49 protein-coding genes and 2 pseudogenes (2 of these 51 cut by a window edge) are annotated in these 57,671 nt (G+C 47.2%); 20 read left to right on the top strand and 31 right to left on the bottom strand.

Going from position 1 to position 57,671, the window contains the following annotated elements; all coding sequences use genetic code 11:
* Positions 1 to 330: pseudogene (locus M0L20_RS25680) on the bottom strand (lantibiotic dehydratase) (its annotated part extends 219 nt beyond the left edge of the window); the annotation flags it as partial.
* A 598-nt stretch (positions 331 to 928) separates the two neighbouring features.
* Between M0L20_RS25680 and M0L20_RS25675 the strand changes: the two are divergent.
* A pseudogene (locus M0L20_RS25675) lies at positions 929 to 2,026 on the top strand (IS3 family transposase).
* Positions 2,027 to 2,033: 7 nt separating this feature from the next.
* Here M0L20_RS25675 and M0L20_RS30405 read toward each other — a convergent pair.
* The 4 genes from M0L20_RS30405 to M0L20_RS25665 form a co-directional block, all read right to left on the bottom strand.
* Positions 2,034 to 2,225, bottom strand: a complete 192-nt coding sequence (locus tag M0L20_RS30405; RefSeq protein ID WP_354004288.1) for a hypothetical protein — start codon at positions 2,223 to 2,225, stop codon at positions 2,034 to 2,036.
* Positions 2,226 to 2,434: 209 nt separating this feature from the next.
* Complete coding sequence (locus M0L20_RS30400; protein WP_354004287.1) at positions 2,435 to 2,599, bottom strand: lantibiotic dehydratase; 165 nt, start codon at positions 2,597 to 2,599, stop codon at positions 2,435 to 2,437.
* Between the two features lie 623 nt (positions 2,600 to 3,222).
* Positions 3,223 to 3,972 (bottom strand): LytR/AlgR family response regulator transcription factor, encoded by a 750-nt coding sequence (locus tag M0L20_RS25670; RefSeq protein ID WP_248480013.1) that lies wholly within the window; start codon positions 3,970 to 3,972, stop codon positions 3,223 to 3,225.
* Between the two features lie 4 nt (positions 3,973 to 3,976).
* Positions 3,977 to 5,026 carry a sensor histidine kinase gene (locus M0L20_RS25665; RefSeq protein WP_248480011.1) on the bottom strand — a complete coding sequence of 350 codons (1,050 nt, stop codon included), beginning with the start codon at positions 5,024 to 5,026 and terminating at the stop codon, positions 3,977 to 3,979.
* 684 nt (positions 5,027 to 5,710) lie between these two features.
* Here M0L20_RS25665 and M0L20_RS30395 point away from each other — a divergent pair.
* Entirely contained in the window at positions 5,711 to 5,932 is a 222-nt protein-coding gene (locus M0L20_RS30395; protein ID WP_354004281.1) for an IS3 family transposase, read from the top strand.
* 950 nt (positions 5,933 to 6,882) lie between these two features.
* On the opposite strand, the gene M0L20_RS25660 is transcribed toward M0L20_RS30395, so the two are convergent.
* On the bottom strand, positions 6,883 to 8,715 hold the full coding sequence (locus tag M0L20_RS25660) for an FG-GAP-like repeat-containing protein (RefSeq protein WP_248480009.1): 1,833 nt from the start codon (positions 8,713 to 8,715) through the stop codon (positions 6,883 to 6,885).
* A 228-nt stretch (positions 8,716 to 8,943) separates the two neighbouring features.
* A complete protein-coding gene (locus tag M0L20_RS25655) occupies positions 8,944 to 9,123 on the bottom strand; it encodes a hypothetical protein (protein WP_248480008.1) in 180 nt (59 codons plus the stop codon).
* Between the two features lie 116 nt (positions 9,124 to 9,239).
* Between M0L20_RS25655 and M0L20_RS25650 the strand changes: the two genes are divergently transcribed.
* On the top strand, positions 9,240 to 9,551 hold the full coding sequence (locus M0L20_RS25650; protein WP_248480007.1) for a LytTR family DNA-binding domain-containing protein: 312 nt from the start codon (positions 9,240 to 9,242) through the stop codon (positions 9,549 to 9,551).
* A 125-nt stretch (positions 9,552 to 9,676) separates the two neighbouring features.
* Here the strand turns inward: M0L20_RS25650 and M0L20_RS25645 are convergent, their stop codons facing one another.
* The 3 genes from M0L20_RS25645 to M0L20_RS25635 all read right to left on the bottom strand — a co-directional run bounded on the left by M0L20_RS25645 (position 9,677) and on the right by M0L20_RS25635 (position 15,072).
* Positions 9,677 to 12,859: a cellulose binding domain-containing protein gene (locus tag M0L20_RS25645; RefSeq protein ID WP_248480006.1), complete on the bottom strand. Its 3,183-nt coding sequence runs from the start codon at positions 12,857 to 12,859 to the stop codon at positions 9,677 to 9,679.
* A gap of 850 nt (positions 12,860 to 13,709) precedes the next feature.
* Positions 13,710 to 14,276, bottom strand: a complete 567-nt coding sequence (locus M0L20_RS25640) for a hypothetical protein (protein ID WP_248480005.1) — start codon at positions 14,274 to 14,276, stop codon at positions 13,710 to 13,712.
* Between the two features lie 226 nt (positions 14,277 to 14,502).
* Entirely contained in the window at positions 14,503 to 15,072 is a 570-nt protein-coding gene (locus M0L20_RS25635) for a DUF1353 domain-containing protein (RefSeq protein ID WP_248480004.1), read from the bottom strand.
* Positions 15,073 to 15,860: 788 nt separating this feature from the next.
* On the opposite strand from M0L20_RS25635, the gene M0L20_RS25630 reads away from it, so the two are divergent.
* Positions 15,861 to 16,016, top strand: a complete 156-nt coding sequence (locus M0L20_RS25630; protein WP_248480003.1) for a hypothetical protein — start codon at positions 15,861 to 15,863, stop codon at positions 16,014 to 16,016.
* Between the two features lie 943 nt (positions 16,017 to 16,959).
* Here the strand turns inward: M0L20_RS25630 and M0L20_RS25625 are convergent.
* The 4 genes from M0L20_RS25625 to M0L20_RS30200 form a co-directional block, all read right to left on the bottom strand.
* Entirely contained in the window at positions 16,960 to 17,349 is a 390-nt protein-coding gene (locus M0L20_RS25625) for a hypothetical protein (RefSeq protein WP_248480002.1), read from the bottom strand.
* 358 nt (positions 17,350 to 17,707) lie between these two features.
* Positions 17,708 to 17,986, bottom strand: a complete 279-nt coding sequence (locus M0L20_RS25620; protein ID WP_248480000.1) for a helix-turn-helix domain-containing protein — start codon at positions 17,984 to 17,986, stop codon at positions 17,708 to 17,710.
* 5 nt (positions 17,987 to 17,991) lie between these two features.
* A complete protein-coding gene (locus tag M0L20_RS30205) occupies positions 17,992 to 18,192 on the bottom strand; it encodes a recombinase family protein (RefSeq protein ID WP_262924021.1) in 201 nt (66 codons plus the stop codon).
* Position 18,193: 1 nt separating this feature from the next.
* Positions 18,194 to 18,340 carry a recombinase family protein gene (locus M0L20_RS30200; protein ID WP_262924020.1) on the bottom strand — a complete coding sequence of 49 codons (147 nt, stop codon included), beginning with the start codon at positions 18,338 to 18,340 and terminating at the stop codon, positions 18,194 to 18,196.
* Positions 18,341 to 18,815: 475 nt separating this feature from the next.
* Here M0L20_RS30200 and M0L20_RS25610 point away from each other — a divergent pair, with 475 nt between their 5' ends.
* The 3 genes from M0L20_RS25610 to M0L20_RS25600 are packed head-to-tail and all read left to right on the top strand — an operon-like array spanning position 18,816 to position 22,966.
* Positions 18,816 to 19,604, top strand: a complete 789-nt coding sequence (locus M0L20_RS25610) for a 2Fe-2S iron-sulfur cluster-binding protein (protein WP_248479998.1) — start codon at positions 18,816 to 18,818, stop codon at positions 19,602 to 19,604.
* A gap of 22 nt (positions 19,605 to 19,626) precedes the next feature.
* The gene (locus M0L20_RS25605; RefSeq protein ID WP_248479996.1) at positions 19,627 to 20,655 is read left to right on the top strand and encodes an FAD binding domain-containing protein; all 1,029 of its coding nucleotides are present in this window, start codon (positions 19,627 to 19,629) and stop codon (positions 20,653 to 20,655) included.
* A gap of 28 nt (positions 20,656 to 20,683) precedes the next feature.
* Positions 20,684 to 22,966, top strand: a complete 2,283-nt coding sequence (locus tag M0L20_RS25600; protein ID WP_248479994.1) for a xanthine dehydrogenase family protein molybdopterin-binding subunit — start codon at positions 20,684 to 20,686, stop codon at positions 22,964 to 22,966.
* Positions 22,967 to 23,171: 205 nt separating this feature from the next.
* Here the strand turns inward: M0L20_RS25600 and M0L20_RS25595 are convergent, their stop codons facing one another.
* Together M0L20_RS25595 and M0L20_RS25590 are read right to left on the bottom strand one after the other, a co-directional pair.
* On the bottom strand, positions 23,172 to 24,242 hold the full coding sequence (locus tag M0L20_RS25595; protein WP_248479992.1) for an SDR family oxidoreductase: 1,071 nt from the start codon (positions 24,240 to 24,242) through the stop codon (positions 23,172 to 23,174).
* 197 nt (positions 24,243 to 24,439) lie between these two features.
* The gene (locus M0L20_RS25590) at positions 24,440 to 25,027 is read right to left on the bottom strand and encodes a Crp/Fnr family transcriptional regulator (RefSeq protein ID WP_248479991.1); all 588 of its coding nucleotides are present in this window, start codon (positions 25,025 to 25,027) and stop codon (positions 24,440 to 24,442) included.
* Positions 25,028 to 25,696: 669 nt separating this feature from the next.
* On the opposite strand from M0L20_RS25590, the gene M0L20_RS25585 reads away from it, so the two are divergent.
* Entirely contained in the window at positions 25,697 to 26,680 is a 984-nt protein-coding gene (locus tag M0L20_RS25585) for a site-specific integrase (RefSeq protein ID WP_248479990.1), read from the top strand.
* A 1,018-nt stretch (positions 26,681 to 27,698) separates the two neighbouring features.
* Here M0L20_RS25585 and M0L20_RS25580 read toward each other — a convergent pair.
* The 4 genes from M0L20_RS25580 to M0L20_RS25565 all read right to left on the bottom strand — a co-directional run bounded on the left by M0L20_RS25580 (position 27,699) and on the right by M0L20_RS25565 (position 32,174).
* Positions 27,699 to 28,376 carry an outer membrane beta-barrel protein gene (locus M0L20_RS25580; protein WP_248479989.1) on the bottom strand — a complete coding sequence of 226 codons (678 nt, stop codon included), beginning with the start codon at positions 28,374 to 28,376 and terminating at the stop codon, positions 27,699 to 27,701.
* A gap of 125 nt (positions 28,377 to 28,501) precedes the next feature.
* Positions 28,502 to 29,056, bottom strand: coding sequence for a hypothetical protein (locus tag M0L20_RS25575; protein WP_248479988.1), 555 nt, complete (start codon positions 29,054 to 29,056; stop codon positions 28,502 to 28,504).
* Positions 29,057 to 29,999: 943 nt separating this feature from the next.
* Positions 30,000 to 30,455: a GNAT family N-acetyltransferase gene (locus M0L20_RS25570; protein WP_248479987.1), complete on the bottom strand. Its 456-nt coding sequence runs from the start codon at positions 30,453 to 30,455 to the stop codon at positions 30,000 to 30,002.
* Positions 30,456 to 30,764: 309 nt separating this feature from the next.
* On the bottom strand, positions 30,765 to 32,174 hold the full coding sequence (locus M0L20_RS25565) for a serine hydrolase domain-containing protein (protein WP_248479986.1): 1,410 nt from the start codon (positions 32,172 to 32,174) through the stop codon (positions 30,765 to 30,767).
* A 393-nt stretch (positions 32,175 to 32,567) separates the two neighbouring features.
* On the opposite strand from M0L20_RS25565, the gene M0L20_RS25560 reads away from it, so the two are divergent.
* The gene (locus tag M0L20_RS25560) at positions 32,568 to 33,443 is read left to right on the top strand and encodes a DUF5694 domain-containing protein (protein ID WP_248479985.1); all 876 of its coding nucleotides are present in this window, start codon (positions 32,568 to 32,570) and stop codon (positions 33,441 to 33,443) included.
* A gap of 158 nt (positions 33,444 to 33,601) precedes the next feature.
* Here M0L20_RS25560 and M0L20_RS30390 read toward each other — a convergent pair whose 3' ends face one another.
* Both M0L20_RS30390 and M0L20_RS25550 read right to left on the bottom strand, forming a co-directional pair.
* A complete protein-coding gene (locus M0L20_RS30390; protein WP_248479984.1) occupies positions 33,602 to 34,324 on the bottom strand; it encodes a LytR/AlgR family response regulator transcription factor in 723 nt (240 codons plus the stop codon).
* A 1-nt stretch (position 34,325) separates the two neighbouring features.
* Positions 34,326 to 35,345, bottom strand: coding sequence for a sensor histidine kinase (locus M0L20_RS25550; protein WP_248479982.1), 1,020 nt, complete (start codon positions 35,343 to 35,345; stop codon positions 34,326 to 34,328).
* 159 nt (positions 35,346 to 35,504) lie between these two features.
* On the opposite strand from M0L20_RS25550, the gene M0L20_RS25545 reads away from it, so the two are divergent.
* The 4 genes from M0L20_RS25545 (at position 35,505) to M0L20_RS25530 (ending at position 41,866) form a co-directional block, all read left to right on the top strand.
* On the top strand, positions 35,505 to 37,325 hold the full coding sequence (locus M0L20_RS25545; RefSeq protein ID WP_248479980.1) for a serine hydrolase domain-containing protein: 1,821 nt from the start codon (positions 35,505 to 35,507) through the stop codon (positions 37,323 to 37,325).
* A gap of 195 nt (positions 37,326 to 37,520) precedes the next feature.
* The gene (locus M0L20_RS25540) at positions 37,521 to 39,956 is read left to right on the top strand and encodes an outer membrane beta-barrel family protein (protein ID WP_248479978.1); all 2,436 of its coding nucleotides are present in this window, start codon (positions 37,521 to 37,523) and stop codon (positions 39,954 to 39,956) included.
* Between the two features lie 345 nt (positions 39,957 to 40,301).
* The gene (locus tag M0L20_RS25535) at positions 40,302 to 41,087 is read left to right on the top strand and encodes a carboxylesterase family protein (protein ID WP_248479976.1); all 786 of its coding nucleotides are present in this window, start codon (positions 40,302 to 40,304) and stop codon (positions 41,085 to 41,087) included.
* Between the two features lie 254 nt (positions 41,088 to 41,341).
* Positions 41,342 to 41,866, top strand: coding sequence for a DinB family protein (locus M0L20_RS25530; protein ID WP_248479975.1), 525 nt, complete (start codon positions 41,342 to 41,344; stop codon positions 41,864 to 41,866).
* 215 nt (positions 41,867 to 42,081) lie between these two features.
* Here the strand turns inward: M0L20_RS25530 and M0L20_RS25525 are convergent, their stop codons facing one another.
* Positions 42,082 to 43,167 carry a glycoside hydrolase family 43 protein gene (locus M0L20_RS25525; protein WP_248479974.1) on the bottom strand — a complete coding sequence of 362 codons (1,086 nt, stop codon included), beginning with the start codon at positions 43,165 to 43,167 and terminating at the stop codon, positions 42,082 to 42,084.
* Positions 43,168 to 43,481: 314 nt separating this feature from the next.
* Here M0L20_RS25525 and M0L20_RS25520 point away from each other — a divergent pair, with 314 nt between their 5' ends.
* Positions 43,482 to 43,997 (top strand): RNA polymerase sigma factor, encoded by a 516-nt coding sequence (locus M0L20_RS25520; RefSeq protein WP_248479973.1) that lies wholly within the window; start codon positions 43,482 to 43,484, stop codon positions 43,995 to 43,997.
* Positions 43,998 to 43,999: 2 nt separating this feature from the next.
* On the top strand, positions 44,000 to 44,644 hold the full coding sequence (locus M0L20_RS25515; protein WP_248479972.1) for a hypothetical protein: 645 nt from the start codon (positions 44,000 to 44,002) through the stop codon (positions 44,642 to 44,644).
* A gap of 332 nt (positions 44,645 to 44,976) precedes the next feature.
* Here the strand turns inward: M0L20_RS25515 and M0L20_RS25510 are convergent, their stop codons facing one another.
* Positions 44,977 to 45,699, bottom strand: a complete 723-nt coding sequence (locus M0L20_RS25510) for a hypothetical protein (RefSeq protein WP_248479971.1) — start codon at positions 45,697 to 45,699, stop codon at positions 44,977 to 44,979.
* A 159-nt stretch (positions 45,700 to 45,858) separates the two neighbouring features.
* On the opposite strand from M0L20_RS25510, the gene M0L20_RS25505 reads away from it, so the two are divergent.
* Together M0L20_RS25505 and M0L20_RS25500 are read left to right on the top strand one after the other, a co-directional pair.
* Entirely contained in the window at positions 45,859 to 46,674 is an 816-nt protein-coding gene (locus M0L20_RS25505; RefSeq protein ID WP_248479970.1) for a penicillin-binding transpeptidase domain-containing protein, read from the top strand.
* 868 nt (positions 46,675 to 47,542) lie between these two features.
* Entirely contained in the window at positions 47,543 to 48,439 is an 897-nt protein-coding gene (locus M0L20_RS25500; protein ID WP_248479969.1) for a GNAT family N-acetyltransferase, read from the top strand.
* A 424-nt stretch (positions 48,440 to 48,863) separates the two neighbouring features.
* Here M0L20_RS25500 and M0L20_RS25495 read toward each other — a convergent pair whose 3' ends face one another.
* From M0L20_RS25495 to M0L20_RS25480, 4 genes are all read right to left on the bottom strand, one after another.
* Positions 48,864 to 50,237 (bottom strand): serine hydrolase domain-containing protein, encoded by a 1,374-nt coding sequence (locus M0L20_RS25495; protein WP_248479968.1) that lies wholly within the window; start codon positions 50,235 to 50,237, stop codon positions 48,864 to 48,866.
* An 836-nt stretch (positions 50,238 to 51,073) separates the two neighbouring features.
* Complete coding sequence (locus tag M0L20_RS25490) at positions 51,074 to 51,457, bottom strand: VOC family protein (protein ID WP_248479967.1); 384 nt, start codon at positions 51,455 to 51,457, stop codon at positions 51,074 to 51,076.
* A 40-nt stretch (positions 51,458 to 51,497) separates the two neighbouring features.
* Positions 51,498 to 52,289 carry an AraC family transcriptional regulator gene (locus M0L20_RS25485; RefSeq protein ID WP_248479966.1) on the bottom strand — a complete coding sequence of 264 codons (792 nt, stop codon included), beginning with the start codon at positions 52,287 to 52,289 and terminating at the stop codon, positions 51,498 to 51,500.
* A 631-nt stretch (positions 52,290 to 52,920) separates the two neighbouring features.
* On the bottom strand, positions 52,921 to 53,256 hold the full coding sequence (locus M0L20_RS25480; protein WP_248479965.1) for a winged helix-turn-helix transcriptional regulator: 336 nt from the start codon (positions 53,254 to 53,256) through the stop codon (positions 52,921 to 52,923).
* A 111-nt stretch (positions 53,257 to 53,367) separates the two neighbouring features.
* On the opposite strand from M0L20_RS25480, the gene M0L20_RS25475 reads away from it, so the two are divergent.
* Positions 53,368 to 54,120: an SDR family oxidoreductase gene (locus M0L20_RS25475; RefSeq protein WP_248479964.1), complete on the top strand. Its 753-nt coding sequence runs from the start codon at positions 53,368 to 53,370 to the stop codon at positions 54,118 to 54,120.
* Between the two features lie 370 nt (positions 54,121 to 54,490).
* Here the strand turns inward: M0L20_RS25475 and M0L20_RS25470 are convergent, their stop codons facing one another.
* A complete protein-coding gene (locus tag M0L20_RS25470) occupies positions 54,491 to 55,039 on the bottom strand; it encodes a nuclear transport factor 2 family protein (protein ID WP_248479963.1) in 549 nt (182 codons plus the stop codon).
* 145 nt (positions 55,040 to 55,184) lie between these two features.
* Between M0L20_RS25470 and M0L20_RS25465 the strand changes: the two genes are divergently transcribed.
* On the top strand, positions 55,185 to 56,192 hold the full coding sequence (locus tag M0L20_RS25465) for an AraC family transcriptional regulator (protein ID WP_248479962.1): 1,008 nt from the start codon (positions 55,185 to 55,187) through the stop codon (positions 56,190 to 56,192).
* A gap of 194 nt (positions 56,193 to 56,386) precedes the next feature.
* On the opposite strand, the gene M0L20_RS30185 is transcribed toward M0L20_RS25465, so the two are convergent.
* Together M0L20_RS30185 and M0L20_RS30180 are read right to left on the bottom strand one after the other, a co-directional pair.
* Positions 56,387 to 56,671, bottom strand: coding sequence for a recombinase family protein (locus M0L20_RS30185; protein ID WP_354004280.1), 285 nt, complete (start codon positions 56,669 to 56,671; stop codon positions 56,387 to 56,389).
* Positions 56,635 to 56,913 carry a recombinase family protein gene (locus M0L20_RS30180; RefSeq protein ID WP_262924019.1) on the bottom strand — a complete coding sequence of 93 codons (279 nt, stop codon included), beginning with the start codon at positions 56,911 to 56,913 and terminating at the stop codon, positions 56,635 to 56,637. Before M0L20_RS30180 ends, M0L20_RS30185 begins: the two co-directional genes overlap by 37 nt.
* A 441-nt stretch (positions 56,914 to 57,354) precedes the next feature.
* Between M0L20_RS30180 and M0L20_RS25455 the strand changes: the two genes are divergently transcribed.
* On the top strand, positions 57,355 to 57,671 hold the 5' portion of the coding sequence (locus tag M0L20_RS25455) for an MbcA/ParS/Xre antitoxin family protein (protein WP_248479961.1). It continues 214 nt past the right edge of the window; 317 of the gene's 531 nt are visible here — the first part of the coding sequence; the start codon lies at positions 57,355 to 57,357; its stop codon lies beyond the right edge, outside the window.

Here is a 57,671-nt window from a genome sequence, read left to right as displayed (position 1 = left end):
ATTAGATTCATCTACTGATGCAAGGCTTACAAGCGGAATCTCAAACTCACGCAGGATTGGCCGCTGTAGAACATTTCCCACCCGGCTACTATACCAGTGAATGATCTCAACATAAATAGCGTCTGGCCATTGCTCCTCCTCACACTGCAGGCAGCTTCGCACGTGGTCCGTCAAGCTGGGCGAATGGGAACCAAATTGCCCTAATAGATTAGCCGCCAATGGTCCCTCTGCAGCCAACAGATTGAACTGAAAATCGCCCCCATCTATAGCTTCGGGTAACGCACCCAGCAAGTTGCCAAACAAATAAAAACTATAAGGTAGTGTCAATGTGTCAGCCGTATTTAATGAAACTAAAACGGTATCTTACAGTTCAACGGATAATAGACGACCGCATAGAGCTCGACTCAGCATTTCTTCCAATAGATTCTCGTATTGACCCCAGGTAACGGTATTGGGTTCAGGCGTTGTGGCAAATGTCAGACCATCCAGCAGGAACGAATAATCAGATCTTTCACCAACAGCCTTAGCATAACCTACTTCAATATCAGCACTAAAGCCACTAATAGCGGTACAGTTCGGTCTTCATAGCGATCTCTAAAACGCTGTGAGAAGCTCACCAACCTCGCATCACGCCGGGAACATTGTAATGGCAGAAGCGTTTTAATTGCCCAAGTATAGTTTGCAAGACGCGCCAATTAAGTTGGTTAACTGAAGTCTTTACAAAGGAATCAGTCTGAATTAGAGATTTAAGAGGTGAAACAGAAAAGTGCTGAGTAAGCATTTGATGAACAACTAGATACGTTATGCAAGCGTTAGTACCCTCTTTGGCTAGTTGAGTCTTCACATTCATTAGTGTCCTGAACCCTTAAAAGTGAGGCAGTGAAAAGTAGAGTAAAAAAACTAACTTTCACAGGTTGACAAAGGGGAAATGAAACAGGCACGATTCACCGAATCGCAAATCGTAGCGATTCTTAAGCAACAGGATAGCGGACAGACCGTCACGCAGATCACCCGTCAACATGGCATCAGCGAGGCCACGTTTTATAATTGGCGAGCCAAGTATGGCGGTATGCAGGTCTCCGAAGTAAAGCGCCTTAAAGAGCTGGAAGACGAAAATCGGCGGCTCAAGAAGATGTATGCCGAGCTGAGTTTACAAAACGAAATCATCAAGGAGGCACTGGCAAAAAAGTGACGGTCCGCCGCTGCGGTGAGGCCCGCCCAACGTCGAGAAGTAGTCAGGTGGATGGTTGACTACAAACAGATTAGTCAACGTAAAGCCTGTCACTGGGTGGGTCTGAGTCGCAACGCAGTGGCTGAGCCAGCCGCCATCAGAGACAAGGACAAAGCGCTGTGTTGTCGGATTGAGCAGTTGGCTCGACGCCATAAACAGTGGGGTGTGCTCAAGATTTATCGCCGGTTGCGCAAGCAGGGGGAGCTAGTGAATCATAAGCGGGTCAGGCGATTATACAAAAAGTTAGGATTGAGTTTACGACGAAAGACGAAAAAGCGTCTACCCGAGGCTGTGCGTAAGCCGCTGCCCAAAGCCACGGCTTGCAATCAATGCTGGTCGCTGGATTTTACGTCGGACCACTTAACCAGGGGTCGCAAGTTTCGCACCCTGAATGTGGTGGACGATTATAACCGACAAGCCTTGGGCATCGAAGTGGATTATTCACTACCCGCTCAACGAGTCACCCGGTTATTAGATCGGTTAGTGGAGCAGTATGGTAAACCTGAGCGGTTACGCAGTGATAATGGACCCGAGTTTATCAGTCAGGCATTGCAGGATTGGTGCTTGGATAAGGAAGTGAGCTTGCATTGGATCGAACCGGGCAAACCCACGCAGAATGCATATATCGAACGGTTCAACGGGACGTTTCGCCGGGAGGTGTTAGATGCTCATATTTTTACGAGTATCCGGCAGGTACGTCAAATAGTGGCGGGGTGGTTAGTGGAGTACAACACGGAACGGCCTCACCAAGCATTGAAGTTTATGACGCCGGTTGAGTACCGCCAGGCGGCTTGAATTCTAGTCAAAACTGGCTCACCGAACGGGGCAAGGACATTAGGGTCTCTATTAACAAATCAGTTCCAATTAACTGCTGTAAGCGACTTTTTAGTTGCGTTAGCACGGAAAACCCCGTCAGCATAGGTTCAAGATCACTAACTAACAATTGCTGTTCAATAAGCTGATCTACAAATGTTGCCGCAGTAGCCTGATCAATAGCAGTTTTATTAACAGCTCAGCCAATTGAGCAGGCGTCGCCCCCGTTTGTGCCCGCTATAGTATGGCCATTAGCGGAGTCGAGGCTGTCACAGACGCTGTATAATAATGGCGCTCTGACCCTGTATCATCATACTCTATGTAACGTAGTTCGTCACCAACGATGTAGGAGGCATTTGTTGAAAAGAACCGCAGTTGTGGCCTTACCGTCTACTTGTTCACTAGTTCTCGGACTATTTGGGCTACGCAATCCATGTCGAGTCGATGATGTGGAACAAAGTGTGTATGTCTATTGAAGGTCACCTGCGTATTGTTGGTTACTGTTCCCACTGAGCAACCTGCCATTAATCCGAATGGCGTGGCCCGACTGCTTATGCGCAGAGCATGTTTTCAAAGCGTTCGTTGCAGGGTGGTGGGCAGTGGGCAGCCATTATTGCACAGGTGGTTAATAATTTATTTGTGCAATCTAGGCGAGCTAACAAAAAGTGCCTCATTTAGTTTGCTATCGTCCCACAATGTCTGCAGTTGACCAGTGGACTGTTCTTGAACAGGCGACACCATTATCAAAGGTAAAGCCGGAACACGCAGTAGATAAAAATCAAGCGTACTAAATAACATGATCTCTGTATTAAAAAAGCAGGTATCAGACTATTAAAAACTGGTGCCTGGGCTGGTTGGATAGAATTCGCAGTAAAACGTTGTAGCTGACTACTCAAATCAGCTACAACGTTTTACTGCGAACAAACGCATCACTACGATGTTGTCGGCCACGTCGTGTTAATTTTCTTTTTGTCAGTTCCTTTATGCGTTTTAGTTAAACAGGAAATACGCTCTTTATTTAATGTTAAAGCGGTTGAGATAGTAAAATCGTTTTTCATTGGTTTATAAAGGTTAGAGCATTAGTAATAATTAATGATTGAATGTAAACGTACCTGCGTCAACACTCAATATATTTAGACTAACCTGAGAAAATTCTCGACCAAATGAAGATATAGCTTTCACTCCGGAACTGCACGTCCAATAAACGTATTCCGCAAAGATTCCATTACGGCGGATCGGTAACTATTTCCTATGATAAGTTCCTGCTTATTAAGCGTTTCGATTGTATTGCCATGTATGGCTTTGATCGCTTTCCTACGAACCAGGAACGACCTGTTAATGCGAATAAATTGGCCCTTTGGCAGCAATTCCTCCATCTTAGTCATAGTGAGGTAGGTAACAACCACTCGATCAGCTAGATGCACTTTGACATAGTCTTTTAAGCCTTCCATGTACACAACGTCATCAGTGTTGATCTGTAAAAGTTTTGTACCCTCTTTAATCCAGAAATATTGTCCTTCAACAGGCTTATGATTTGCTTCAACAGGCGTATTGGTGCCATTTATTCGATCAATAGCTCTATTAACTGCCCGCAGGAATTGTTCGAATGGAATAGGCTTAATTAAATAATCTGTCACGTCGTAGGCATATCCATCTATTGCTAATTCCGTATGCGCTGTTGTCATGATAATTTGCGGGCGGTTGGTAGCTAGTGTTTGAAGCAACTCGAACCCCGTCATTTCGGGCATTGTAATGTCTAAGAATATGATGTCAGGGCGATTTTGCTGGATGGCTTCGATAGCGGCAATGGCATGGTTAGCTTTGCCAATTAAGCGGAGAGTTGAGAGCCGTAAAATGAATTTTTCGATCAGGTTTTGAGCCAGTGGTTCATCGTCAACGACGAGACATGTATATATATTTTTTTTCATATGATTATAAAGTAGAGGTGCTAGAGGCAACACTAGAATTTTCGATTGTAGCCTTTGGTTCAAGTTGCAATATCAAATCAATGGTAAACGTATCGACTTCATCATGGATGATCAATGTATATCGGTTTGGGAACAGAAGGTTTAGCCGACGTCTTGTATTGATGATACCAACCCCGATGGGCCGTTTCGGCGCGTTGTGACGGATAGTATCGGAAGGCTTTGAGTTCTCCACTCGGAAACGTAGCTTACCTTCGTCGGTTGTCTGAAGTTTAATATCGGCCCAAGCTTGTCGGTAGGTTGAGTTGATACCGTGTTTAAATGCATTTTCAACAAACGTTACCAATAGCATAGGAGGTATCAGAAACGGCTCAAGTGGGCCATCATGATGGAAGGACAAAGTTGTGCGCTCGTGCTGTCGAACCGCTTCCAATCCAATATATTCCTGCAGAAATTCCACTTCCCGTGCGAGCGAAATAGTTGGATTCGCGGTTTCATACAAAGCGTAGCGTAACATATGCGACAGACGCAGCACTACACTCCCCGCTTCGTCGTTCGTTCCGGCCACCATCGAATAAACGCTGTTCAGCGAATTCAAAATGAAATGCGGCTGAATTTGGGCTTGTAAAAATTGTAATTCTAACTTAAGATTATCACGCTCAAGTTCAGCGGCTTTGGTGCGCACCATCAGCATATCCTTAACTATTTTGCCCGCTACCGGAATGGCTAAGGTTGATAGCGTAAATGACCAGTTTATTAATAAAGTATTTCTACCGAAAAGTGCGTGTAAAAAACCATCATTGCCAAAGGCTTTGGGTACAGTAGTTAGAATGTGATATGTATTAGCGATCCAATTATATAGAACATAATTTGCCAGGGTATTCAGCGTATAAATGAGCCCCAAACAAAAGACCACCCAAAGTCTTTTACCACTATAAAGTTTGGGTAAGCCAACGGACGCAAATAAGTAGTAACTAACAATTATAGTGGGCAAATCAAACAGCATCACTGCAAGGTAAGCTTGCCAAGGAGCGCCTTTCAGTATCCATGTGTGCATGTACAACTGAAATAGTGTTATAGTAATCCAAAGCAACCCATGAATTAGCAACCGCTCTTTATGAACTGGTTGCACTAACATACGAAGAATTAGCGAATTTGGCCAGCTTTTAGACGTTGATACAGTTGTCATATGCAAACTTGAATGAAGCACATAAGTATTGTCAGTCAACAATCTACTTGTTAGGTATTTGAAGCAAGATACTCATCCTTTAGGCCTTTGATATAGTTTAAAAACAGGCAATTATTCGTGTTATGATATAGCCGATGAGATGGTGGCGCAGATCACCGAAGCTGCTACATTTGACTAGACATCAAGTTAAGCTTCATCTAACTTAGTGAATCATGAAAATAACCAGAAATAAGTACGATGAAGAGTTTAAAAAGATGTCCGTGGAGCTATCACAAGTTAAAGAATCTTTAAAAGAGATAGCCCAAGAACTGGGTATTATTTCCCAGATATTGAATTGATGGCGTCGAGAACAAGCGGCTGCTCATAGTACTGGAGCCGTCATCTAGACCCACTTCAGCCAAGAACAACAAGAAATAGCGCGGCTCAAAAAGAAACTCAAACAAGCTGAATTAGAGCCCGATACGTTAAAAAAGGCAGTAAGCATCTTCTCCATAGGAGACGGGAAATATTCGGATTTATAAAACTTTCCAAGTTGAGTTTTCCGTTGAGACGATGTGTAAAGTACTTCATGTAAGCCGCAGTGGCTATTATTGGCTAGCTCAACGACCTACTGAACGGGCCAGAGATAATGAGGCTATCACCCAGTTAACTAGTAGCTTATTCACCGCTAGCAAAGGCCGGTATAGAAGTCCAAAAACCACTCAAGACATTCATGCTCAAGGCGTAAAGATATCTAGGCCTCGTGTGGCCCGACTTATGAAGCAGGCTAATTGAAGTGTCATTCAGAAGAAAATGCGGTCACGACCACGGATTCAAGGCGTACCTACCTAGTGACTGAGTATCATTAAACCCCCAGTTTAATCCCGTAAAACCGAGTCAGGTCTGGGTGTCTGACCTGACATATATCCGAACCAATGAAAGCTAGCTTTATCTGGCGATTACTACGGATTTGTACGATCGGAAAGTGATTAATTCTCCGCTGAGTAAGTCGATAAAGGCCGCTGATACAATCATTCCTACCTGGCAGATGTCCCTAAAAAACGCCACGTCAACCTTTTCATTCGGATTGAGGAGTGCAGTATGCTTATCATGGCTTTACTAATATACTGCAAAAACACCCCTTGGTTATATAATGCATGATTGGGAAAGGCAACTGTTTGAGGTCCTCCCAAAAAGCGTACCGGTCAACGATTGAGGATCGGACGTCAGGTAAAAATGTACCCCCATCGGCGTACAACTGAACAAAGTATTAAGTTTATCCTTTCTCGGTAATTCGCTTGTAGTGAACTGGTTCAGCTGACCGGTTTCCTTTGCAATTGGTTACCACAACGGTTTTGCCAGAGAATTTGTCAACCACTCGAATGAGCTGTTTGTGGCATTGAGCGATACAGGAGAGATTAGTTAAGTAGTTGGTTAATAATAGGTAAAAGGTAGATCTAATATAATAGTAAAGCCGTTCTGTGAAGTACAAATATAACCAGATGCTTACTCGCGTATAGTTATATTTAATTATAGGTAAAATTGATTAACTTGACAAAAAATTTATTTAGCAGATCACTAGTTAGTTACTGAGGTTTATAAAAGCTTTATAGCTACAAAAACGAGTCGGGCGGTTTGCTTCTACACACACCATATACATATTGGTTAGTTTTGGAAGTGATTGAGCATAAGGGGGCAGAGAAATAAATACCAAGCGGGCCTGAATCTCCAGGCCCGCTTGGTATTTATTCAATCACCAGCCGCTGGCTCTGCCGGCTTATGTTGTCACTAAGTACCAGCTCATACGCCCCCGCCCCCACGGGCCCCAAGTCCAGGGCCCACTCACTACGCCCCTCGCCCACTGTCAGTGCCTGCTGATGAACTAGCTGGCCTGTTGTGCTATACAGGTTTAGCTGTACTGATTGGGCCAAAGGACTACTTAGCATTAGTTTGAGACTGCCCCGAACGGGATTACCTAGCACGAGCATCCCGAGACCAAGTGTCTTTTGACTCACCGAGCGGATCGTCGAATAGCTTACGCTGCCATCCAAATCAACAAGCTTAAGCCGGTAATATAACGCGGATGCGGTGGGTGGCAAGCTCAGATCATGAAAGCCGTAAGAAGCGCCGTTCACCGCGTTGGGCTGGGCGGTTACCCAGCCTATAGACGTAAATTCCAGCGCATCCGTTGACCGTTGCATCTCAAAGCCCGAAAATTTGGTTTCCCAGCTGGTCTTCCAGCTAAGTTGAACCCAGTCCACCTGGAGTCGGGCCGCGAAGTCGGTTAAGTGAACAGGCAAAGGTGATCGGTTGAGTCGTACGCTTACAGAGTTTTCGTAGACATTGGCCGTCAGAAAGTCGATGTCCCCATCACCATCATAATCGCCGGTCGTCACGCTTACCGGCATTAGCCCTACGTCGATCTGGGTAGAACCCGAGAAGTTACCCTTGCCATCATTGAAGAGTTCACTAACGGTGTTGTTTTCGTAAATGGTCGCTAACAGATCTAGATCCCCATCACCATCCAGATCGGCAACAGCCACGTCGGTCGGTTTGATGCCCACCCGGACTTCGGTGGAGCCCGAGAAGTTACCCTTGCCGTCGTTAAGCCGTATACTGACGTTATTGGTGCTGGAGCCATTAGCGACTAACAAGTCCATATCGCCATCCCCATCAACATCCGCCGTAGTTACATCAACCGGGTTGTTGTCTGCCCGAATCTGGGCAGAGCCCGAGAAGCGCCCATGACCATCATTGAACCGTATAGCCACCGATGAGTTACCGTTTCGTTTGGAGGCCAAAATATCAAGATCCCCATCCCCATCGATATCTGTGCAGGTTACACTGTTGGGGTTGTTACTATCTAGATTACCGATGTATGCATCGGTTTCAAGGGAGCCCCAGAAGTTGCCCTTGCCGTCGTTAAAGAATAACCCGGCGTAGTTGCTACCATAATTAGCCGTTACTATGTCCAGATCCCCGTCCCCGTCTATGTCAGCACACTTAACATCCAAAGGACTACCATCAGCTACCCTCAACCGGGTAGCGCCCGAAAAGCGGCCATGACCGTTATTAAGCCGCACATTCACTGAGTAGTCGTCGGCATTAGCCGTTACCAGGTCCAGATCCCCATCCCCGTCTACGTCCCCGCTCGTTACTTGTACGGGGTTATAGCCCGCTAACGCGAAATCGTTACCAAAGAAAGCGCCCGTCCCTCTGTTAACCGCTGTTGTGAACTCAAAGACGTGACTCAGCCCACCAGCGCTTATTCCACTACCCGTCACCAGCACCCGTTCGCCGGGCCTAAAGCCTATGGCGGGGGTAAAAACACTCGTGGATCCCGTTACCTGGCTGCTACCCGCCTTTTTACCACCGGTTTGCGCCGAGAAGACATTTAGCACCGCACTGGCGGGCAAAGCCTCACTGGACGTAAGGGAGATGGGCGAGTTACGGGGAACCGCATTGGCGTTAGGCGAGGGCTGGGTACTGACCACCTGTTGAGCGTAGGCCGGGACCAAACCCAGTGAGATCAGCAGCCCGCCGACGGGAAACTGGAAAAAACGTAGAGGACGAATCATAAGTGAAAGGCAGTTACCAGGGATCGATTAAAATGAGGATAAATCAGCGTTTAATGATAAAAGCTAACCGTATCTTTATTTAATATTTTTACTTTTTGTAAATATATAGTAACTTTTTAAGGAATATACTATTTTTTGAAACCCGCGGTCTATTTCATGTAGAATAAACCACGGATCTATGTTTAGCGCGGGTATCATTTAAATAAAAACGCCGTTAAAACTGATCGCTCACAGCTTTCTCAGTAAGCGACCGATAACCGTAGCCATCCGTCCGTTATCAAATTCAACGAGCATTGATCCGTTCTTTCCGCGAATCGTTTTGCCGTCTTCGCGCAGAATAGCCCTGCATGACTGGCCCTTTAGCGTTGTATCAGTCATGCGATCACCGAGATAGCTGTATCGTTTCATTATTAGAATTGAGCGGATTGGTTGAATAAGCAACTATGCATGTACATTCTAAATTATGCTTCTGCACTAAACGTTGATTAAAGGGTATTGTCCTAAAAAGGAACCAACTAGGAAAAATGCTCAATCCATTCCAGAATGTCGTTGCTTATTTCCAGGGTTATAGCAACTATACCTTTTTCAATTGTAGCGACGGTCGTCGCCGGTTAAAAGCAGAAACGTTATCGAGCGTGCTTAAAAAATTTCCTCAGTTTATTCGTGTTCATAAAAGTACAGCCATCAATCCCGAATCAGTTGAGACGTGGAATTTTACGAGTCGTGATATTAATACCGTGAGCATTCGGGTAGGTAATACCATTCGAGAGCTAGCCATAGCGCGCCGACGCGTAGAAATCATTAAGATGGGTCTTGACAAAGAAGACGAGGAATAAAGTCATCGAGAAGAACGGAGAGCGCTGGAAGTAATGTATCGAGTAAGAATCGCTGTTCTAATACAAATAACAAGGCCCGAATCAGTGACGATCCAGGCCTTATTGGTTGAGGGTGTGTTTAAAAATTAAGGTCTCAAGAGCTTGATTTGTTGGCGTTGGGTAGCCGTACTCACATCCAAGAGAAAAATACCCTGTGCGTTAGCCAAAGGCAAACTCACCCGTTCAACACTACCTGCCTCCTTGATGCTCTGACCATGCAGTGTCTTACCTTGCAGATCTACTAGCTTCAGCTGTACGGTTTGGCCACTTACCCCGCTGATCTCTACCTCCGCTGATTGGCCGACGACCGGGTTGCCCAGTACCTTTACCTCTAGCAACGACCCCGCTTCCGGCACTGCTTCGCGGGTACTGCCTGTGCCACTCGGTTCGGTACCGTAGAAGATGGTACCGTTCTGGTAAGCCGTGATGCGGGGGTTAAGCGTGAAGCTGCTATTGTTGATGTAAGAGTAATCGTCGCTCTGAACGAACTGGCTATAATCCTGCTTGGTTACCTGGATCTCCAAAGGACCCGAATCACCGTTGGGGGCCAAGCTACCGGCTCCCCCGCTGAAGCTGTACTCGATGTAGCCCGTAGCCCCCTGACGAGCAGGATCGAGCGGTACGTAGCGCAGGTTGAGGTTGTTCTGGCCGATCTGAATGTAATTCTTCTGGAAGTTCAGCGGGATGGTATTCTCCGTGGTCAACCAGTAGCGCAGCGTGATGGTGCTATACGCAATCGGCGTGGTACCCGCGTTTTGCAACAGCAGGTAGGGCTTGATGGTGTTGTTGTTCAGCTGGCCGTTGTCGGGATCACGTGAAAGCACTTTGAGCGTGGGCGCCACTACCGTGACCGTGGCCGTAGCGGTGGGGCTGGTGCAGCCGTTGCTGGTGCAGGTAGCCGTAAAGCTCTGGGTGCCCAAATTGGCCGTTGAGACCGCCAGCGTGCTGGCATTGCCCCCACTCCAGTTGATGGAGCCGCCCTGGCAGCCCGACACCGTCAGAATCACATTGCCCGTGTTTTGGGAGATGGTCAGGTTACTCACCCCCGCCGGGTAAGACCCGCCGGACTGGGTGGTGATGGTAGGGGGCTGGGGTACTTCTTTGACGCTAACCAGTTGGCTGGCCGTGGCCGAGCAGCCGCTGCTGTTGGTGTAGGAATAGACAACCGTATGCTGACCGACCAACAGACTAGCGGGGTTAAATACCGTAGCGGTACTGCCATCAACCGTAAAAACCCCACCCGAGGGTGAACCCAGTAGCGTCACCGCTGTTGTCCCCTGGCAGTAGCTGTCCGCTAACCCTACGATCGAAGGATTCGGCAGGGGGGTTACGGTGTAGGTAACCGGGGTGCGATCACTCTCGCAACCGCTACTGTTGAGCTGACTCACATAATAGGTCGTTGATCCGACGGTGCTGGTTGGCGGAGTTGGCGCTGTACTCGAACCTGTGCCGCCCGTAGACCTGGTGTACCAACGTAGGTTCGAGCCTTGGGTGACACTTCCTACCAGCGAAACCGGGGTGCTGTTCTGACAAACGCTGACATTGTTAGCACTGGGAGCCAGCGGTTTTTCATTGACCGTTAAAGTTGCTGTGGCGGTAGCCGAGCAGCCATTGCTGGCCGTACCCGTCACCGAGTAGGCTCCGCTCACGCCGGCCGAAATGCTGGCGGTCGTTGCCCCCGTACTCCAAAGATAAGCATCAGCGCCCTGGGCCGTAAAGTTCGCCGTTTGGCCCTGGCAGATCGTCTGGGAAGCCGGATTGATGCTCACACTGGGTGGCACGGGGCTAGTCAGCGTCACCGTTACACTATTGGTGCCCGTACAACCACCACTGCTCAGGCTGAAGCCGTAATAACTGCCGCCACTCAGCCCTGCCAGCACAAAGCGGCTGTCGGCTACGGTGACCGTTTTGGTCTGCACGCCACTCAGTCCGCTGATGCGATAGTTAAATGAGTACTCCCCCCCGGCCACACTGGTGGTAAAGCCGATTTGGCCGTTGGGCGTATCACAGCGGGAAGAGGAGGCCGTGCGGGCATTATCTAGACTTAGCGTCGGGGTGGGCAACACGGTGAGCTGGCCCGTGGCCGTTGCGGTGCAACCGTTACTGGTCCGGGTACCGGTGACGGTATAAGTACCCGCAACGTTAACGCCAATTGTGGCTGTATTGGCCCCGTTACTCCAGCGGTAGGCGTCGGCACCCGATGCCGAAAAGTACGCATCCCGGCCGGAACAGATGGTCTGACTGGTTGGCGTTACAACAACGGGAGGGGCCACCGTGTTACTAGTGACCGTCGTAGTCGCAATGGCGGAGCAGCCCCCGGTCACCGACACGGTGACACTATAGGGACCACTCTGGCTGACGGCCGCCGTCAGGCTGCTGGGCGAACTGGCCTGAGCACCGGGGCTGTAGGTGTAACTGGCACCCGACGGACCACCGGTAGTTGTCAGGATGACGCTGGTCTTGGCGCAGGTTAAGGGTCCGTTGTTGCTCAAGCTTGGGAAGAAGGGCGCATTGACTGTGATTTGTTGCGATGCGCACGCACCGGGGGTTACGCAGCCCCCTTCGCCCCGTGCATAGTAAGTTGTGGTCGATCCAGGGCTTACTTGTATGGCTGAACCGGTACCGACCGGCGTGCCTCCGCAGCTCCCCGAATACCATATCCAATTGGTGGCGTCGTTTAAGCTTCCGCTCTGGATGGTTAAGATGGTGTTGCTTCCGGCACAGATAGACGTTCGTGTGGCGGAAATAGTCGGAACGGTTGGCGCAAAGCACGTACTCTCTACCACAGTCGACACGACCGTGACTCGAATTGACCAGCTGGTTCCAACACTGTAATCAACTGAGGCAAGACCAACGTATGGATTACTCTCAGAATTGGGTCCCAAGTCCCCCGTGCGGGTGACGTTTACGCCACTGCTGTTTGAAAAGGAAGCCGACGAGTAGCCGGGGTAGCTGTCGGCAAAGGAAACAAATCCGGATGGTTGCTGCTGACTGTTCCCCCCCGAAGCCTGAAGGACCGCTTTGGTTATCTTGAAGCCAACGGGTATAATCACCTTGAATGCATCCTGCTGGTCATTTGGCGTTTGAATCGTACCCGAGAAGGTGTAGTCGCCAGCCTGATTTAGTGTATAAGTGGTTGCGCCCGCAATGCCCGGAAAATCGTTGCCTTCAGAATAATTAGTCTGCGCGTATGCGGAAAAGGTTAATGCCATTCCACTAATGAGCAGACACAGATTGGCAAAAAGATAAGACGTAGAAATTTTTCTCATAAACGTACTTGGTTGTCTTGACTATTACTAAATTGATTTGATTGATAGAATTTATAGATTTCACACGCAAACTATTAAGCCAAAGGGCTAAAAAAAGCGTCTCGTACACATACAAATATACTAGTATTTACATATATACAGTAACGAAAATGAGGCTGTTTTGGCTGAACGTGACCTCATTAGCTACGCCTTATCAATCATTAATTCCTGTACATATGAATCAACAAATGTCCTGGGAATCGGTAGCAAAGATAAACCGAAGCTAGGGGGGCAACTATCGCAAATCGCCCAAAAACTATAACATTTATCCCAAATTGACCTGCTAGTCGGCCTGCGCGCTACAGGAAGGGCCCTGGAATAGCTCAATGGTCTTCATCAAAATAAGTTTGTCCAAATCGGCTCAAAATTGCGGAGATAAGTTTTCACCAGCGGGCCAAAAAGCATCATGAGGGTGCCAAAAATTCAAAACAGCATATAGTAAAGGGTTAAGGTGTTAGATATATGAAGAGAAAAATCACCCCGTGGATCGTGATCGTAAAGGAACATCGCCCGCCAGGCGAAAAAACAAGACTGACAACCACTGAGCCGGGGGCTCTTGAGTGTGTCAAACGCTGGTGCAAAATTAGACTAACTCCCTCAGGGAGAGGTACCACATTTCACCCAAATTGAGGCAAAACGGTCATTTTGATAGCCTACGTACGTCTTAATTGGCCTAAATCAGTTAGTGTAGCCAGTAAAGTTTTACTTCAAGTAGACTACTGCGAAGATATGGCTTGGCAAGACTGTATTTAACAAAAAAGCCCGATCTCATCTGAGACGGGCTAACACGGTAGAGAATATACAATCTTTATTAACCAGCCTCATGTAATTCTTGGTGACTAGCCAGCGAGTTTAATAGTAGCCAAGCAAGGATTACACCAAGCAGATCAAATGTGTTACTAATTAGTACTGGCCAAACATGCAGAAAGCTACCGGCTAGTGCCGTAAGCTTAATAGCAACCAAGCCTTGAACTAATCGTTTATCAACAATCCCCTCTAATGGCAACAAATCAATGTATAACAAAGACGTACCTATCCATATCAAGATGTAAGCCAAACCGTTGGCGAAGCTGGTGAGCATAAACAAGCCCAGTGCATCAGCAAAATCCCCGCGATTAGCAAACGAGCTCCCCGACGAACACCTTTCAGTAGGTAAGATTGACCGACTTGTAAAAAGCTTCGATAGTGAAAAGCTAAAGCCAGAAAAGCAACTAGGGGTAGTAGCATTGTATCCGATGAGATAAATGGTTTGCTCAATAAGATACCTTGCCCCGCTGCTCCTGCCCACCAAGTCATAACCTTTTTTTATCCCACGTACGACCAAAGAAATACGCTGAAATTTATGTTCAGCATTCCCTATATTAGTTGCAGTAACCACAAAGAAAACCCCTTGAGTGCTGCCTACTTTCTGATAAAAAGTACATCGGAGAGAGAACTCAATACGTGGTTTATGTGAACCCTCCCTAAAGAATCGGTAATAAGCCCTCAACCAGCCCCGATTGGACCTAGCAATTGAGCCGCCGATATCAATACATCGAAGAAATTTTTCGTGTCATCATCCATTGGCTTTAATTCTATACGTTGACGTCGCTAATGCATTTGTATCACTGAGCGACCTCTGCTGCCAGATGATGATCAACAATACCTTCGAGTTGTTCAAATGTCATTGTCTCGGGTCGGGACTCAATATCGGCAGCAATTTCCCGGTATGTGTTCTGTACACTTTCCTGGGTAAGTGTTGGCTGAAAACGTCCCCGTACAGCTAACGGCCTAGCGGCAACCGCTTCTGTCCAAAAGCGTACATCAGGAAAGGCTGCCCCTATGCGGACACCCGCATATAATACCCTAGCCTCAAACAGAGTACATCCGCCGGCAAGGCAGGCGTGGTAGAACATTTCATCAGCTTCCTTGCGAGATACAGCCGCATCATCGCAGGCCACATCATGAACGATGGATGCTCGTCGATATTCACCTGTGTAGGGCGAGCCAACCATTGACCAGAGGGCAGCGGGGATACTGGCCCCGTTGACAATACTACCTGCTGGGGCTACCCACTTTCTTCCTTTTGGATCAATGTAGAAAAACTCTTTCTGTACTTTCATCTGCCGATCAGCACCTGGTTCAGTAAGCCATTCGGTAATGGGGTTGCCCGAAAATGAGCCCATATCTGCCATGAGGATAAATAGATTGAATAGGAGGGCTATCTCTGGTCAGCAGTTGACTTCCAGCCGAGAACTAGACCAAAAGTTGTACATCGACTTGAGGCTTCTATTTATCAATTTAGCTCGTTAGTAGCAATATGGCTTTACTTTCCGGTAGCACAAATAGCAAGCTGAATGATCAATAGTTTGAAAGGTGATGAGGCCAGTGTTCTAGATTATTTAAACTAAAAAGTAAAACCTTTATTTGGCTCGTCAGCAAAAGATAGGCTTCAAAAACTATTCACCATGGCGTAAATCAAAGTCTGCACCGATACGATCCAGTCGTTTTCTCAAGAAAATCGGATAGGTGCCGTGAGGGGATGAAAAAAACGAAGTCTACCCACTAAGGTAAAGGTCGACAGTCCCCGATGTTGCTTGCGTCGGTTCAAAATAAGTGTTGACAACTGCCGCAAAGAGATATTTTAGAGCAGATAGTAGCAAAAAGGCACCAAAATGCAGAGTTTATTATGAATGAGGCTATTGTCTTTTTGCGTTTATATTCATTGATAGGCAGAAAGACGTTTTGTTATCTGAAGCATAAGATTTAAGGTGCTTCAGACGGGCAAGAGAGAAGTAAAGCGGAACCATTCCATTCTGTTAAAAAAGCATATACAAGTTTCCTCGAGGGAAACATTCTTTTCGATAAATTCGTATCATTAATGAGGCATTGAAAGGCGCAGAGATGCCACACCAAAGGTGTAATGTGTTTTGTTAAACTTATTGATTAGTTTCTACAAAACCATAACGCAAAGGGCTGACCTATGAAAACGATCAAACATGTAGTCCCTTCGTCGGCCAAGGAAAGTCCGGTCGTTAAGAAAATTCTTGATGACAAACGGGCGCTGAGAGAGCAGCGGGCGAGTGCCAAAAAAGTAAGTTCAAGTGAAACAAAGCCAGACCAACTACAAACCATATAGCTGCGAACGGCAAGACATTTCAACAGGCACTAACTTCTTTTTGATACCGATTATGGAGTGCGCTACGTGGCGCACTTTTTTAATTATGGCTACCTCTTTGTTGCCGATCAGTTAGGCTGCCAGTTCTACTCCTTTGATCTGTTTCCAATTGGGATGTATAAACCCCCTAAGGGTATACCGGAAGATCATTGGCTAACTGCTACCGTTCAGTATCTGTTTGCTCAGCGGTTTGAGCAGTTAAGCAATATCATTATTGCTGTCTACGAAGATTCAGATGGTTCACAATGAACTCGTCGAAGAAAGTTTGAGCACTGGTTTGAAAGTAGCGGTGTCGACTATATAGAGAAGCATGATTTCGATTTTGCTGAAGAGGAAGGAGCACGCCTGGCATCCCTTTTTATTCATACTGACTTTGAAAGAAAGCAGCAGGCCATTGACAACTTCGTCAATGCGGTAGTGAACGGCCACGTCTATCTCTAGTTTATTATCAAATAGAATTAGATCGGTGCAGTTATTCACTAACTACTTCCTTTCATATACGTCTGATAGTGGCTTGTACAATACTACTATTTCCTCAGTGCGTGGCGTGCTCTGCCGAAGGCTTTAGTGGTCTACCAATAAAAACAAATTTGATAAGTCTCTTATCAGTAGCTTGTTAACCAACTATTTTGTGAAAAATGGCCAAAAAAATCGTTGCAGATATGTGACGTACTCTTAGTGTTAACTTCCAACTAGTCAAGGAGATAATACACGGAAAAGCCCGACAGATTAATATTTATTAATTTGTCGGGCTTTCAGCCAGTTTAAAACCTATCAGAGTTTCCTACTTAAAGAGAACGTTGGAGTCAATAAACTCGAATCTTAGTGTAACTCAGACAAAGTGTTATGCACCGTGCACTCTGGTTATTTAACCAAAAACCGTTTGACTAGTCGCTAGATGCTATCAGTTCGATGAACTCGAATTAGTCTTTGACGTTTTTCCTTTACGGCCACCTTGGCTAGATGAGCTACCCTGACTAGAGGTTGAGGTACTCCCTTGGGTATTCATTGAATTGCTTCCTTGATTGCGGTTTCCATTGCTGGTTGAACCATCACTCATTGAGCCGGAACGATTGGACTTGCTGCGGCCTCCCTGGCTGCTGCTATTCATTGACCCCGAACCCATCGTTGAGCCGTTGCTACCATTGCTGCTCGATGATCCATTCTGGGAAGAGGATCCGGTGGTGCCATTGCCGGTACTGCTGCTACTACCACTTGACCCACTTGTTTGCGCCTGAGCATTGAAGGTTGCGATGCCTATCAGCATGGCTCCTAAGATGATTGCCTTTTTCATAACCTTGAGTTAATTGATTAGGGATTTATAGAGAGCTAATCAGAGCCATAACTCGGTGTAGAAGCTTGTGGATTTTATTCTATATACTTTAATGACAAGTTAATCCAGGTTCAATCTTGGAGAGGGTTTAAACCACTCCTCGTGAGGGAACGGTACCTTATCTACTTCTTACTTCTTCTCTTCTCGGACAGCGCCTAGCTTATAACACATATATGGCTATATGAGGTCGTTATAAGATTGTTATACGATTACTGTTACCTGCTACAAGGATTGGAAATTAAGTCTGAATTAGTTTTGGGGATTTTACATATCATTTGTGCTGATAAATGAAGTTTAAAAACACAAAGCTGACGACTTTCTAAATTGTAGTAACTGGCTCTTGACTTGCAGATTCGATCTCAACCCCTATTACACGCAGATACTTGTACAAGGTCGTTTTTGAGAGATGGAACTCGCGGGCGATTTGTTCCACCGAGTACTTGCCTTCCTTGTAAAGACTTTCGGCAATGCGAGCCTTCCACTCACCCGCTTTGGATAGCCCTTTACGACGGCCTAAGAGTTGTCCCCGTCGACGGGCAGAGGCTAAACCCGCCAAGGTTCGCTCTCGAATCACCTCCCGCCGGGTGGCCGGTGCCATCAAATTCAGCCAGACTGGCGAAAATGCGAGAGCCGACCTTGAGCAGTCGTGGTGTCGATAGGGTCGTTCAGACTTACTAAGCCGATGTGTTGCTGCTCGAGCAGCGTGACAATCTCGATCAAATGGTTCAAGAAACGACCCAGTAGATCCAGCTTCCAAATCATCAACGTGTCACCCTCTCGGAAGATGTCTAGTAACTTGTTCAACTCAGGCCGTTAAGTCTTTGATCCACTGGCTTTGTGGTCCGCCACCGCGGTCCTGAATTATTTTGGAGCAGCCGGCTGCTTTGAGGGCATCCAGTTGAAGCGCCAGGTTTTGATCTTGCGTAGAGGCTCGGGCGTAACCTAACTTCATGATAGAATAGTGTCTATCTCACGTCAGAGACGTGAAGGTGAGAAATCTATTTTTGATTCAGAAAGCAGGTTGTGAGCGTTGAAGTTACAGAATTATTAGCTTGCTAATGCTCAACTTAAAAAGCTAGTGTTTTCTAGTAATAATTAACGAGGTTGATCATTAGTCGTTCCTGACTAAAACCGTTCACGAAAAGATTATCTTTTTGAGCGATTACAAGGAAAAGTACAAATTTTATAAACGAAAGCACATGCCTATTTTATATTCAAAATAACAATAAAATACTATTTTGGAAATTTACCTGTTCATGGATACATTGATGGATTTGGTTGTGAATTTTGACCTACTACTCAATACAAAATTTGCTGGATGCATTCAGCTATAAAAAGCTGTATCGTTGCCTGAAAAGTCTATTGTCTAAATCAAAACAAGTCCTGTTTTAAACGCTTATCTTTAGAATCTCCTTCAAACAGACCTCATGGAAGACCAACCTAAGTTTCCGGATCTGAGCGACGCCGAACGAAAGGTCCTTGAAGACCTGATGCCCGATGAAATGAGTGAGATCATTACGTCCGGTTTGAAGCGCCGTCACTTCTTAAAACTCATTACCTGTACCGGCACCAGCTTACTCGCTACCCATTTCCTGGGGATCGAACAGCTCATGGCCCGAACGACAGCCGCCGTACCGGTTCCCCCGGCAATAGTCGAGAACGGTGTCAACGTGGCCTTCAAGCTTAATGGTCGCGCGCAGAACCTGCTGGTGGATTCACGCATGACGCTCTTGGATGCCTTGCGAGAGCGCCTGGCGCTGACGGGTTCCAAAAAGGGGTGCGATCATGGTCAGTGTGGTGCCTGCACGGTGCTGGTTGATGGTCGGTGCGTTCTGTCCTGTTTAACCCTGGCCGCCACCTGTGAGGACAAGGCCGTGACAAGCATCGAAGGGTTAGCGGATGGCGATACCCTTCACCCCATGCAAACTGCGTTTATTAAACATGATGGATTTCAGTGTGGTTACTGTACGCCAGGCCAGATCTGTTCGGCGGTTGCGCTGCTGAGTGAAGCCAAGAACGGCGAAGCCAGTTACGTTACCCAAAACGTGCGTCAGACGGATAAGTCGGTGAAGCTTTCTGATGAAGAAATTCGAGAGCGCATGTCGGGCAACATCTGCCGGTGTGGGGCCTATCCTAATATTGTGGACGCCATTCGCGAAGTGCATGGCGACAAGGCCGTGGCTCAGGTTTGGCAATTTGCCGACGGTACGATTTGATTCTCTTTAGCAATCGTCAATTATGAGACCATTCAAGTATTCAAAGGCTGGTGATGCGGGCACGGCCATTACCCTTGTATCGGCGAATCCCGGTGCAAAATTCTTAGGCGGTGGCACCAACCTGGTCGACCTGATGAAAGAGGATGTCATGCATCCGTCGGAGCTGGTTGATATTACCCGATTAAAACACGCTGACATTGAAAAGACGGCAAATGGTGTAACCATCGGCGGTACGGCTACCAACGCCAGCACGGCTAATCATGCATTAATCCGTCAAAATTACCCGCTCCTCTCGATGGCTATTCTGGCGGGTGCCAGCGCGCAGATTCGAAACATGGCAACTAATGCGGGCAACCTTAATCAACGTACCCGTTGCACGTACTTCTATGATGTAAACATGCCCTGTAATAAACGCCAACCTGGTTCGGGTTGTGGTGCGCTAAACGGAATCAATCGCAACCATGCCCTGTTCGGATGGTCGGAAAAGTGTGTCGCGGTTTATCCATCGGACATGGCCGTAGCTCTGGCCGCGCTGGATGCCCTGGTGCATGTGGAAGGTAAAAATAACGTCAAACGTACCATCGAATTTGCCCATTACCACCGTCTGCCCGGTGATACTCCCGAAAAAGACAACACCCTTAGACCCGGCGAATTAATCACCTCGATTGAATTGCCAGAAAATGAGTTTGCCGACCGCTCGTATTATCTAAAGATCCGGGAACGGTCATCGTATGCCTTTGCGCTGGTATCCGTCGCGGCAGCACTATCGCTGGAAGGCAATCAGATCAAGCAGGTTCGACTGGCCTTAGGGGGCGTTGCGCACAAACCCTGGCGGGCTTCGGTTGCCGAAACGTGGCTGACGGGTAAAGAAGCGACGGAGGTCAATTTCCGGGCAGCCGCCGAAGCCGAACTTAAAAACGCCCGCCCTCTGGAGCATAATAAATTTAAGGTGGCAATGGCTGGAAAAGCCATTACAAGGGCTTTACAGGGGGCTATGCAGGGTGGCGTGTACGGGCTGGAAGGCGGGACCCAAAACGGAATGCCAAAGTAACATCCTTCAACCAACAACGAAGCAGACCATGAGTGAAACCGGTAAACCAATCAGCCGCATCGATGGCCGTATGAAGGTAACGGGCAAGGCAACCTACGCTGCGGAATTTAACCAACCCAACATGGCGTATGCGTTCCCCGTCCGGGCAACGATTGCCAAGGGACGAATCACCGCCCTAGATGACGCGGCCATTAAAAAAGAGCCTGGCGTGCTTCACGTTATCAGCTACAAAAATGCCCTGAAGCTAAAACCCCTGGATCGGTCGGCACAAGCGAAAGCCGGGGCCGCGTTTTTGGGAGAGAACCTGCCGCCTTTACAAGATACGAACGTGCATTACCCCGGCCAGTTCATTGCTGTGGTCGTTGCTGAAAGTTACGAACAGGCCCGCGCAGCAGCCTACAAACTGATGGTGCGGTATGCGGCCCAGAAAGCGGCCACTGAGTTGAAGGCTGCGCTGCCCAATAGTAAGAAGCCGAAGATGTTTATGGGCGAAGAAGCACAGGTGAGTGAGGGTAAGGCCGCGGCTCCACTCGCCCAATCGGCTCATCGCGTGGATAACGCGTATTCTACCCCGGTCGAGCATCATCACCCGATGGAACCACACGCCACGGTAGCCGTTTGGGAAGGTACCGACAAGCTCATCCTCTACGATGCAACCCAGGGCGTGGGACTCACGGGTACGATCGCGGCTTATTTCCTGGGCCTCAAACCGGAGAACGTCCACGTAATCGCTCCTTTCGTGGGGGGCGGTTTCGGTAGCAAAGGTCTTTGGCTTCACACATTGCTGGTTGCTATGGCGGCCAAGATAGCGGGCCGCCCCGTCAAACTGGCGCTGACCCGGCAGATGATGCAGACCAATGTAGGGCATCGCGCAGCAACCATTCAGCGTGTGGCGCTGGGCACGGATACTGCCGGGAAATTGAGCGTACTCCGTCATCATACCGATACGTACAATAACCTGACCGAATTTTTTGAACCCAGTGGTAAACAGTCGCTTGTGCTCTACAAAGCCCCGTTGCGCGAGGTTACCTACAACGTAGCCCAACTAAACCGGGGTACCCCTACGTTCATGCGGGCACCCGGCGAGACGCCCGGCACCTTTGCCCTTGAATCGGCGATGGATGAGATGGCTTATCAGCTCAAGATGGACCCGGTCGCGTTCCGAATCGCGAACCATACCCGTCAGGACCCCATGAAAGGTCATGACTTCTCCAGTGAGTTCTTGATCGACTGCTACCGGATTGGGGCCGAGAAATTTGGCTGGTCGGCCCGCTCTATAGAACCCCGCCAGAAACGGGTTGGCCAATACCTAGTCGGTTATGGCATGGCGACCGCCACCTATCCCGGTGGCCGGAGCGCGGCTACGGTCAAGGTATCCATGACAGCCAGTGGAGCGGTCACGGTGATGACGGCGTCAATCGACATTGGGACCGGAACTTATACCGTCCTGGCGCAAACAGCAGCGGATGCCCTGGGTGTACCCGTGGATCAGATTCAGGTTAAGATCGGCGATTCCAGTCTTCCTCCGGCACCGCTGGCAGGCGGTTCCCAAACGACGGCCAGCATTCACCCAGCAGCGCAGCAAGCCTGCGTGCTGCTGCGAAACGATCTCGCAGCACTGGCCATTGCCGACCCCGCTTCCCCACTCCATGGCCGCAAGCCAGATGAGATTGGTTATGCCAAGGGTAAACTAGTTATTACCGGCGACGAAAAGAAGAGCGATACCTATGCCGCCATCCTGAGCCGGGCTAAGCGGACGGAGCTGGAAGCCTGCGCCACTACCCAGCCGGTTTCCGGTGCGGGCCTTACCGTTCCCAGCGCCCTTTGTACCCCCCGGCAGATTCCCGCTGAACAAAACAGCGATGATAAACACTACGCGTTTCATTCGTTCGGGGCGCAGTTTGCCGAGGTGTGGGTGGACGAGGATTTTGGCACCATCCGGGTGAAGCGCTTTACCAGCGTTCAGGATGTGGGCCGCATTATGAATGAAAAAACGGCCCGTTCCCAAATTATTGGCGGTGTCATTTTCGGCATCGGTGCCGCTTTAATGGAAGCTACGGAGTACGATAAACGCTGGGGCAATCCCGTTGTGCGTACTTTGGCTGATTATCACGTACCCGTTAACCTGGATATCCCGCCCATCGATGTTCATTTTATTGGCAAGCCAGACCCGCATATTTCACCCATCGGTGCCCGGGGTATTGGTGAGATTGGTATCACCGGTGTAGCCGCAGCGATCGCTAACGCCGTCTTTAATGCCACGGGCAAACGGTTGAGAGATCTGCCTATGACACCCGATAAGTTGGTATGAAGCGGAGAGAGCTATAGGATTATATCTCCATCAGGATAAGCGATAAAGACGTTAAAAAACGATCTGGACTGAACATCTTTGCCATAACATTCCAGCGACAAAAAAGCCCTGACTCAACAGGGCTTTTTTGTCGCTGGAATGTTATTGATCACTTTTTTACATAGTTCTTTTCTTGACCGTGAGCCAAAGCGCCCTAACTAGCCAGCTAAGGAATGATTCGATCCTGACGCAATTGCTCAAATAAATCAAAAAACGACTCTCGGCTACTTTGGTAACGGCTAAAACCCAGCCTACGGCTATTCGCCATATCGGTCATTACTTCGATAGGCCGGCCCAGATCCAGATCGGTATGCCAGGGCGATGCCAACCGCTGTAAGTCCGGTTCCTTCAGGTTGTACTTGCTCGCTAACTGCTCCCACAACGGACCCCAATCGGCCATTTCCTGCTCCAGTGGCCGAACGGTGCCATCGAAGCCCTGGTAGTCAATGCCAAACCAGCCCGCTAGCTGAGGCCATAACCAACTCCAACGAAACACATCCCCATTAGTAATGTTGAAGGCTTGATTGTGAGCCTGGGGGGTGGTAGCTGCCCAGATTAGTTGATCTGCCAGTATTCGGGCATCGGTCACGTCGGAGATACCATACCACTGGGCAGCCGAACCCGGCCAGTTAAAGGAATGCCCCGTCTCCTTGCAGATACTGGCATAGACGGCCAGGGTCGTGCCCATATTCATCAAATTTCCCACCGTTTTACCGATTACCGTATGGGGCCGGTGGATGCTCCAGCTAAAGCCATCGCGCTCCGCTGCGGCAAACACCTCGTCTTCCTGGGCGTAGTAAAAATTGTCGAGCGCCAACCGAGGTTGCTCTTCCCGAAGGGGTGTCGGGGGCAGAACACCTTCTTTGACATAAGCGTCAAACGGGCCCAGATAGTGCTTCAGTCCGGTGACCAAAGCCACATGCTGCACTGACTTCTTGGGTGATAAAACATTGAGCAGGTTGCGCACCAGAGCACTGTTGACCCGAATATTTTCGGCCTCGGTGTCGTTGCGCATCCAGGTGGTAAAAAAGACGTGGGTGGGGTTAACTCCTTCGAGCGCTTGGACCAAACCTTCTTCATCCAGCAGATTGGCCGGGATGGGATGCAACTGTTCAAGCGTCGAAACCGGGTTACGCGCTAACCCGTAGGTCGTCCAGTTGTTGGCCAGTAACTTTTGCGCCAAGTTACTGCCGGTGATCCCGCTCACGCCAACGACTAATGCTGTATTTTTCATCATATCACTTTACTTAATCACCTCAGTAGGTACCCTTCGTAACCAACTAGCGAGCATAGGAGAACATCAATCGGGTTCCAAAATGAAGCCAGGTAAGTGTAACGTGAACTGAGATGGCCTGTTAATCTGTAGGCAAAGGTAGCCTGGTTACAGCCGTTGGCTCTTGATCTAGGGCAAGAAATATCCTTGATCTGGATCAATTAATCGGCCTGGCGCAGGGCGAGACTTTTGCGAATTCGGCTGATGGTTTCCGGCGCCAGGCCCAGGTAGGAGGCAATCAGGTGTTGAGGAATGCGCTGAAGAATATGGGGATAGCTGTGGGCTAGTTGGAGGTATTTCTCCTCGGCGGTGTGGGTATGGGAGCTAATTAAGCGTCGATCCTTGGTGGCCAGACTGTTCTGATAAAGCAGCCGGAAGTAGCGGTCCATGATGGGAACCTTCAGGGTCAAGGCCTCATAATCAGCCCGAGAAATCATTACCAATTGAGTTTCTTCAATGGCATCGATATTTAGCTGAGCTTCTTCCTGGAACAGAAAGCTGTTAAAATCGGAAATCCACCAGCCTTCCCAGGCAAACAGGCTGATATGGTCGCGCCCTTTTTCATCGACCGTAAAGGATCGGAGCAGTCCTTTCGCCACGAAAGAGAGATGGGTACAGATGGCCCCCTGTTGAAGCAGGTACTGACGTTTTCGCAACTTCCTGAGCGAAAAAAAAGATTGAATGGACTCCTTATCGAGTTCGGTTAAGTCGACTTTTTCTTGAATGTGGGCAAACAGGACGTCAAACATGGCTTACTAGCTGTAGAGAAATTTAGTGATAAGAACCATGCTTCCTTAGAATATGTCTTACGAGTTATCAAAACTTTTCTGTACTGCTTATTATACAAGGCTCAACTTGGTTTCATTAACTGTACAGATACAGTTGCCGTATTGGTAATAGACAAATTTATTAATTTCATTTTTTAGTATCTATCATTAGTTTATTATTAGATAAATACAAATTTTTCGATAGTCCTAATCCGTTCACGAAAACGCTTCCTAATTGGGCCGGTCTGAATAAAAACTTTTCATCGAACTTATCAAGGTATGTGTTCTCAACGTTGCTCTACCTTACAAACTAGGCCTCAATCTTGCTCGTTGTATAGGTACACAAAACCAGTTCCTCAACGTCAACAAACCTAAATATTATCAGTCTGCTCCTTCTTTACCCCTTTCACCAAAACTGCCCATCTAACCTAGGTATAAGCGGCCCCGCATAAATCATTTTGACAATAGGAAGCAAGATAGAATCATTAAGTCCGATAAATCTCAGTTAAAGTTCATACACACCTGCGTAGTTAGTTATTCTTGATAATATTTAATTATCACGAGTAATCGTATCTTTGCCCAAACGGTCCGGTTTCGATCAATTTGGTTCGAAACAGGCCCGACGCCAACTCTCGTTTCCCATGCCAACTTATGAGCCAACTTGATACCCCGTCCCAAACGCTGACCATCCTATCCGCTCCCGACCAAAGTTTATCTCTGCGCGTCGATGAACAAATTCGCCAGCAGGCCAGGGAGTTTCTGCGGGCAGGCCTGCAAGGATCGGCCAACTCTCACCGGGCCTTTATGACTGACATCAAGCAATATGCAGCATGGTGTGGAGAGAATGGCTACGAGTCAACGCCTTTGTTACCAGTGGCCCTGGTCGAATACGTCACCTTCCTGGGACGAACCCGCAGTTACTTTACCATTCAACGCCACCTGGCCAGCATCGCTAAACTACACCGACAACAGCGGCTCGACTCACCAACCACCGACGAGCAATTCAAAGTGTTTCTCAAAGGATTCAAGCTCAAAAAGACCGTGCGTCAGAAACAGGCACCGGACTTTTCGCTCAAGCAGTTTCGCCAGGCCCTGGACGCCTTACCCCATACCCCGACCGGTTTACGCAACCGGGCCATTCTACTACTAGGTTTCACGGGTGCGTTTCGACGCAGTGAACTAGCCCAATTGGATGTGGATCATGTTCTGATCGATGAGGCCGGCATGGTCATTCGGCTGCAGCGCTCGAAAACCAATCAATTCGGGGAGGTCGAGGAGAAAGCCGTTGGCTATGCCCGCGAAGCGGAGTATTGTCCCATCGCAGCGCTTGAGGCCTGGCTGACCATTTTAGGCCGGGAGCAGGGGCCTTTATTTGTGCGGATTCGGAAGGGGGAACGCGTGACGAGTGCGCGCCTTTCCGACGAGTGGGTGAACGTACTGGTGCAGCAGCAATTGGGCGCACCGTTTACGGCTCACTCGCTGCGGGCTAGTTTTGTCACCATTGCCAAAGCCAACGGCGCGGATGATGTGGAGGTGATGAATCAAACCAAACACCGCACGACGACGATGATTCAGCGCTATGATCGTCGGCGTAATATTCGTAAACATAATGCGTCGGGCAAACTGGGCCTTTAGGAGGAGTATTGAGCTGGTATGGTCATCGGACAAGCCAACTTGTCAACTACTTTACTTGTTAATTGATTGACAAGTAAAGTAGTTACCTAACTTACAAATAAAATAGTTGTCAAGTTGACTTGTGAATAAGTAAATTAGTTAACAATAGTTAATCTAATTAGATAATAGTCAGTATATGGTTTCGTTAGGTAACGATTACTTTATAAACTTTTCACCAATAGGCTATGGCGATTTTTGGTGCTGTAGTGAGGTTAGTCAATTAGGGTTATGGAATTGATTCTTCAATTTATGGACTTTCGCCACGATTCGAGAAGTGGATTAATAATTCCATTTTATGAACGTGCGTTGTGAAAACGTGACGAACTAAATTAATAAAAATAGCTCACTATGCTGGTCACTTATCGCATAGTATAAATGAGAGTTAATCAATCAGGCCACTTCTTTAAACCCGCAGCAATCCGAAGGGCTCGTTGAACGTCTTTCCAGTAGTAGCCGCTGTCATAGCCCGTCGACAAGCGCCGGGTGGCCGGTGCCATCACAAATACTTAAAAATTCAGTAGCGTCTTCCACGCGCTGCTTCTGGATCGCAACGGAATCAGGCTGGGAGGGGGGGATCAGATATGGGTTCCATATCCACAAAGGTAAGCAGTAAGCCAAAGAAAAGGCCCCAACGGATTTAGCGATGAGGCTGAAGAAGCATAACAGTTGTAAAACGGCGGGTGAAGCGTTTTATTGTATAGCCTGAAACAAGAGGGATCTTATTTACCAATTTTTTTCTGACCTAATTAACCGAACAGCGACAAATCGTTTATATAAAATTCTCACGAACTCATGGGGGCTTTAATAAAAGGTACTATGATTCAAGAGATGGCATTAACTTAAGTAGTGTTCTTCTTCTAATAAGGTCGTTACATGGTGTTGGGAAACCGGTGTTTAATTGGACCACCTCTTTTAATAATTGTCAACAACTATCCGTAGCATACGCTAAAATCTTAACTGCTGTATTATACTATCCATATCAAAAATTGATTCCTGTTGTTAGAGCAAAACTCTCAAATTTCACCCGCGTTGGGTTACCATCAGAGATGAAGGAACTGTTAGTGGTGAACAAATAATTACCAAAATACCGTTCGTATTGTAGTGTAACAGGAATACTGATTTTTTGCAGTTCGATCGTAACGCCCACACCAGCAATTCCACTAACTGTAGACTTGTTTGAAGACGGAGTATTTGGCCCTATGTTTGGGCAGGGGGCAGTAATGCAGACAAAATCATATTGTTTCCTAAAGTTGCTGCTTGTGAGATAATTGTAGCTCAAACCCGCCTGAACAAAAAATAGGTTTCGATTAGGAGAGACGTAATACCGATACACGAAGGGTAGTTTAAAGGTGTTTAGACTTAGTTTGCTAACGTTAGATTGAGCATTAGCCTCGGCAACCTGTGTCCAAGAAGGTTGCATATGTAAAGATGTTTGATTTGTGAATCGATACTTCATATCAATACCAGCCAGGAGGCCAGCTTGAGACTTGAAATAATAGGAATCTACAAACGAATTTGTATAGTTCAAACCGGCAAAAAAACCTAAACTGAACGGACGTGTTTTCGGCGTCAAAACTTGTTGTGCTTGGAGACTATTAGAAGCTAAACAGATGAAAATTGTACAGAAGGCCAAGAGGAAAATAAATAGTTTTTTCATTGTAAGATCAGAATAAAAGTGAGTTTTTATGACTTCTATATTCTTCCCATGAATCACATCTTTGTAGAGCTATATAATTGGGTAATAGTTGTAATCTGTTGTTGCACAAGTGATTTTATATTAATCTAATAGAAATAAGGAAGGTGAATCGTACCAGTTTCTATCTCGTTACTAACATTTAAAGCACGATCTCGGATTTGAATCTGATATTTGGTGGGGATAGTTGTAAACCTGTTACCATAAGGATAAAGTTGTTCCAGTTCCAAGTCCCCTTCAATAGGCCCTGTTCTACCTTTCCCACTCAACCGAGGGAAAAATAAGGTTGTATTCTCACCTGTAGGAATGGGTTGATACTGACCATTCTTTAATTGAAGCGCAATAATCTTATAATTCCCCCAACCACCTGCTTGCCTGTAACGAGCTATTTCCAAGCTATCTATTGGCAAGACGTCACCTAGGTCTCCATCCCCATCAGTAAACCCAATGGTGATTTGTAGTGAATCGCGTTTTGATTGACCAACTCCTGAACCCGCTTGAAGGGCATACCGACTAAATCCCTTAAACTTGATTTGTGGAATCTTCGAGCAGGTAGGCTCCTGGAAACAACTAGATATGAAAAAACTTAGCAGCATAATGCCGCCATAAAGCAGGGCCTGTTTGTTCCTATTTACTTGTTCCATAGCTTATTGATGGTGTATAATAAAGGTCGCAGAAGTCTAACGGGGACTTATACCAGCTACGTATATTCAGTCTAAGAAAGGATTGCGAGTGGTAGTACCTACAAAACCAAAACTGTTATATAAGTGAATGTGGCTGTTGCAAAAGTCGATACAGACCTGAATCGCCCTTGTCAGTCCCCTGTTTTCGAAGCAAAATAGGGTCGAATATGGCTCAACTAGTAAGACTGACCAAAGACCAATAGACTTTTGCAACAGCCACTAATTTTATGTTATGAGATTAAAACAATAATCGATAAAGGTGACCTGTTCGTGTTTAGGGGGAAAATACAACTCTAATAGCTTCCTTCTAACAGAACTTTAAGTTGCTTTGCTTCACTATGGAAAGTATTATAATTGATACTACGCTTAATAATTGTAACTCCTGAGCAATCGAAGATATAACTCATAGCAGAACTAATAAACCCATTCTCAAAAGCCAAAAAAGACTCGTTTTTGTAGGTGTATACCACCACTTTCATTTAGGTTTCTGAAAGAATTGCAGTTGGTCTTTTTGCCAAGAAACATCTGTCAGAGATTTGTCTGAAAAACAAGATAAACGTACTCCTTCTGGACTAAGATCATCTTTGGAACTACACATTTGAGCTGTGGACAGAAAGCTAGCTAAAATGGCAATCAGTAGTGCAGATCTGCTCATCTAATCAGGAAAATAAAGGGTTGTGCTATGTAGATTCCATCCCTTCTAAAAAGGTTGGAGGAGTGGGTTTTCTTGCTATATAAGTGATGTGGCTGTTGGGACAATGGCCTAGATTTACCATTAATAACCCTATTTTTTAATGTAGAGATAGGTCTGATAAGGCACCCAAACAGAGGTAGATTAATCCTTCAAGGCCTTTTGCAACAGCCACTGAATATTATGTTAATCCATACCTTTTTACTTAGTGACTTAAGCCAGATCTTTTCCCATACACACACTGTCATCATCGCCAACATACACGCCGTAGCAAGGAATTGATTTATAACCGCATCGTTGATAAAGCGCAATCGCTTCGGGCTGTTTAATTACAGTTTGTAAGACAGCCATATGGTGACCTTCTTCCTTAGCCCAATCCTCAAGTTGAGCTAGGAGTTGCTGAGCCACTCCGAAACGCCGGTAAGCAGGCTGCACGTACATTCGTTTTATTTCGACACTACCTGCTGGCTCAACTATTTTGTAGCAAGCACAACCTACCGGTTCATTTTCATTAAAAGCGAGAACAACCCTAGCTTCTTGTAGACCAGTGTTGTGTAGATCGTATTGACTCTGTTTAGGCCCATAGCGCTGTAATAAATCGTAATCTAATTGGCTAATAAGCGTTTTGAACGCAGTGTCGTCGGCGGTGCTTCTGATGAGAGAAGTCATAAGTAAAAACAGTTGTATAATTTAAAATAAGTTAAGTACTACAGAATGGAAGACAAAAACAAGCGCTGTCTGACAGCTGTCAGACAAAAGGTGAGTTTAGTTAATAGCCGTTTTTTAAGCGATCCCCAGAAGCAGTATGTACAAAATGGCTAATCATATAAGACCACCTTACATGAAGTTTGCTTCGTCTCGTGTGGGAGCGATTTGTGAGATGGTGAGGAGGACTTGCCTTGTGAGCCGGGGTTGTGATTAGCACTCAAAAGCTAGAGGAGTACTCCACATCCCGTGGCAATATCAACAGCAACCCAGTTAGCGTTTCTCCCACATGAGTTGCCCCATATTCAAGACCATCCCATGAGAAATACTGTTCGGCATGAATTCATAGCTAATGCTGTAGCCACCCTTGCCAGGACCGCTAAAGTGATAAGTGCCCCTCGCTTCTAAAGCCGATTCGGGTAAAACGCCCGCCAGATAGTTGGAGTATAACTTTCCCTCTTTTAACCAGATCTGTAGACTATCAGTGCCCCCTACCAACCGATAGCTACCCGTAAACTGGGTCAGATCGCGCACCGGCTTGGGGCTAAAAATCGGTTCTACTAGCCCACTGATGTAGGCATTGATTCGTGAAAAATCAAAATCCGTCGTATTCGTCAAAATTACCCAGCCGACCTGTGAACCAGGATTCACGACCAGTTCACAACGGTAACCCAGCATGGCGCCCTCATGAATCAGATAGGGATAGGCGGGTTTCCAGCCAATGTTGAAGGCTTGCATCATCGCTTTATTCTTTGGCGAGAGCACTTGATCCGCTGTCCTAGAATTGGTTTGGAATTGAAAACTAATAAACTTAGCTAAGTCTCTGGCGCTGGCATAAAGCCCACCAGCAGGAACCGAGGAATTGGGCTTGAGGGGGGGTACCAGCCGATAATCGTGGGTAGCCTCGTCGTAGAAATAGCCTTTAGCGACCCCACGACGGTTGGGACTTTCCGGAAAAAAGGCACTATTGGCCATCTGTAAGGGTTGACAAATACGCTTAATCACGTAGTCTGCGTAGTCCGTTTTAGCGGCACGTTCCAAAGCAATGCCCAGTAGTGAATAGCCCAAATTGGAATAGTGTCGATTGCCATAATTGAGCAGCTGATAATCAGGATACTCTTTATTGACTGATGCCAACGATTGTAAAAATGCCTTCTTTGGAGCAGCCTCGATTACTTTTTCAAGGCTTCCGGCCAAAACCCACTGGTCAATTTGTTTGGTAAACCCCAGGTCCGCTGGCGAGTTGCGCGGTAAGCCCGAGGTATGGGTAGCCAGCTGAAACAGTGTCGTCGCTTCCTGGGTAGAGACTTGGCCATCAACCTTGAATTCAGGTACGTACTTTTTTACCGGCTCATCCAGTCTGAGCTTGTGCTGCTGGATAAGCTGCATAAACATCGTTGCGGTAAACAGTTTGGTCAGCGACTGCAGCGAATATTGGGCGTCGAGACTAGCGGGTATTTGTTGGGCTAGGTCAAGATAGCCCATGGCTTCCCCGAAGATAATTTGATTTTGATGCACAATAGCCAGCACCACACTCGGGGAATGATAGCGGTTTTGAAACCCAGTCATTCCCTTTTTTAGGGCTACAACGGTGGAGTCCGGTAAGGCTCCCACAGGTTGACAAAAGGCGGGTAGTAGAAGGGCCAAATTGGTCGCCAGCAAAAGCAGAATCCGTATCACCATTAGCACAATAGCAGTTGGAAGATTGTATTTTCTGCATTGAGCACCGAATAACGTGCCAGCTTTAAGTTACTGATAAACAATAGATAAGCATCTCAAGATTGTCGTTAGTTGTGCGAAACCGCACGAGTCGTTCGAAATCGAACCAGGCTCGTCAACCTTAGCCGCCCCTTTTAGACCTGATTTTCGTCGGGCAAAACGCTTTATTGATGCAGTAGACCTGAGTTTCCAACAGAAGCTTTTTATAAAAGCTTCTGTTGGAAACTCAGGTCATAATCGTGAGTTGTCGTTTCGCAGCAAGCTGCTTTCTGGAATATAGTCTCGCTCATTTGCTCTCAGCAAGCAACGTTGTACTGATAAGAGCGTCCTTGTAGCATATATGCTTTACTTAATTGTATGAGATTGGTCTACTTGCTGCTGTTTGTTCTTTCAAGCTCTTCCACACAGGCGCAAACCGCACCCCTGCGCCAACAGATTGATGCGCTGTTTGCTTCGCCCAAGCCCCAGGTGCTCCTGTTAGGAACGTTTCATTTTGCGGGCGAACGGGTTGATGCTAATACCACTCCGGCCTATCTACGGGTGGATATACGAAGCCCAAGCCGGCAGGCCCAGCTGGGTGAAGTAATCAAGCGGATTGCCCGCTTTAATCCCACTAAGATTGCCATCGAGGCCTCCCCGAACGCTAAACAGTACATCGATTCCGTTTATGCTGCCTACCGAGCGGGAAAATTTCGAGGAGACAAACGCGTGAGCGAGGAGGATGAACTCTACCAGTTGGGCTTCAGATTAGCGGACCGCTTAGGCCATCGTGAACTTTTTCCAATCGATGCGCCCCCCTTTCGGATTCGCTTCAGTCCAGTCGATTCGCTGACGATGTTCACCAAGTACGAACATCAGGCCGACTCTTCTTTTGCCTTTTGGGACCAGCAGTATACCACCTATGCGAAGCTACAAGACTCCTTAAAATACCACGCATCGGTAGTGGACTATTTGCGCTTTCTAAACACGGACGATACCCAATCACGTAGCATCGGGCGGTGGCTCGTGACGACAAAACGGGGAACCAACCGAGAACCGATTGGGGCGGATGGCTTCATCTCCCGCTACTACAACCGAAACCTGCGCATCTATTCCAACATTCAGCGGCTGATCACCAGTCCATCTGACCGTATTCTAGTGCTTTATGGCAACACCCATCTCTACATTCTAAAGCATTTAATCAAAGCGAGTCCCGAGTTTGAGCTGGCCGACACGATGGACTATTTGAACTAAGTAAGCCGTCCAATGGATGGCTTCTGTACAAGCTAAATCTTGATACCGGCCTCAAATGCGCTAGAAATAGGCAAAGCATTGCTTGAAAAGCAGCCATCTGCTTTTAGCAAGTATAGGCTAAGGAGCTGAAGTAGGGGATAACTCCTGATCAACGGTTATCAGGACCCGATTTGCTTCATAAACGCTTCTCTATAATACTCGCCAATGGGGATGGAAGTTGACTGGATGTAGACCCGGTTGCCTTCGATGTAATCGATCTTAGAGACATTGATCAGGAAGGAGCGATGGATGCGCACGAACCCGGCGCCGGTGAGCTTTTGCTCTAAAACGCTAAGGGGGATAGTCACCGTCAGTAGTTTCGTCTCGGACGTAATCTTTACCTGCTTACCAATCGCTTCGGCGACGAGAAAATCAGACTTTACGATTCGGATTAGTTTGCCGTCGGATTTTAAGAAAAGAGAATTATCCGAACCGGTAACGCAGTTTGTTAAGTGTCCCTCATTACGATTTTGCGTAGCCTTGTTCAGCGTAGTAATAGCTTTGTCAACCGCGGCCATAAAGCGTGGCAACGGAATCGGTTTTAAGAGGTAGTCGCAAGCCGCTAAATCAAACGCATCTACCGCAAACTCCCGGTACGCCGTCGTAAAAATTACCTGTGGTTTTTGAGTCAATGTTCTTAGAAAAGATAAACCATCGAGTTCGGGCATGTCGATATCCAGAAACAGCAGGTCAACTGGCGTTTCGGTCAGTACTGACTTGGCTTCAAAGGCGTTTTCGCAGTGGCCAACGACACGAAGCTCCGGTATATGGGCGCAGAAGGCAGCAAGTATTTCCCTCGCTATGGGTTCATCATCGACAATGAGGCAGGAAAGGGTGTTCACGTTAGCTGGTTATTATTCTCAATCGGGCCGTAAAATAATCGTTATCGTCTTCCAGCGTCAAGTTATATTTATCTGGGTAGAGGAGCGCTAAGCGTTTCCGGGCATTTTGAAGCCCCATCCCGCCTGATCGATCAGGCTCATCATTTCGGGAAGCGTGTTTATGTGAGTTTCTGACAAAGAGGTCTATGGAGCTGTCGCTGCTCGTTAATTGAATGTCAATCCTCACTGACTGGCCAGTCGCGTTTTTAGAATGCTTAAATGCATTTTCGATAAAAGGCACCAGAAGCATTGGGGCTACCGGTAATGCTTTATTGACAGGATCGACCGAAACCGCTAACTGTAGTTTTTTGCCAATTCTAATTGATTCAAAGTCAATGTAATTCAGCAGGTAGTCAACTTCCTGTCCCAACGGCACAAGTCGCTCATTCGACACATAGACCGAATATCGGAGCAGCGTCGAGAGCTTCACCAGGTAATTCGGCACTTGCTGATCTCCTTGGATTGCCAGGCCGTATATATTGTTGAGCGTATTAAATAAAAAATGGGGGCTCAACTGCGAAGTCAGCAAGTTCAGCTCGCTCTCTTTATGCAGCCGAAGTAAATTGGCTTCGGTAATTTGCTGCTTGATGACGGCTCTGGCAATTTTGGCCCCAGCCCCTAAAGTCATAAATAGGGCTGTGAACAACGGGATAGTCACGAAGAAATTCTCCGAGTGGTAGTGTGAAACAAAGATCCAGCCGTAAATACCCGCTGCTGAGAAGATACTAAAGAGCGTTGCGCTGGCAATCACTACGGCGAATAGTGTCCGTTTGACCAGCCAAATCCATCCCAGCCACCGGCCCGCATAAACACTGGCTAAAATGAAACAATAGATGAAAAGTGCTCTCGGCAGTAAGTCGATGGCGTACCGGCTTGATAAGACGATTAGCAGGAGAATAACCAGTAACGTAAGGGCAAAGAAAACGTGTACGTTGGTCCGCTTTTCTAACTGCTGTACAATCCAGGTTTCTGACAGATTCACTCTCAAAATTGGCTATAACTCTTTGCAAATGAAAGTGGCTCCAATCTTCTCCTAACGGTGAGAGTTGTTTATGCCCTAAAAACACGTTTCTGTACCTGGCCATCAGGTGTCTGTGCCTAAAATTTTGAGGACCAAGGCCTTCCGCTCAAGATTTGCGGTATGAAAAAGCTCCTCATTTTAGTTTTAGCCTTATTCTGTGGGCAGGTATGGGCCCAGAAAGTCAAACCGATCAGTTCCATTAAGGAACTGGTTGATTCAATTACCACTGTTGTTCAGCAAAAAAAGATTCCTGGGCTTATGCTGGGGATTACGGGTCGGGATTCAGTCCTGTACGCGGGCGGTATGGGTTATGCTGACCTTATTGCTCACCGTCGGGTCGATAAGCAAACCTTGTTCAGAATGGGGTCAATTACCAAAAGTATTGTCGCCCTAGCGATTATGAAGCTGACCGAAGAAGGGAAACTCAAGCTGACGGACAAACTTCGGGACCTAGCTCCTGAGATTCCTTTTCATAACCCCTGGGAAAGCACAGATCCTGTCCGGGTAGTCAACTTGCTGGAGCATACAACCGGTTTTGATGATTTCAAGCTTAATCGAATGTACTCGCTTGCGCGTACTGATTTTGATACCAAGCAAATGATGCTCCTGCAAACCCCCTCGATGATCTGTCGGTGGAGACCCTCGGAGCGATTCAGCTACAACAATGTAAATTATGCCATTTTGGGGTATCTCATTGCAAAACGTACTGGTCTCAGTTATGACCGGTATTTGACAGAGGCTGTCATGCGCCCGTTGGGTATGGTCCACTCTAACTTCAATTTGTACAGCAAATACCCCTTGCGGGATGCGAAAGAATACACGATGCAGGACGGGAAGCTCCAACAGGTTCCTTCCGCTACGTTTCTAATCGGCCCGGCTGGGGCATTGTGGGCTGATTCCGAAGACATGGTCCGGTTAGTTCAATGCTTTCTGGGGAATACGCATGGCGTTATCAAGCAATCATCCATCGAAAAAATGGAACAATCGCAAAGTTCGTTGTCATCCAGAGCTGGTATTTTAGGTGGCTATGGCGCTGGTATTGAGAATTTTGACGGTTTTCGGGGACACAGTGGGATGTTGGGGACGTTCAGATCGTGTTACCGATACAACCGAGACCTGGGCCTGGGTTTTGTGGTCTGTTCGAACGGAAATGGGCTGGCATCAATCGAGAATTTAATCACTACGCTTTTGTCAAAGGGTAGATTGCCCAAAAAAGATAAAACTACGGCATTGGACAAAAAGGCCATCACACCTTATTTGGGCTACTATCAGGTAGAAAATCCACGCTTCGAACTATTGGGTTTTATCGACAGGCTGTTGTTGCTGAAGGTTGGCGAGGAAAATGATACGTTACAATTCAACTTGCTCGTGAAGAAATTTAAGGTCTTGCCTACCGGACCACTGACCTTTACCAATAGCGCTTCAAACACACCGAATATTGGCTTTTTTAGAAACAAAAATAAGCGGGTGTTGGTCATAAATGGCCGCTATTGCGAGCAGGTATCAGGAGCCTGGGCGCTCATTAGCCGATCTATCTTGTTGATTGCCTGTTTGCTGGCTACGCTTTCCTTCGTTCCTGCCCTAGTGATCTTTATAACAAAACAAAGGTACAGCCATCAGGAGCGACTAATGAGTGGTTTGCCCGTCTTGGCCACCCTTTTCCTGGCTACGGCCATGCTGGCTTTCGGGACGGTCTATAGCAGTTCGCATCTGTTATACAAGCTCGCCCATGTGACGACCACTTCTGTATTGATATTTGCCGGTCCTCTGTTTTTTGGCCTGCTATCCGTTGTCAACTTTGTGTATAGCCTATCTTATTTTAACGCGTCTCGAAACCGGTTTCTTTCTTGGTATCTACTGGCAACAGCGTTATCACTTATGATCATTACCGTTTTCCTACTAAGCAACGGGTGGTTAGGGCTTAGAACATGGGCCCTGTAGTTTAAAGTCGCCTGGCTATGGATGATTAAAACAAAGATCGAAACTGCATCTATAGCTTAGTGGTGCCAAAAGTACTAGTCGAAAATTCAAGTTAGCGACCCTCTAAGGTAGTAAAACTTAAGTCATAGTTACATAACTAATAATTTAGTTATATATTTGCTCAATCCAATATGTGGTGGTTCAATCAACTATGTCATGAGAACAGTACTAAGTTCAAGCGGCCCGGCTTGTTTGTCTATTTTACTCCTTTTCTATCTTGCCAATGATGGACTAGCTCAGCAGCGTGCACCGATGAGCCTGTCGGGTGTAGTAATGAATGAAGCAAAAATTCCACTGCCTTTTGTGGCCATTATACTCAAAGCCAAAGCTGACTCAGCGATTATCAAGACGACAGTCAGTGAGCTGGACGGTACGTTCAAACTAGTAGGTGTATCAGCAGGGACATTCATTCTCGAAACGAGTATGCTTGGTTACGAATCGATCCGAAAAGAGATTGACGTTGGACAGGCCGGTGGTAACCTACCGGTGGGAACCCTCCAACTGACTCCGTTGGCACAAATGTTATCCGCCGTTACGGTTTCGGGCCAGAAACCATTTATCGAACGGCGCGCGGATAAACTGGTTATCAACCTCACTGATCAGCTGACCGGCGGATCGTCGCTGATGGACGTGATGGATCGTCTTCCGGGTGTACAGCTGAACCTGGACAATCAAATCAGTTTGAATGGTCGCAACGTACAGATTTACATCGATGGCAAGGCTACCCCCCTATCGGCCGACGCCCTGGCGGGTCTGTTACGAGGTATGTCTTCGACGTCGATTGAAAAAATTGAATTGATTGCCCGGCCTTCGTCTAAATACGACGCATCTGCGAATGGTGGTGTGATTAATGTCGTCCGAAAACGGGGCGCTCGGGAGGGGCTCAAAGGCAATCTGTACGGGGGAGGTGGCATTGGACGTTACCCCAAAGTCAACGGCGGATTTAATCTTAACTTTAAAACGGGCAAGTACAATTTGCTCATCAATACCGATTACAATGGTAATAAGTACTACGTTGACAATTCTATTAAGTCAATCCCTGTTAAGTCACTAATCTCCTCTGCCGGTGCTACTCAATCAGCAATCAGGAGCATTCGGCAAACCAATAACATAACCCCCAATCTAGGGCTTGATTACTACCTGACTAAAAAAACGACGCTATCCCTGGCCGTAACCAATGCTTTACAACTGTTCAGAAAGACGGCCTATTCCCAGATTCGGGGTATTGAAGAGCCGCAGGCTAGAGAAAATTCTGACAATCAGGTAAAAACGACAACGAACACGTTTTCGTCGGGCTTCCATTTGCTTCACCAATTGGATACGCTTGGCAAGGAACTGACAGTCGACGTGGATTACTACCGAAACACGAGTAATTCGAATCAGTATACTACTGAACGGTTTTTTGATCAGCCATTTGATGCAGCAAGGCATACATTCCTCGATCAGCGCAACGCGTTCAATATCTATTCGGCTAAGGCTGATCTATCCGCTCCCTTCAACAATAAGGCGCAGTTGGAAACGGGTTTCAAGTCCAGCTACGTGGAAACAAATAACCGTAATGTGCTCTATGACCGTAAGGGCGTGGACCTGGTGCGCAACGATTCCCAGGAAGACACCTATCAGTATTCGGAAACTATTCATGCTCTATACACGACGTTTCGTCAGGAACGAAAAAAACTATCGTATCAGCTCGGACTTCGTGCTGAAATGACCTATAACCGGGGCCGGCAACTCCAGGCTAACCAGTCTTTCGGGCAACAGTATGTACAGCTTTTTCCGTCAGCCTTTTTTGACTACAAAATCAACAACAAACATGGGTTTATCGTCGGCGTGGACAAAAAGATCAACCGACCGACCTACGAGAATATGAATCCGCTGCTGCGGATTGTCAATGCTAATAATTTCGTACAAGGCAATCCGGCTCTGCGCCCCGTGTCGTCGTACACTGGTTCGGCCACGTATGCCTTCCGTAACGCTCTCTTTATCACGGCTAGCTACAGCATTGACGTTGGCGACTTCACGTATGTGGCGTTTCAAAACCCCGCCGGAGACAGTATAACGATTCGGCCCCTTAACAACCGCTACACGCAGACCTATAGCCTGCTGACCGCTTATAACAGCCTGGTTAAGTCGTGGTGGTATACGAGTACCAGTATTAATCTGCGAAAATCAGCGTATCAGTTGGTGGGTGATGAACCGAAAATAGTAGGCATTGGTACCGTTAATGTTGATACCTACAATAGCTTCTCGATTACCAAACAGCTTTCCTGGCTTGTCCTTTTTCGTTACCGGGGAAAAGCCCAGGAACGTAACGTCACAACTGATGCTTATTTCACCTTGACGACGGGTTTACGGCAATCCCTGTTGGGCAAACGGGCCACCGTTTCGCTGAACGTGACCGATGTGTTCCACACCTACAAAAGCCAGTATAGTCAAGAATCGATTTTACTGCGCCAGCGCTGGAATAACCAATACGAGACAACAACCGTTAGACTAAATGGCATCTATAACTTCGGTGGCCAAGTGGCCAAAATAAAAACCAGCTCTGCGGCCAACGATGAAAAGCGCCGGAGTGATACCAAAGAAAACTGATCGGTTTAGGGCTTACAGTCGACAGAAGCCACTAGCAAAGCCGGCTAAAATTACAGGTAAGTCCGGCCAAAACACTTTGTTGGCAATTTTGCCCGTTGCCGTTCTACTGGAGGCAGGTTTACCAGCGTCGGCAAACTAATTCCTCTATCAGCAAACGCCCTATGTTAACCGAACAGCCTATTGCCCCAGAAGAGTGTATCAGTGTTCAACCACTCAACATGTTTCTGGCGCTTTCTCTTAAACAACTGTTTTTCTTGAGTAACAGTAGACCAAGTTAAATGGAAAGTTTTTTTGTGTCGTTAGGCACGACTGCTTTATTTCGCTGCTCCAAGCAAACAGCCTTCGATGCGTACCTGCCTCCTTGTGACACTCGCTCTGTTACTTTATGTAGTTGAAACCAGCATAGCCCAGCCAACGCCTGTTGGGCCGGACCATCAACAATTTGTCCCACGCACTTACGTAAAGGGGGGCGATACACTACGCTACCGCCTGTTGTACCCACTCGACTACAATGCCCGTAAGAAATACCCGCTCCTTATCTATCTGCACGGCAATGGGGAGCGGGGCAATGACAACCAAAGACCGCTGTTGCGGGTGCCGGCTGCGCTAACCAGTGACACGGGTCGTCAACGCTATCCCTGCTTTATGTTAGTACCTCAGTGCCCTAGCCAGCAAGTATGGGTTGACTTTCCTCACTTCCCCAAGAGTCTACGCACGTCGGATCAGCCAACTCGGCCCGCTCAGCTAACCTTGTCGCTGATTGATGAATTGATTGATCAGCTAGCCATCGATACCGACCGAGTGTACATCACTGGTTATTCGAGTGGGGGAGAAGGTAGTCTTGATCTGCTAACGCGCCGGCCGACGCTATTTACGGCGGCCATCCCCGTGTGCTCCGTTGCCGACACGGCTCGGGCAAAATCGATTTTTGCTATCCCGGTGTGGCTCTTTCACGGATCGGCCGACAGCGTCAACCGAGCGGAATATTCCCGGCTGATGGTTGCGGCCCTACGCCAGCACGGGGGTAGTCCCCACTATACCGAGTATAGTGGAGCTGGCCACAATATTGTCCGGCAGACCTACGCTGAGGGCGGTCTTTTCGAGTGGCTGTTTAGTCAGAAGAAGCGCTAGCATACCTGTTTTATCGACTGGTTAGAGCCGTCTTAACCGGAGAGGATACGTAAGTTATCCAACACGAAAATCGGCAATCAATGAAAAAGAGCGGTTTGATGAGAGAGTCTGGATTGGTTGATAGGCTTTTCACGCTAATCCTGCAAAAAAGCTTATCGCCAAACGCACACACACTATCTTTTTGAGTTCGTTACTCTACCTTAGACCCTTCGAACATAATGGCTTTTTTACTACACTAAACTCGCTCGCTACTGATGACTGAAACCCAAATGCTGGTTAACCAAACGGCCAATGCCTACCAGTGGACAAATAAGCTAGTTGAGGCACTGCCCCTTGATAAGTGGCAGATTATTCCGCCGACGGTCGAATCCAGTATTAATTGGCAAGTTGGCCATTTGATTATCAGTCAGTATTTCCATTCTATAATGGTCATTCGAGGCCACCAAATGGACATTCTCCAGCAGCTTCCTATCCGAGACTATAGTGAGTTGTTCACCCTATCTGGTCCTGCCCAATCAGTAGGCCAAGTAGAGTCAGCTAAATTAGGAGCTGACTTGCTGGTTATGCAGCAAAAGTCGTTGGCGATCCTAGCGACGCTGCAAGTTTCGGAATTAGATAATCCGTTAGAGCCAACCCCTACTCCTCATCCAATCGCCACTACAAAACGGGAGGCCATTGATTGGAATATCAAGCACACAATGTACCACTGTGGCCAGATTGGGCTCATTAAGCGGGTAGTGGATAAGCGCCATGATTTCGGTCTACGATTAGCCAAATAACCGAAGCGTCACGTTTCATAATTATAGCCTTGGCCATTTTCATACTAATTATTTCTTCTCACTTTGGAGCGTTTTAAAAGACGATCACCTCGATTAGTTTCTCAAAGAATCTATATCTATTCAAACGTTGATGCTCCCAAGGGTACACCCGTTTTGGTAAAAGCGAATACTACGTGAAACTTGACGAAGCGAAGGCTTTACAGGTAGTGGTCTACTTAGGGTGAATGGGCAAACGTTTCGCGCAAAGTCTGTGCTTCTTTAGCCGTTACGAGCGAAATACAACCATGCCGGGCTTCTGCAGGAAAAGCTACGTCCTCTTCAACCGTCCAATGACGTAAATCAGGCGAGTAAGAGGCCCCAAAACGATCCGTCATACAATAATCATACAACAAAAGCCAGCCGGGTTTGAGCGGGTCTTTAATCACCGTCGGTCCTTCCGTAATGACGGGAACAATCTGGCCCTTATTTAAAGAGCCTTCAACAAGACTATAAGGCCCTGCCAGGCTTTTTGAGGTAGCTACCCGGATAGCCCTTCTTTCCCCTGTTTTGACCCCAAACTCCTCTTCCTTGTGAAACAAATAGTAGGTCCCTTTAACCTCTAGCAAGCTACCGTCAATCACCGAATAGGATGGATCAAAAAATACCCTGGCTGGAGTGAAGGTTTTCCAATCCCGAGTTCGACAGCACCAAAGTCGACTTTGTTTCCAGCCTGCATCCTCAAAAGAAGAAGACCAGACCAGCAAATACTCACCGGTTTTTTGGTCATAAAACCATTCGGGTGCCCAGATATTTCGGGCTAAGCCACCCGATTCATTGCGCACATCCTTCATCAGCGGCAAAGGCCCTTCAAGCTGCCAATGAATCAGATCCCGGGAGGTAATATACAGGCAGCTAGGCCCGACTTTCGGCCGGTCGTTACCAGAGCCTCCACCCGTTGACAAGAGTCGCCAAACCCCGTCGGGTCCTTTACGCACAAAAGGATCCCGGACATGTTGGTCCCATACCGGTTTGTTGTCGTTTAAGGGCGTCCAATGCCTGCCATCGGTGGACAAGGCAATATGGAGCTTATTAATTAACATCGGATTAGGCAGCGGTACCTCAATGGTGTTCCCTTTGGCATCAATCTCAATCCGTGTCGGATACCGTTGCCGGAAATAGGTCAGCATGTAGACGGGTTTATCCTTCTCCAGAGAAAGGGGTTTGTTGAGGGTGACCGCTTGGGGAGGGGGCTCCTGTTGGCCTGGTGCTAAAGCGGCTCCCAGGCAAACTAGCGAGACTATAGCTAACACGAAAAGCTTCATACTTGCACAATTCATTCAGTAGCGTAAAGCGGTTGCTAGCTGATTTCTCCTGTACACCTGTCTTGTCCGTAAATTATTCGAGGAATTTTCGAGACCGTAAGTACAAGGATTCAGTCAAGCAATCCTTTATTAATCCGTGTCTGGCTTACTCCCATCTCGGGTATTTTGGCTTAACCAACACAAAAAAGGTGACCATAGCTTAATCAAGTTTATGATAATCAAAAAAATGTGAGCATTTCTGTGATATTCTAAGCTGTGCTGCGAATAATTAGAGCGAAAAGCAAACTCGATTCAGTTGCAAAACCATAGGCACTATGTCACTGCCAGCAGACACCGCCAAATTCTTGACCATACTCGAGGGCCATAAGGGTATTATTTATAAAGTAGCTAATGCTTATTGCCGAAATAACGAAAACCGCAAAGATCTCATTCAGGAAATTACCCTTCAACTCTGGCTGGCCTTTCCTACTTACAATCACCAATACGCCCTAACGACCTGGCTATATCGGATTGCCTTAAACGTTTCAATTTCCTTTTACCGTAAGCAGACGAGCCGAGATAAACGCAATCAACCGCTGACAACTGAAATCCTGGGTTTACTAAGTGAGGATGAACCTTGTGATATGGACTCAGATTTAGCCATGCTACACGGATTCATTCGCCAATTGAGAGAGTTGGACCGAGCCCTCATTTTGCTTTATCTGGAAGAACACAGTCATCAACAGATTGCTGATATTCTTGGCATATCCCTCACCAATGTCTCCACCAGGGTTGCCAGAATCAAGGAGCAGCTAAGACAGCAATTTGCCCTATCAAAACCGACAGTATGATCATGCAAGACTCCGAACTGATCGCCTTGTGGCGTTCCTATGACCAGAAACTAGAAGAAAACCTGATGTTGAATCGGCGTAATGCTGAAGCGATTACGCTCATCAAGGTCAAGTCACTAGTGGGCTCGATGGTGCCCATGAAACTATTTATTATTATCGCCAGCACGCTTTGGGTTGCCTTCCTAAGTGTTGTGCTTGTCCACACCTACTCATATGCAAGCTCATTTTTCTGGTATTCGCTGGCTATCCACGTGGTGTTGCTCACAATTGTGATTTTAATTTACGGTTACCAGATCGGGCTGATTTTTCAAACGGATCTAAGTGAACCACTGATTAAGACGCAGCACCGACTCGCTTCGTTGCGAAGCTCTACGCTGTTGATTTCACGGTTGATGTTTTTACATGCCCCGGTGTGGGCAACGTTTAGTATTCAGGAACAAATGCTCAACCATCCCACTTGGTTGATGGTCCAAGGGCTTATCACACTAGCTTTTATTGTGGTCGCTCTGTGGCTCTTTTTCAATATTAAGTATGAAAACCGGGACAAGAAGTGGTTTCGGTTTTTGTTCAAGGGCAAGGAATGGGAGCCTGTTATCAAGTCGCTGGCCTTGCTGGAGGAACTGGGCAGTTACAGTTCTGCCAAGTAGGTTTATCGCTAACTAGTAATGAGTTAGTGGGCATCAGAACGCTCGTTGACAATTTCCGCTGAATGTTTTTGACGTTGATCATTTCGTAAATGGCCAGAGAGTATTCCATCCCTGCCATTTACGAAGTGGTATTTGCGTCTCATCTAGGAGCCTTTTGTGAGGAAAGGATGCTAACTATTTATTCTCTCGCCAACCGACGCTGCGATCATCGGCCAACAAAACAATGAGCGTGACATGGCCTGATCCAATACCTAAATATGGTGTTCGCCGGGCGTTTTGAGCCCCCAATCAAGGCGGATAGGGGCTCCTTTGGGCAAAATCGTCGATTAAACTCATTCCTCTTGAAACAGCTGATGAACATGGCCGTTCTGATCAAGCAATTCGAGTTTAGCTTGATTAGTGGCATCCACATACAACTTGATGCGCGCACGGCCTTGCTTGTCATCAATAAACAAACCTACTTCCTGCTGCTTAGTGCGGCCTACAAACAAACGGTCACGGCCAAAAAAGCCAGCGGCTCGCAAACGGCTCATCGCTCGCTGAAAACCAGCTTGGTTTAACGTTTTTTTTAAAGAATCAACCAAAATCTGTTGTTGAGCCAGATCAGGCTTCTCAGGCCGATCCCAAAGTTTTAGGCCATAGGACTTCAGCAGGCCTTGAGGGGTGGCTTCCGCTTCGTACTGCACCTGCAAGAGCTGGTCCCCCCGAAACTGATCCATCGATAAGACCATGTCTGCTTGCTGGGGCGTACCGTCGTAGATTAAGCCACCACACTCATCACCCGAACTGTTAAAGAAGAGCAGACCTGCCTCTCGTTGCCGGGAAGGCACTGGTTTTCCATTGATGAGACCTGGGTGCTGGCGGTGCTGGTTGCTGAGCACCATCTTGAGTCGGCCATCGGGCTCCACAATGTTGATCCGTTCCACGGTCAACTCGGCCGGAGAGGGATGGGGTTTATGATCAGGCAATAAGATTCGCCACCCAAGCCAGCTCACGAAGCCGGTTAGCAACAGGCTATACACTTTTAGGAGTTGTACTTGTTGAGTAAGGGTCATGGCTCATTGGTCTAGGAATGCGTCAATTAGTTAGAAAAGCTGTCACCTACGCTTTTTTACCGGTCGACTAAAGACGTAGATTAGGCCACTATTGAGCGGATTTTATCAACCCTTTCCTGTTCAGATAATGGCTGCAAACGATATAGTCTACGCGACACGATGAGAAATCTATTGATTCTGCTCGGCATCGCCTGGGCAATGAATGCATTTGGACAAGCTGACTTTCAACAGCACTTCGACAGTTTAGCCCTCAAAGGAAGCACGACCATCTACCACTACAAAACCAGAAAGTGGCTGTTTACCAACAAGCAGGATGCTGAAATGTCCACCCTGCCCGCTTCTACGTTTAAGATTCCAAACTCGTTGTTTGCCCTCGACTATAAAGCCGTTCATGACGAAAATGAGGTGATTAAATGGGACGGGACTAGGAGGTCCCACTTAGGAACGGTCATAGAGGCTTGGGACAAAGATACCGACCTGACAAGCGCTTATAAAAACTCAACGATCTGGTTTTATGAAGAGGTCGCCAAACGCGTGGGCCGAGAACGCTATCGAGAGGTGTTGCCGCAACTGAAGTATGGAAATGGAAACCTCTCCCAAGCCGGCATGGACTTTTGGAATTACGGCGCGTTTGCGATCACGCCGATCAACCAAATCGAGTTTCTCGTCAAGTTGTACGAAAACAAACTTCCTTTTTCCCAAAAGACGATGGAGAAGGTGAAACAGATCATGATTTCGGAGAAAACCAGTAGGGGTATCTATCGCGATAAAACCGGTTGGACAAGACGGTACGGGGTCGATATCGGCTGGTACGTAGGGTATGTAGAAACCCAGGATGAGGTGTATTTTTTTGCGACCCGTCTTCGGCAAGATGCTCATGAAGCCAATCCCCACTTCTCGAAAGCTCGCAAGTCAATAACCCAGCGAATCCTCAACGAGCTTGAAGCCCGAAGAGCGGCAAGTGACGCTCGTTAACGGAATGGCACCCCAATAAATAGGCAGCCTCATTGGGGTATGTAAGTTATAGTGCCGCGGTGGCGGGCCACTTGAAATCTAGTAAAGTAAAACGGGCCGTCTAATTGACCGGCTCAATTACAGATACGCCAACCGCTTCTTGTCTCAAGGGAGCCTTTGTTGATACTAGATTCATCACCTTTTGTATGGTGAGATAGTTTCGCAATCGTCCAATCTAAGCGCAGCAAGGTTGCTAGGCTTATGTGATTTGACTGGCTTACGCGTTTTGACCATATAGTCACCTAAGCCCGCAGAAAAAGTAAGAGAAAGCAGCGTTGGTTTAGGCCACAACCGCAGCGACGGCCGCCTTTTCAGAAAATCTATCCAGCTAATAGGAGGCTAAGACAAGCGAAAACTCGTTTGCAAAACAGGTTCGAGTAGGGTAGTATTACCAATAGAAACTCGCTAGGTAGCATAACAATAGATCTAAGCTTGGTGACCAAATCGACAAAGCCCCAGCGGGCATCTTCTGAAAAGCTAAAGTCAAGCTTAGAGTTCGACGTCTTGATAAACTATGAATGGATGACCACGCCCGGGATAGACACAGCCATGAATATTCAGATCCGTTCCGTACTATAAGGCGGTTCTGGTACGGGTATATCCCTGCTTTCAATAGAGGTGAATGAAAGTTGACCTCGCCTGCGGGTTGGTGCAGGAAGCCGGTTTTCCGATCAAATATGGGCTCACTATTGAACCTTGGGTCGTTCGTCGATTTTATAGATGCTATGATTTTGGATAATTAATCAATCTAGTGAGCCATAGCAAACATTGCTCGATGGGCATTAACTAAATAGCACGAATAGCTAACGACAATTTTAGATCATAAGTTATGATCAATAGCACTTCCCAAATGAGCAGCAAAAGGCTCCTCTTAAATGAATTAAGCGTAAACGATCACGATTTTATTTTACAGCTGGTCAATTCTCCCGGCTGGCTACGCTTCATCGGTGACCGGAACGTTAAAACGGCAACTGATACTATAGCTTACATTGAGAATATCATCACTAATCCCAACATACACTACTGGACCGTCAGGTTGAAGAACGAGCAGACGCCGATCGGTATCATTACCTTGATCAAGCGACAATACTTGGCTCATTATGATATTGGTTTTGCCTTCCTGGAAGTCTATACCGGTAAAGATTACCCTGCCGAAGCTACCCAAGCCGTGCTACATGCGCTTCCTGAGTCCATATTGTCAGAGAAGATCCTGGCTATAACCACTGAAGCAAATAGTCGATCCATCAAATTACTGGAGAAGCTGAATTTTGTTTTTGAAACCATATTGGAAGTCGACAATAGACCCCTGCGCCAATATGCGTTAAGTACGGACCAGATTCAAATCGATAAACTAACGCAAGCTTTTTTTGCCTTATTCACCAACATCGCGGAAGCCCCCCCATTTGACCGCATTAACGAACTTTGCCATCAGCAAGCACAGATCATCAAAAAAACGGCCGATGGGGCGGAGATCTATGATCTTCAATCATTCATCGAACCTAGGAAGAAGATCCTGACCGATGGTACACTGACCGGATTCAGCGAATATGAGGTTGTGGCCGAAACTAAGATCACCGGTCAGATTGCCCAACGCTTTTCAAGATATGAGAAAAGCGGGACGCTACGAGGCAATGAATACAGGGGCAGCGGCCATAAAATGTTACAGTTTATGAAAAAGCAAGCAAAGTGGCAGATCATACACGTGATCTGGGAAGACAACGCTTAATTAATAAGTTGAGTTAATGGAGATGGTCCAGGTTTGCCAGACAGTTGAGTTGCTTAACTTATCTGTACAAAGGCCAAGAATCACTTCTCGGCGGCGCCACGTCGAAAACGGGCCGCCGCAGCGGTACGAAACGGACAACACACCCAACTTAGCCATACACCAGTATTTCTAAATTTACCATCTCGCCAAACGCCCAAATTATAGATACTCCATTCGCTCCCCGTCTTAGGTGGGAGCGTTATTTTAAGAATGCTTTTTCAGTTGTGTGGAATCAAACTGATTCTAAAATTGTCGCAAGCCTTGTAGCCCTTGCTGCCGGCAAACCCCCTCCCCAGTCCAGGGTGCGGTCACTATCTTCTTAACCCGCTTATCGTCGTGTTTTCTGGAAAATAGGGATCAATGCGACCCGAAGCCAGAGCCGTTCTTATTCTTTTTTGTCGGCTACTTTAGTGGTTAAACCTTGCCGGATTCTTACTTGATCAATTTTGCCGCCTTTCCTAATAAATTCGAGTATCATGTCTGAATCATCAATAAAAAAGAGGTCCTCTCCTTCAGCCAATAGGGTCATTTTAGGCTCATCGTTAAGCTTCATCACTAATTTGCCTGCTTCTTTAGTAATGCCCACTTGGTAATGCGTTGATACCTCAAACCTGCCCACATAGTTTAGAAGACTCTGTTCGGTTAACTGAATTTCCCGTTTAGATTGTGGAATACGGTAGGGCTTGTTTTGCAAAGCGGCATAGATCGAGTTGCCTACTTTTTCTAACGACGTGGAGGTGATATTGGCCAACAAAATAATGCAGGTCTGGCGCTCAGGCATCATTAAAAAATAGCTGGTCGAGCCTTCCACATTGCCGCCATGATCAATGACCCGATCCCCCTGTAGGCTATCAATGTACCATCCAAACCCATACCCACCTAAAAAAGGGGTCGTTGCCTGATCGAGCGCTTCTTTGGAAATTAGCTTAAATTCGGTGAGCCCTTGATAAAATTTCTGTAAATCTCTCGTTGAACTGTATAATCCCCCTGAGGAGAAGGTCAGGCTGGCATTCCAGGCTTTAACGTCAATTTGTTTGGTTGAGGATAAATAGGCGTAGGGAGTTGTTTTGTTATCATTGCTAAGCCTAGAAAAATCAAACCCACTACTGGTCATGTTGAGGGGCTTGAAAATATAGCTATGCATCGCTTGGGCATACGAAGACCCGGTTACTTTTTCAATAATGATGCCCAGTAAATCGAAGCCCGAGTTGGAATAGCTAAACTGAGTACCGGGATCAAAATCTAACGGCTCCTGGCTGAAAAAGGCCAACATTTCTTCTGTACTGAATGGATGAGTAGACCTTAGTTGGTTATAAAATGTGGGCTTTCTGAATTTCTCATAGATACCGCCCGAGTTGGTCAGTAGATGTTTTATTCGTATTTCATTCCCTCTGGGGTAGTCGGGTAGGTAGGTGCTGATGGGATCGCTGAGGGAGAGTTTATTTTGCTGGGCTAGTTTTAAGATGAGGACAGCCGTAAATGATTTAGTTAGCGACCCAATTTGGAATATACTGTTTTGGGTGAGTAGTCTTTTTGAGGCTGCATCTTGGTAGCCAAGACTTTTTTCGTACACCGTTTTATCCTGCTGAATGACCAAGGCCGATCCATTAAACTGATGAATGGCACTATAGGCCTGGAGTATACTATCAATTCTGGGCTGGCTGATCTGGGCCTGTAGGGAAAGGGTAGCTAGCAGAAAGAAAACGATTAGTTGCACAGATTGCTTCTTAACTCTGGGCCAACTGGTGAATGGTCTCATTTGGGGTTAGTATAGTTATTTCAAGCCTTGTTAGTCAGGATCCTGGGCCTCGAAAGTAGACCAGGCTAAGCTGCCCAACGGGGTCCGTATGGCTTGTCAGTCAGAACCAGGCCCTATCTTCCCACTAAGTATCTTGGTAAGAAGATAGGGCCTTAAAGTCTGTTGAACTTCTCTACATTTTGACGTAAATCTAGCCGTTCCGATGAAACAACACTGTATTAATCAGGGAATGCCGACGAATTAATTACTTCGTTTCCCGAGTTTCAATCCGTAAATAGCTATGGGTCAATACGTTAAGCTGGGCCGCTGAGACCTGATTGCTATATATATAAAGTTCTTGTTCTGGCTGATGGTCGCCATCAAAAGTTACGCTTCAGCCATTCGGTTAAACGGGGTATTTCTCCCCGCTGACTGGGGGATTCCCCGTATTTGTAAAGCAAGCAATCCAGCCTGACTAACCAATCCGTATGTTGGGCATCGGATCGGCCAGGGGTGAACCGGGTTAAACATAACGAGATAGACACCATTAGGTAACCGGGCTGATGCGTAATTCCCACTGGCGCTTGCTGGCGGGAGTTTTACTTCCTGCTAATAGCCAATGGGTAGCTTACGGGTATGAGATAAAATGCGATCCTGTAGCGAGCGATACTACGAGCCTATGCTGCGTCTGTCCAGTGGACAAGGCCGTTGGCAGCTTTCCTGATAAAGGGGCAGGAAGCTATCCACCAGGGCATGCCTACCAACATACCACCGGTTGGACAGTTCAGGTATGAACAGCGTGAACGTTAGGTACCCCTCCTTTTCTGCAGCGGCTTTTATTGAACCCGCAACGACTATCAACGCTTAACTTGTGGGGTTTCGATCAGACCCAGTACGTTGCCCGCTGGGTCTTTGAGCGTCGCGGTTTTGATTCCATCGCCCACTTCAGTAATCGGCGTATCAGCCCCAGCGCCTAACGCTAAAAGCCGATCGTAAACCGTCATGATGTTTGTTACGCCCCAATACGTGATGGTGCTGCCTAGTTGCAGGGTGGCGTGTGGATCAAGGCCCAACTCATAGCCACCAACCTGAAAGCCTACGTAGTAAGGCTGGTCAAAGTAAGGACCGTATCCCAACATGGTTGCATACCACGCTTTGAGCGTATCCAGTTCGGGAGCGGCATAAATTACCGTTTGTAAGCCCAGTAAGTTCGAGCCGGATCGTTGGTCAGAAGTTTGCATTGCTTGCGAATCGGTTTGTAATGAAAATGACGCCAATGAATCATGGCGCAAACTTACCAGCGTTCACCTCCTTCGCTTTGTAAAAACCCGACATTATGCGGCCTTGAAAACCAGACGCTACTTCACCCGCATAGTGTTTGAAGGTGCGGGCTAGATGCGCGGAGTCATAATAGCCCATTTGAAAAGCCATCTCGGTCAATGACCAGTCGGGGTGTTGTTTGAGAAGCTGGGTCAACGCCCGGAAACGAACCAGCTCAATCAGAGGTTTAGGGGCCAGTCCCACCCTATGCATAAAGTGGCGTTCCAACTGGCGCTGGGATAAGCAGACCTGGTCAGCTAAGGCACTTACGCTAATTTGTCCTTTTGTCTGGAGAATCGACGAAACCGCAACGGTTACTCGGGGGTCAGGTCTGGCATGGGTAACAAGCTGGTTCAACAGGATTGGCTCCACGGCAGTAATCCATTGCGACAGAGATATATCTGTGTTGACTAGCTCAATTTGGCTCAGCGTGTCGGCTAGCGGACGGTAAACGGCGTCCAACTCAATAACCTGACTAGTCAAAAGATGCTGAGGGACGGGGATAAAATTGGCTAATGCGCCCGGTTTAAAGCGAATGCCAACTAAGGAGTTCGACGTTGGGTAGTGGGAGTCGACATAAGTGGTGATCGTACCCATTAGCTGACAATGACCAGGATCGTGGACTGGTATAACTACATCCTGGCAGGCATCGGGTAAAATGCGGGTAGTTTTACCGGCCTGGGGCTTGACCATCCAGAAGGCATCGATAAATGGTTGTAAGGCCAGATTGGGCTTATACTCCAGGTAGGCCATAGTCGAGCGGTTGATTAGGCAAAAACTAGCAGTCGGTCAGTAGTCGCTAAGGCTTAAGCCAACTCGAACTGTTGCTGAAAGTTGCGGTCCGGAACGGCGATGCATTACCCCCTGTCTAAACAGCGGATGCTCAAACCAGGCATCACGAAGATAGAAACGGACTGGTCTTTGCAAGCGGTAGTAAACAACGCTGGTTGGTTCAAAAAAAGCCTGTGAGCCGGCGCGCTGGATCAGAAACGTGTTGAGTGTCTGTTTGTCGGCACTACTCCGGTAAAAAAGCAAGGCTGAGCCAGTTTAAGTTTACAAGTGGGCATGAAGAGTTGTATAAGTTCGGCTAGTCGCTGACGACCGAACGAACTTAAAAATACAGATGAAAGCGTTGGGAAGCAATACCGCTACCGTCTTTTGTCTAGCCTTCACTTAGACTTTCTACCCTGTATCTGTACAGTGGCTGTTCATTTGTGAACTACTACTGTACAGATACAGGGTAGCGAAAAGATTCAGCACTCAAGTGGTAATAATAACAAGGCCTGGATCGTCACTGATTCGGACCTTGTGATTGAGCATTGAAAGAGCAGTCAGGCGATCAGCCAATTCCTTGTCTCACGGGGGAGCATACTTCTACTCTTCACTACATCGGCATAATGGTTCCCTCATGTGCACTATTCCATTCCATCATACTTCGAAAAATAGGCAGCAACTGCAACCCTTGCTTGGTCAGTGAATATTCAACCCTCGGTGGTAGTTCACTGAATGATTGGCGGGTGACGATGCCATCTTCCTCCAGCTCTTTTAGCTGTTCGGTTAGCACCTTCCTGGTTATCATCGGTATAAAAGCATCCAATTGCCCAAATCGTAATGTCCTTTCATTCAAAATATTAATAATTATAGGCTTCCACTTATTGCCTATTTTACCGACGGCTCTTGTCAGCGAGCATTCTGATTTGCAAAATCGCTCATCTCTCATTCTTGACAGTTTTTAAGTAGTTACCAACAGGTAACTACAATCTTGCTGAATAGTATATAACGGAAACCATCAAAAGTACCTTTGTGATACAATTATAAAACCAAATCACGAATGAGCCAAAAATTAGAAAACAAGGTAGCCGTTATCACCGGTGGTAACAGTGGCATCGGTCTAGCAACGGCCAAACTTTTCTCAAAAGAAGGGGCCAAAGTAGCCATTACAGGCCGTGATGAGAAAACGTTGCAGGAGGCAGCTGCGGAAATTAGTAATAGTGCGCTAGCCATTAAGGTAGACACTCTTGATTTGACTACGCTGGATGAAGCCTACCAACAGATTGAAAACAAATTTGGGAAGATTGATGTGCTGGTTGTCAATGCCGGTATTTTCAAAGGGGCTCCGTTGACTGATTTTACGGAGGAGTTATTTGACGAGATTTCCAACATCAATTTTAAGGGAACTTTCTTTACCATACAAAAGGCACTACCTTATCTCAATGACGGATCTTCAATCGTCATCACCGGTTCTGCTGCCGCGGTAGCCGGTACAGAAAACGCGTCAGCTTACGCTGCCAGCAAAGCAGCTGTTAGAGCGTTAGCTCGTAATTTTTCGGCAGATTTAGTAAGCAGAAAGATCAGAGTGAATGTGCTATCTCCCGGCCACATAGAAACACCCATTCACGGCAGACTAGGCTTATCGGATAAAGAGGTAAAAGGGTTGAGAGCGAAATTGGCAAGCGGAGTACCGATAAAGCGGGTGGGTACGGCTGAAGAGATGGCTAATGGCTACCTGTTTTTAGCCAGCGCTGATTCTTCGTTTATGTTAGGGGCAGAAATCGTAATCGATGGCGGCTGGCAGCAGTTATAATCGACATTTTGACTGCTTAATTATGTCAGAGGTCTTCTAAAAAAAAGAGTTTTTTAAAGCACGCCAGGTCAGCAGTTGCTAACTTGGCGTACTTCTTTCCAATGTCCATCGCTAGGGGTTACAAACCAGCCTAACAAGTAGCGATAGGTTATAGCTTAGGGCAGTTTGACAAACGTACGCCCCCGCAAAGTAGGTTGTAAAATTAATAGCTCGAAATGCCCGTTTTTTTAAGTCGGTCGCTAAACTGGAGATTTCAGTAAAACTGACTACCCCGCAGGGGCAGCCCAAACGGCTTTGCGTAGGGCATTCAAGGAATCCATAAGTGGATCAAGTTAATCGTCAGCAGTTAATCCTACCTGTGAAGGGCTAATTACTTGCCCCAGAATTCGTCTTCCTGTGCGATATCTTCTGAGTAAATCGTGGCGTCGACAATTTTGCCGTTTTCGACTGTGTATACATCAATGTTGTCGACATCCAGTACCCCACCACCCGGCTGTATGGCTTTCCAATGAATCAGGCAGGCTACTTTGTTACCGTTGACGGTCAGTTGCTTGATGTCGGTCAGTTGCAACGTATTGGCCGATGCCTCAACCATGCCGCCTACCATCTGGAAGACTTCCATGTTTGACTGTTTCGCGCCGGAGAAGCGGTTGCTGCCAGGCTGGTTCCAGTTAATAGATGGGTGAATCAATGCGCCTAAAGTAGCTTGGTCACCCTTCTGAACGGCGGTTAAAAATGCGTTGACGGTTTGTGTTGCTTGGTTTTCCATCTCGTTTGGTTTTGCTGGAGTTATGGTTGTTTGACTAGTTCCTGATAGGGCAGTCGTTCTGACTGTTTGTGCCTGGCTTCGGCTACTAAGCGTGATCGACAAGGCTAAGGCCATGCCAATTAAGGAGTGTGTTAGTGGCTGCGTTTTCATGGCGTTCAAGTAGCGTTTGATGATGTGACAAAGGTATTCAGGCCTTTGCGCCTGCTGCTTACCCGATGGCGCCAATCAATTACCACTTTACGCCAGCCTCTGGTGCGGCGACGTAATCAGGCTACCTTGTTCAAAAAATTAGGTCATGAAAGAATATCAGCTACAATTTGTCTACAGCCTGCTGGCCTATGCAGTGCAGAAAGATATATCACCCGAGCGATTGTGTAAGCTGTCGGGGTTGGATTGGGAAGTAATCAGACGGCGGGGTAAAGTGGCGATTACCTCAAAACAGGTGAACGATCTATGGATGAACGCTAGTCACTTAAGTAATCACCCGCTGTTTGGTCTGCATTTAGGCGAGTCGATGCAGTTAGCCGCTTTGGGTATCGTCGGCCAGATCGTTCAAAACAGCCGCACGATGGGCGAAGCCTTGACTCATGCCGCCGAGTTTCTGCATCTGGTTACTGACTTGTTTGCTATGGGTATAAGTCAGGGCAATGAGCAATTTATGGTCCGCTTCATTCCAGATACCGACAAAGCGCAGGACTACCCGTTTGGGTTTCGCCACCTGATTGACTTGTCGTTGGCCTTTGTTATGCACGAGCTTGACGGCTTGGTATTAGCTCGGCTCAAGCCCCAACGAGTCGTTTTACCCTATCCTACTGCCGAGTTAGCGGAGTATGAGCGAGTACTACGTTGTCAACTTATTGAAAAGGCGGATCAATACGTTTTAGCGTTCGATGATCGCTACCAGAACGAACCCATTTTAACCGCTAACTACGAACTGCAAAGCGTACTGCTCCAGCAGGCTAGCGCTATGAGCGAGACCCTTGCCGATCGCCAACCGTTAAAGGAACGTATCTACACGTATCTATTAGCCAACGCATATCTAGGGATACCTACTCTTGAAGGCATTGCCGCTAACTTCAATACCAGTGCTCGTAGTCTACAGCGAAAGCTTCAGGAAGAAGGGGTTACCTATCAACAATTGGCCGACTCTATCCGCAAATCGTTAGCGGTACATTATCTGGAATCGGGTAAGTACCTGATTAAGGAAGTGAGCTATATTCTGGGCTATAGCGAGTTGAGCGCCTTTACGCGGGCGTTTAAACGCTGGACCGGAACGACGCCGGTAAGTTATTTACATGGGTAGAAGGTTGGGACGCTAGGACAGCCCCTATCGGCTTGGGTTGGGTGCATTTAAGAAAGGCATGGCACGGGCCGCCCCGAAAAACCGTCACGACTAGAAAATCAGTTCCTCCGAAATAGAGGGGATCAAACTCACAAAAACGACGAGTAGGGCATGCTTCCCTTGTCCTACTAAATGCCCATTTCATAAAGCAACTATTATTTTACTTCTTGCCAAACTAAGTAGCGGTAAACTGTCGCTCGGCTTAGGCGAAATAACTGACCAATCTCTAAAATCGTATGGGTTTTAAGAGCATGAATAGACTTCACAGCCCGTGCCTTTGTTTGGGCTTCGGCCGAGAGTCCTTTTGGGCGTCCGCCGATACGTCCCGCCGCTAAACCGGCTTTAGTTCGTTCGCGAATCATATCTCGTTCGAACTCAGCCAGCGACGCAAAAAGATTAAACACTAATCGTCCTTGAGCGGTCGTAGTATCAATGGCCACCGTGGCGCGGCATCATTCAAACTACGGAATCCGATTCCTTTAATTTGAAAGTCATTGGTCAATGTAAATAGCTCTTTTAGTGATCTACCTAGCCGATCCAGTTTCCAAACTATAATCGTATCTCCTTCTCGAAGAACCTCTAATAGCTTTTGAAGTTGCGGTCGTATTTTAGCTGAAGAGACCTTGTGGTCCGCCACCGCGGTCCTGAAAGATTTTCTGACAACCTGCTTTTTTGAGGTCATCCAACTGGAGAGCTAGGTTCTGATCTTGACCGGGCCGCCGGGGCGGTAGAAACGCGTGCATATTCAAACAGCATAATAGTACTTCAAAAAGGGTTGATTAATAAATCACAATTTTTTATGAAGATGCAGTAGCCTGATTACGGGTTGCATCTTCATAAAAAAAACCATCTTTTAGCACTACACTCCAGGATTAGATCATAAAAACTTTTTGTCCCAAAGAAGATTCTTTTTTAAGATTGTACTACTGGTAAGTCATTTGAAGGGAAATGCCAGGTGCAGCCTGGCCAAGTTACCTCGCTTGCATTTAGTCTCGTTTGGCAAACGAAGTTAACTTGAAACAGGCAGGTTAACAGGGTAGGCTTGTACGAAGGCCAAGAAACTTTTAGTGCAAATTTACCATTTACATTGTGTAGTTTTGCACTGTACATTCATACCTAGTTTATGCAAGTGGTTCTGCCAATTACCAGCATTATCAGCCAGGCCCGACAAGGCGTCTTGCGCCGACGCGTTGATGAAGTCGCTCGCTTAGTGGGACTTACCGATAAAGAGATGGCCCGTATTCTGAACATGTCCATCAGAGGTCTGCATGGCAAAGCCACGGCGACACGATTGAGTTTGGACGCTAGTGAACGACTCTTGCTGCTGGAGAGACTTATCCAAAGAGGACTTGCCGTCTTTGACGGACGAGCCGACATATTGTCTCGGTGGTTACGCACACCCCTGGTTGAATTGGCCTACCGTCCAGAGACGGACTTGAG

The sequence above is a fragment of the Spirosoma liriopis genome (assembly GCF_023196085.1).
GTDB lineage: Bacteria > Bacteroidota > Bacteroidia > Cytophagales > Spirosomataceae > Spirosoma > Spirosoma oryzicola.
Note: the sequence above shows the minus strand (reverse complement) of the source record. Positions and strands in the feature narration are given on the sequence as shown.

Coding starts and splice junctions, on each gene's coding strand:
- M0L20_RS25585 (WP_248479990.1), top strand. CDS start 25,697: ATGAGCCAACTTGATACCCCGTCCCAAACGCTGACCATCCTATCCGCT.
- M0L20_RS25635 (WP_248480004.1), bottom strand. CDS start 15,072: ATGGCAGATATGGGCTCATTTTCGGGCAACCCCATTACCGAATGGCTT.
- M0L20_RS25565 (WP_248479986.1), bottom strand. CDS start 32,174: ATGGTGATACGGATTCTGCTTTTGCTGGCGACCAATTTGGCCCTTCTA.
- M0L20_RS25495 (WP_248479968.1), bottom strand. CDS start 50,237: ATGAGACCATTCACCAGTTGGCCCAGAGTTAAGAAGCAATCTGTGCAA.
- M0L20_RS25610 (WP_248479998.1), top strand. CDS start 18,816: ATGGAAGACCAACCTAAGTTTCCGGATCTGAGCGACGCCGAACGAAAG.
- M0L20_RS25600 (WP_248479994.1), top strand. CDS start 20,684: ATGAGTGAAACCGGTAAACCAATCAGCCGCATCGATGGCCGTATGAAG.
- M0L20_RS25625 (WP_248480002.1), bottom strand. CDS start 17,349: ATGAAAAAGGCAATCATCTTAGGAGCCATGCTGATAGGCATCGCAACC.
- M0L20_RS25530 (WP_248479975.1), top strand. CDS start 41,342: ATGACTGAAACCCAAATGCTGGTTAACCAAACGGCCAATGCCTACCAG.
- M0L20_RS25480 (WP_248479965.1), bottom strand. CDS start 53,256: ATGAGAGATGAGCGATTTTGCAAATCAGAATGCTCGCTGACAAGAGCC.
- M0L20_RS25655 (WP_248480008.1), bottom strand. CDS start 9,123: ATGAAACGATACAGCTATCTCGGTGATCGCATGACTGATACAACGCTA.
- M0L20_RS25500 (WP_248479969.1), top strand. CDS start 47,543: ATGATCAATAGCACTTCCCAAATGAGCAGCAAAAGGCTCCTCTTAAAT.
- M0L20_RS25630 (WP_248480003.1), top strand. CDS start 15,861: ATGAAAACGATCAAACATGTAGTCCCTTCGTCGGCCAAGGAAAGTCCG.
- M0L20_RS25595 (WP_248479992.1), bottom strand. CDS start 24,242: ATGATGAAAAATACAGCATTAGTCGTTGGCGTGAGCGGGATCACCGGC.
- M0L20_RS25560 (WP_248479985.1), top strand. CDS start 32,568: ATGAGATTGGTCTACTTGCTGCTGTTTGTTCTTTCAAGCTCTTCCACA.
- M0L20_RS25620 (WP_248480000.1), bottom strand. CDS start 17,986: ATGGCACCGGCCACCCGGCGGGAGGTGATTCGAGAGCGAACCTTGGCG.
- M0L20_RS25660 (WP_248480009.1), bottom strand. CDS start 8,715: ATGATTCGTCCTCTACGTTTTTTCCAGTTTCCCGTCGGCGGGCTGCTG.
- M0L20_RS25470 (WP_248479963.1), bottom strand. CDS start 55,039: ATGAAAACGCAGCCACTAACACACTCCTTAATTGGCATGGCCTTAGCC.
- M0L20_RS25665 (WP_248480011.1), bottom strand. CDS start 5,026: ATGCACACATGGATACTGAAAGGCGCTCCTTGGCAAGCTTACCTTGCA.
- M0L20_RS25485 (WP_248479966.1), bottom strand. CDS start 52,289: ATGGCCTACCTGGAGTATAAGCCCAATCTGGCCTTACAACCATTTATC.
- M0L20_RS25670 (WP_248480013.1), bottom strand. CDS start 3,972: ATGAAAAAAAATATATATACATGTCTCGTCGTTGACGATGAACCACTG.
- M0L20_RS25505 (WP_248479970.1), top strand. CDS start 45,859: ATGAGAAATCTATTGATTCTGCTCGGCATCGCCTGGGCAATGAATGCA.
- M0L20_RS25605 (WP_248479996.1), top strand. CDS start 19,627: ATGAGACCATTCAAGTATTCAAAGGCTGGTGATGCGGGCACGGCCATT.
- M0L20_RS25465 (WP_248479962.1), top strand. CDS start 55,185: ATGAAAGAATATCAGCTACAATTTGTCTACAGCCTGCTGGCCTATGCA.
- M0L20_RS25545 (WP_248479980.1), top strand. CDS start 35,505: ATGAAAAAGCTCCTCATTTTAGTTTTAGCCTTATTCTGTGGGCAGGTA.
- M0L20_RS25515 (WP_248479972.1), top strand. CDS start 44,000: ATGCAAGACTCCGAACTGATCGCCTTGTGGCGTTCCTATGACCAGAAA.
- M0L20_RS25475 (WP_248479964.1), top strand. CDS start 53,368: ATGAGCCAAAAATTAGAAAACAAGGTAGCCGTTATCACCGGTGGTAAC.
- M0L20_RS25590 (WP_248479991.1), bottom strand. CDS start 25,027: ATGTTTGACGTCCTGTTTGCCCACATTCAAGAAAAAGTCGACTTAACC.
- M0L20_RS25540 (WP_248479978.1), top strand. CDS start 37,521: ATGAGAACAGTACTAAGTTCAAGCGGCCCGGCTTGTTTGTCTATTTTA.
- M0L20_RS25490 (WP_248479967.1), bottom strand. CDS start 51,457: ATGCAAACTTCTGACCAACGATCCGGCTCGAACTTACTGGGCTTACAA.
- M0L20_RS25525 (WP_248479974.1), bottom strand. CDS start 43,167: ATGAAGCTTTTCGTGTTAGCTATAGTCTCGCTAGTTTGCCTGGGAGCC.
- M0L20_RS25535 (WP_248479976.1), top strand. CDS start 40,302: ATGCGTACCTGCCTCCTTGTGACACTCGCTCTGTTACTTTATGTAGTT.
- M0L20_RS30180 (WP_262924019.1), bottom strand. CDS start 56,913: ATGACCTCAAAAAAGCAGGTTGTCAGAAAATCTTTCAGGACCGCGGTG.
- M0L20_RS25645 (WP_248480006.1), bottom strand. CDS start 12,859: ATGAGAAAAATTTCTACGTCTTATCTTTTTGCCAATCTGTGTCTGCTC.
- M0L20_RS25650 (WP_248480007.1), top strand. CDS start 9,240: ATGCTCAATCCATTCCAGAATGTCGTTGCTTATTTCCAGGGTTATAGC.
- M0L20_RS25510 (WP_248479971.1), bottom strand. CDS start 45,699: ATGACCCTTACTCAACAAGTACAACTCCTAAAAGTGTATAGCCTGTTG.
- M0L20_RS25575 (WP_248479988.1), bottom strand. CDS start 29,056: ATGGAACAAGTAAATAGGAACAAACAGGCCCTGCTTTATGGCGGCATT.
- M0L20_RS25520 (WP_248479973.1), top strand. CDS start 43,482: ATGTCACTGCCAGCAGACACCGCCAAATTCTTGACCATACTCGAGGGC.
- M0L20_RS25570 (WP_248479987.1), bottom strand. CDS start 30,455: ATGACTTCTCTCATCAGAAGCACCGCCGACGACACTGCGTTCAAAACG.
- M0L20_RS25580 (WP_248479989.1), bottom strand. CDS start 28,376: ATGAAAAAACTATTTATTTTCCTCTTGGCCTTCTGTACAATTTTCATC.
- M0L20_RS30200 (WP_262924020.1), bottom strand. CDS start 18,340: ATGAAGTTAGGTTACGCCCGAGCCTCTACGCAAGATCAAAACCTGGCG.
- M0L20_RS30395 (WP_354004281.1), top strand. CDS start 5,711: ATGTGTAAAGTACTTCATGTAAGCCGCAGTGGCTATTATTGGCTAGCT.